Below are 57,671 nucleotides of genomic sequence, written 5' to 3' on the forward strand. Positions count from 1 at the left end.
ACTAAAGAAAATTTGACCATATGCTGCGATCCAAACCTTTCCATCTCCAATTGCGCTCCAGTTTGGTTTAAAAAAAGCATGCAGACCTTCCATTGCTCCGTCTAACGTAACTGCTCGAATGACAATGATTAAAAATAGAATAATTAGTGTTGGTAGAAAGATTTTGTTTGCGGCTTCAATTCCTTTTTTGATTCCTTTTAATAAGACACCTAATGTCACAATCCATACAAGTACAAGCGGAATTAAAACGTGTAATACGAGGCTTCCTGTTTGTCCTGGTGCTTCAGCTAACTTTAAGTAATCTCCATATAAAAACGCTTCCGTATCGTTTCCCCAGCTTAACTTAAATGAAAAGATAAAATACGACATTGCCCACGCGATAATGACGGAATAGTAAACCGAAATAAAAAAGGAAATAGCTACTTGCCACCAGCCTAGCCATTCAGCCTTGGGGCTTATTCTTGCTAATGATAAAGGAGAGGAACCTTTATATTTATGTCCAATAGCAAATTCCATGATTAAGATAGGAATTCCTGCCGTCAACAAAGCAAATAAGTAGGGGAGAAAAAATGCCCCTCCTCCATTTTCATATGCAGTGGCTGGAAATCTCCATATATTCCCTAGTCCAATTGCTGAACCTGCTGCTGCTAAAATAAACCCTGCTCTTGATCCCCACTGCGGCCTATTTTCCACTGTAATTCCCCCTCTTTTCCTCTCCCTACTCTCTTTTTATCATAGATCAACGATAATTTTTATAATTTTTAGATTATTCTTTCTATAACTTCCTATCTCAAATTATAGAAGGGAGAAGATAGTATGTCAAAATATTTTTTATAGAAAATTCAGACAAATGTTCCAATGAATAAAAGCAGATATGAAAGTATTTTTGAACTTCCGCACCTGCTTTTTAAATAATACTTTATCACGTTAATATAATATTGTTAATTTTTCTTCGGAAGTTCAATTGCCGGAGAAGATGAATTTCCACCGTTAAAATAATCAGGAACATTTCCAGGGATAACAGTTCCTCCTACAGGAATTGTAGCCGTAACGGTTGTTTTTCTCGTTGCAAACGGGATAATGATTTGCATGTTTACTTTTACTTTGATGGATACTTCAAGAAACGCATTATTTATTCCATATTCCTCGATTTTTCGCACTACGTCTGTTTGAACGTCACCAATAGCATGAAATTTAACCGGAATCAGCGGACCTAGATTTCCAAGCAGCGCATTATTAGTTGCTTGCCCAAGAGGAACTTGGTATACAATTCCTTGATTGCGCAGCTTTTCATTTTTTTCAATACGAATATCTGTTGGAAGTTCAAGTGCATCTAAATTCCCTTTCTCTGCCTCTTTTAAATTAGCTTGAACAAATGACGTAGTCTGAGCTCTAACCCGATTTACAAGCGCTGTGTCAATTTTGGCTACTTGACCGTTAGGTGTAGATTCAACTTTAATAACATCTACGTCCAGTTGATCAAGTACCTGTTTATTCACCGCTTTATTAATAACTAAAGTTGCAATCTCTTTTGTTTGTGCTTCAGCATATTTCATTAACGTCGGTTCAATCCCTCTATTAATTAGCCATAATCCTACCCCTGTGGAAAGCATAAAAAAAAGAAAGGTGAGCAACAGAACGTAGCGAAAAGGAAGCGGGCCTTTTCTTGTTAATTTCCGACGAAGTTTAACCAAAAAAAATCCCTCCTTACAAGCTATATGTATGCATGTATAAGGAGGTTCACGCTTCTTTTAAAAAGTTTTATCTTAAATTCCCCACTATATTAAAGCATTTTCAATAAAGCATCTTTGCCAATTGTTCCTTTAAAAATTCCTCTTTTTTCAGCTTCAAGCGTTACAGATTCAAGAGGCGCTTCAAGAAGCTGCTCAATTGTACGTACACCTACAGCTCTTCCAGCTATTATTTGACGATCAGCTAATTTATCATTTAATAGACCTACGTCTAGTGCTCCGCACATAATGTACCCTTTATCTGATGAGATTGTTAACAGAGTTGTTTTTGGCAGCAATACGGTAACTGCATTAAACGTATGACCTTCAATTACGATAGGCGCTAAGGTAATCATAGTAACTCACTCCTTTCTTAATCAATTTATGATTTTGAAAGAAAAAAGTGAGGTTTTACATATACTTTTCTACCTATTTGACGTTTATATTCCTTCTTCCTTATTTATATAAACTTTTATAGGACTCAGTGCTAAAATTCATTAAAAAAATCTAATTGTTTAGGAGCTAAATTTTCATATTCAATATTTAATAAACTCATGAGCTGTTTGGCATTATGTACAGCATCTCCGCCGGAGTTATTATTAAATAACAGGTAAATGTCCTTCGTTTGTTTTTGCAGCTTTTCAAGCCGTTCTTTCCACTCTAGGAGCTCTTTTTCATTGTAACGATACAAAAACCTTACTGCTCGCCAATTGCCTTCTGCGGGCTTATTCCAACCGTGTACGTTTCGTCCGTGAAAACGGATAAGTGTTTTCTGTTTATCTGTAGCATGAATCACAATTGGAATAGATCCTTCTCCTGCCTGCGGTTCATCACAAATACCGTGAATCCACTTCTCTTGTTCCATAAACGTCAGCGTTTTATCATAGAAAAACGGCTTAAACCAGGATTGATTTCGAAACTCAAGCGCTACTGGCAAATCTCCAAACTTCTCGCGGCTATATCTCAAATAGGCTACATTTTCTTTTGTACAGTCAAACCAGGGTGGCATTTGAAATAAAATCATACCAAGCTTATTCGATGTTACGTAAGGCTTCACTGATTCTAAAAATGCATGAAACATTTCTTCTTTGCTATCAAACGGATTTCCTTCTCTCATATGCCCTGTCATACCTTGATAGGCTTTTACCACAAAACGAAAAGATTCCGGTGTATCGTTCACCCATTTTTCTACATTTGATGTTGGTTGAATTGCATAAAAAGATGAATCGACTTCAACAATTGGAAAATGGCCTGCATATACGGCAAGCTTGTCTCTTGATGAAACCCCCGCTTCATATAATGAATCATGATCTCCCCAGCCTGTGACTCCAATATAAATCATGCCACTCCTCCTCTATGTTCTTAGCTTCGCTTTTCTTTATTTTAATACAAACGATACAAAAAAACTCGTTTGCATAAACAGCAAACGAGTTTTGATCTATTATTAACCGATTGAACCTTCCATTTCAAATTTGATTAGACGGTTCATTTCTACTGCATATTCCATCGGAAGCTCTTTTGTAAATGGCTCAATAAAGCCCATTACAATCATTTCTGTTGCTTCTTCTTCAGAAATACCGCGGCTCATTAGATAGAATAATTGTTCTTCAGATACTTTTGATACCTTCGCTTCATGCTCAAGTGAGATGTTGTCATTTAAAATCTCATTGTACGGAATTGTATCAGAAGTTGATTGATTATCCATAATCAGCGTATCACACTCAATGTTCGCACGTGCACCTTCTGCTTTACGGCCGAAGTGTACGATACCGCGGTATGTTACTTTACCGCCTTGTTTTGAAATTGATTTTGATACGATCGTTGAAGATGTGTTCGGTGCTAAGTGAATCATTTTTGCACCAGCATCTTGGTGCTGTCCTTTACCAGCAAGGGCAATAGATAATGTCATACCACGTGCACCTTCACCTTTTAAGATAACAGCTGGATATTTCATTGTTAACTTAGAACCGATGTTTCCATCAATCCATTCCATTGTTGCATTTGCTTCACAAACCGCGCGTTTTGTTACAAGGTTGTATACGTTGTTCGCCCAGTTTTGAATTGTTGTATAGCGGCAATACGCATCTTTTTTGATGATGATCTCTACAACGGCACTGTGAAGGGAGTTTGTTGTATAAACAGGTGCTGTACAGCCCTCTACATAGTGAACGTGTGAGCCTTCATCAGCAATAATTAACGTACGCTCAAACTGTCCCATATTTTCAGAGTTAATACGGAAATAAGCTTGTAATGGTGTATCTACTTTTACGCCTTTTGGTACGTAAATGAATGATCCACCAGACCAAACCGCCGAGTTAAGTGCAGAGAATTTGTTATCCGTTGGCGGGATAACTTTTCCAAAATGCTCACGGAAAATATCTTCGTTTTCTTTTAGCGCCGTATCCGTATCTTTAAATACGATACCTTGTGCTTCAAGATCTTCTTTCATATTGTGATAAACAACTTCAGATTCGTACTGAGCTGATACACCCGCAAGATACTTTTGCTCTGCTTCAGGAATACCTAGTTTATCAAACGTTTGTTTAATTTCTTCAGGAACTTCATCCCAAGAGCGTTCAGACTTCTCAGATGGTTTTACGTAGTACGTAATTTCATCAAAGTCTAAGCTTGCCATGTCTCCGCCCCACTGTGGCATTGGCATGTTGTAGAAGTGCTCTAGAGATTTCAAACGGAAGTCAAGCATCCATTGTGGTTCCTCTTTCATACGAGAAATTTCTTCTACGATTTCTTTTGTTAAACCGCGTTTAGAGCGGAAAATTGATACGTCTTTATCGGAAAATCCATATTTATAATCGCCGATTTCTGGCATTTTTTTAGCCATCTTTTATTACCCCCTACTTGATAGGATTGGGAATGAATGAAGGTCTTATTTTTGTTCGTTAAGACCTTTTTCCATCGCTTTCCACGCTAGTGTTGCACATTTAATACGCGCAGGAAATTTTGCTACACCTTGAAGTGCTTCAATATCTCCTAAATCTATACTATCATCATACTCTTTACCTTGCATCATGTCAGAGAAGATATGGGCCATTTTAAACGCTTTGTCTACTTCTTGACCTTTAATTGCTTGTGTCATCATTGAAGCTGATGACATTGAAATTGAACATCCTTCACCTTCGAACTTTGCATCCACCACTTTGCCGTCCTCTACTTTTAAAGAAAGTTCAATGCGGTCTCCACATGTCGGGTTATTCATATGAATGTTCACAGTATCTTCATTCAACGTTCCACGATTACGCGGGTTTTTATAATGGTCCATAATTACTTGACGATAGAGAGTATCTAAATTATTAAAAGCCATTTGTAAAATACTCCTTCGTTTTTATTAATGATGATACCAATTTATCTACTTCTTCTTCCGTGTTATACAAATAGAAGCTTGCACGTGCAGTAGAAGATACGTTTAAATATTTCATCAGCGGCTGCGCACAGTGATGACCTGCACGAATCGCAATTCCATCAGCGTCTACTACTGTTGCAACGTCGTGCGGATGCACATCTTCAATATTAAACGTCACAACACCCGCTCGCTCTTTCGGTCCGTAGATCGTAATTCCATCTACTTGCGATAAGCGATCCAGTGCATACTGCGCTAACTTGTGCTCATGTGCTTGAATATTATCTAAACCAACTTCTTCTAAGAAATCAATCGCTGCACCTAAACCAATTGCACCTGCAATGATTGGCGTACCCCCTTCAAATTTCCAAGGAAGTTCTTTCCACGTTGATTCGTATAGGTTTACGAAGTCAATCATTTCGCCGCCAAACTCGATTGGTTCCATTTTTTCAAGAAGCTCTTTCTTTCCATAAAGAGCGCCGATTCCAGTCGGCCCGCCCATTTTATGTCCAGAGAAAGCAAAGAAATCACAGTCTAAATCTTGTACATCCACCTTCATATGAGGCGTACTTTGTGCACCATCCACAACCATTACTGCACCGTTAGCATGTGCAATTTCTGCAATCTCTTTTACTGGGTTAATTGTACCCAATACGTTAGATACTTGCATGATCGATACAATTTTGGTGTTGGATGTAATCGTGCTTTTTACCTCTTCTAGTGAAAGTGCATGATCTTCTGTTAATGAAATATATTTTAACGTTGCACCTGTTTCCTTGGCAACTTGCTGCCAAGGAATGATGTTGCTGTGATGCTCCATATAAGTAATCACAATTTCATCACCAGGTTTGAGATTAGCACGGCCATAGCTTGCAGCTACTGTATTAAGAGCTGTCGTTGTACCGCGCGTAAAGATAATCTCTTCCGTTGATTTTGCATTAATAAACTTACGAACCTTTTCACGAGCGCCTTCGTATCCGTCTGTTGCTCTTGTACCAAGCGTGTGAACACCTCGGTGTACGTTTGAGTTATATTCTTTATAATACTTCTCAATTGCTTCAATTACAGCAAGCGGCTTTTGTGAAGTTGCTGCACTGTCTAAATAAACGAGTGGGCTGCCATTTACCTCTTGGTCTAAAATAGGAAATTGTTTACGAATATCAGAGATATTCATTATCGAACTTTCCTTTCAATTAAATCTGTTAATTGCTTTTTAACCGTTTCGATTGGCAACTCGTTTACAACTGGTGCTAAGAACCCGTGGATAACTAGACGTTCTGCTTCTGTTTGCGGAATACCGCGGCTCATTAAGTAGTAAAGCTGAATTGGATCTACGCGTCCAACAGATGCAGCATGCCCTGCTGTTACATCGTCTTCATCAATTAGAAGAATTGGGTTTGCGTCTCCACGTGCTTTTTCACTTAACATTAACACACGAGATTCTTGCTCAGCGTTTGATTTAGACGCACCGTGTTCAATTTTACCGATACCGTTAAAGATTGAAGACGCGCTTTCTTTCATAACGCCGTGTTTTAAAATGTAGCCTTCAGAATGTTTTCCAAAATGTACGATACTTGTTGTTAAGTTTTGAGACTGTTCTCCACGTCCAACTGTTACCGTTTTTGTATCTCCATATGAACCGTCGCCCATTAGATACGTTGTATTTTCAGAAACTGTATTTCCTTCACTCATTAAGCCTAAAGCCCACTCAATGCGACCATCTTTGCCCGCTACGCCGCGGCGGTTCACATAAGTAGTTGTACCTTTAGCTAAGTAGTCAACAGCCCCAAATGTTACTTTCGCATTGCTGTTAGCAAATACTTCCGTCACGATATTGACAACACCGTTTGACTCTTCAGCAGTAGCAATGTAGTTTTCTACATATGTTACTGAGCTGTTGTCTTCAGCTACAACAATCACATGGTTGAATAAAGCAGCTTCTTCATCTTCACGGACAAATACAGCTTGAAGCGGCTCTTGTACTTCTACATTTTTAGGAACGTATACAAATACACCGCCGTTTAATAACGCTGCGTTTAATGCAGTTAAACGGTGCTCATCTACTTTAACTCCGTCTTTCATGAAGTACTTCTCAACAAGGTCGCTATGCTCTTTAGCAGCTGTTTGAATATCTGTGAAGATAACGCCTTGAGACTTTAGCTCTTCTGTTAATGTTGAATATGCTGCTGTTTGGTCACGCTGAACATATAGATTTTTAACAGCTTCTGTATCAATCAATGCTTTAACCACTTCTGGAAGCTCGTCTACAGATGAGATTGTGCTTGCCTGTGAAGTGTGCTTGTCAAATGCAGTAAAGTTCCATTTCGAAATGTTTGTTTTATCTGGCTTTGGAAGTGCAAGATCTTCTGCTTTCGCAAGAGCTTGTAAGCGAAGATCTAGCAGCCAACTTGGTTCATTAGCTTCTTTTGAAAAGCTGCTGATGTACTCTTGATCAAATGGTAATTTCGTATCAATAGTCATAGAGATCCTCCTAACTCTTAAGCTTCTTGCTCTACAGTTTCGTCTTCAATACCTAATTCTTGTTTGATCCAGTCATAACCTTCTGCCTCTAGACGCTGTGCTAATTCTGGTCCGCCTGATTTTACAACGCGACCTTGCATCATAACGTGAACTTTATCTGGTGTAATGTAGTTTAGTAAACGTTGGTAGTGAGTAATCATTAAGCAACCAAACTCGCTGCCGCGCAGTTCATTAATACCTTTTGATACAACTTTTAACGCATCGATATCTAAACCAGAGTCGATTTCATCTAAAATTGCAATTCCTGGTTGAAGCATCATTAATTGAAGAATTTCATTACGTTTCTTCTCACCGCCAGAGAAACCTTCGTTTAGGTAACGCTGAGCCATGTCTTGATCCATTTCTAAGAAATCCATGTTTTTGTCTAATTGACGGATGAATTTCATTAGTGAAATTTCTTCGCCTTCTTCACGACGAGCATTAATTGCTGAACGTAAGAAGTCTGCATTTGTTACCCCGCTGATTTCACTTGGATATTGCATAGCTAGGAATAGACCTGCACGAGCGCGCTCATCTACTTCCATCTCAAGTACATCTTCGCCGTCTAGCGTGATGCTTCCTTGTGTAACCTCGTATTTAGGATGTCCCATGATTGCTGAAGATAATGTTGATTTACCAGTACCGTTTGGTCCCATGATTGCATGGATTTCGCCGCCCTTAACTTCTAAATTAACACCTTTTAAAATTTCTTTACCTTCAATTGCAACATGAAGATCTTTAATTGTTAAAGTTGACCCTGCCATATTAAAACCTCCAGTTATAGACGTATATAGTAAAAAACGATATACCTATATCTTTTTAATTATTCTCATTTTATTCTCATTACAATCTTATAACAAATGAAAACTTATAGCAACCTTTTGACCCAAAAGGTTTTAAACCATTATGTACGTTTTTCAAGACTAAATCCACTCATAAAAAAGTTGCCTTAAAAGACTCCATAGAGCCTTCTAAGACAAGCTTTTTTACCCACTTTATTTACTTAGTGCGTGTGGCTAGTCAGTTCTGAAATACACTCTTGGACAAGCGTAACGGACTGACTCATCGCTGCGCCTCCGCCAAATGCTGCTGACACTCCGCATGCTTCTAAAATTTCTTGCTCAGTTGCACCTTGATCAATGCAGCCTTTTGTATGATAAATCATACAGTACTCGTCTTGAGCTACTACGCTGATTCCTAACGCGATTAACTGCTTTTCTTTTTTAGAAAGAGAACCTTCTCCAAAACATGCTTCAGTAAACGCATTAAACGTTTTTGTTACTTCCGGCAATTTTTCACTAAATTTCCCAACACCCATTTTATAATCATGAAGTGCTTGCTCAGTTGAATGACGTGCTTCTTGCTGCATAACGTCAGCTCCCATCATCAGTAAAGTTTTCACGGTTAGTATGCGTGAGAAAAATAAGAGTTATTCGTTTTCCCGCATACAAAAAAAGCACTTGCCCAGAGTGGGCAAGCGCTTTTCTTCTATTATTTATTTACCGGCAGTACTCCGCCTTTGTATTTTTCTTTAATGTAGTCTTGAATTTCTTTAGAGTGAAGAACTTTCACTAAAGCTTTCACTGTATCTTTATTTTCGTCGCCTTTGTGAACCGTAATGATGTTTGCATAAGGGTTATTTTCTTTACTTTCCACTGCGATTGGATCTTTTACTGGATCTAAGCCAGCATCGATAGCATAGTTAGCATTGATAACAACAGCGTCACCTTCATTATTTTTGTACATTTGAGGTAACAATCCGCCTTCAACATCGGCTTTAAATTTTAAATTCTTCGGGTTTTCTACGATATCTTTAATTTGTGCATCTATTTTCTTTACGCCTGGTTTTAATTTGATTACGCCGGCTTTTTCAAAAATCGATAAAATACGTCCTTGCTCTGCTACTGCATCACGCATAATAACTGTGCCGTTTTTCGGAAGATCTTTTAAGCTTTTGTATTTTTTAGAGTAGATACCGATTGGTTCAATGTGAATGGCACCGGCACTTACAAAATCATACCCTTTTTCACCCTTGTGATCTTTTAGCACTGAATTCATATAAGGAACGTGCTGGAAGTAGTTTGCATCAATTTCATTGTTTGCAAGAGCTGTGTTCGGTAAGATGTAATCTTGGAATTTTTTAATTTCCAAGTCGATTCCTTGTTTTTCTAAAATCGGTTTTGCTTGTTCTAAAATTTCAGCATGAGGCGTATTAGATGCACCCACAACAATTTTCTTTTCATCTTTTGATCCATTGTTAGATCCACATGCAGCTAATCCTACTACTAGCGCAGATGTTAGTGCTAAAGCCGAAAGCCATTTTTTCATAATAAATAATCCTCCCTTTATCTTTTATCAATTTTTGCAGTAATCGCATCTCCAATAAGTTGGATAATAAATACAATAATCAAAATTAAGATCGTAGCAGCTAGCGTTACATCATTATGACTGCGCTGGAATCCTTCTAAATATGCAAGATTCCCGAGACCTCCAGCTCCAATCACACCCGCCATTGCCGTATAGCCGACTAACGCAATCGTCGTTACCGTCAAACCAGAAATTAAAGCTGGCAGCGATTCAGGTAACAGCACTTTAAAGATAATAGTGCTTGTTGTTGCTCCCATTGATTTAGCAGCTTCAATAACACCTTTATCAATTTCACGCAGACCAATTTCTACAAGACGCGCGTAAAATGGTGCTGCTCCAACAATTAGAGCAGGTAACGCTGCATTAGCGCCTAAAATACTTCCTACCAATGCTTTGGTAAATGGAATCAGTAAAACAATTAAAATAATGAATGGAATGGAACGAAAGATATTTACAACTGCTGACACAATGGCATATAAAGGTTTGTTTTGCCAAAGCTGTCCTTTGGACGTTAAAAATAAAAGCAAGCCTAATAAAATACCTAGAACAAACGTGGCTATAACTGAAATAGCCGTCATATATAGTGTTTCATTTGTCGCTTGAATAAAATCATCTAAAATAACGTTTGGAAATAGTTTCTCAAGCATTTGTCATTACCTCCACTTCTACCTGCTGCTCATGAATGTATGCAATGACTTTTTCAACTTCTGTTAATTCTCCGTCTAAATGAACGAACAACGTTCCGTATGAACCTGTTTGTGTATGAGAAATCTTTCCTTGCAAAATATTAATCGTTACATCAAACTGTTTTAAAATCGTTGTAATGAGCGGTTGCTCTGCTTTTCCGCCAACAAACGTCAGCTGAATAATTTGCCCGCTTGGATATAACTCCTGTACTTGTTCAATTGTTTCAAACGTTTCTTCTGGTTCAGAAATCTGTTGAACGAATCGTTTTGTAATCGGCTGCTTAGGTTTTCTGAATACTTCTAGCACTTGTCCTTCTTCTACCACTGCCCCATTTTCCATAACGGCTACCCGATGACAAATTTTACGAATAACGTGCATTTCATGAGTAATCAATACAATGGTTAACCCTAGCTTCTCATTAATATCTACTAACAGATCTAAAATGGAATCTGTCGTTTGAGGATCAAGCGCTGATGTTGCTTCATCACACAGCAATACTTTTGGGTTATTGGCTAGCGCTCGAGCAATACCAACACGCTGCTTTTGTCCACCGCTAAGCTGTGATGGATAAGCATTTTCACGCCCTTCAAGCCCGACTAGCTTGATAAGCTCGTCTACTCGTTTCATTCTTTTTTCTTTTGAGATCCCTGCTATTTCTAACGGAAAGGCAATATTTTCTCGCACCGTACGCGACCACAAGATATTAAAGTGCTGAAACACCATACTGATTTCTTGTCTAGCTTTTCTGAGTTTTCCGCCTTTAATTTTTCCAATATCATTACCTGCTACTTCGACCGTTCCTGTCGTTGGTGTTTCTAACCCGTTTAGCAAGCGAATTAAAGAACTTTTCCCCGCTCCGCTATAACCAATAATTCCGTAAATTTCACCTTGGTTAACGGTTAGATTCACATTATCAACAGCTGTTACTTGACCGCTTTTAGCCTGATAAATTTTTGTAACGTCTGTTAATGTAATCATATTTCTTCACCTTCTTTAGTAAAAACTTAATTATGTTAGGTTGCCCTATAGGATGAAAAAGCCGTAAAACAATTTTCCTCATTAAAAAAGCCTCTCTGCGCATGACAGAAAGGCTCGATATTTAATCCTTTCTCTCATCTTTCAAAGCGCATAGCTTTGCAGGAATTGGCACCATTTCAGTTAGTCTGACGGTTGCCGGGTTTCACAGGGCTCAGTCCCTCCACCTCTCTTGATAAGAGTTCGCAACAATTATTTTGTTTTTGGGAAATATTCATTCATTTATGAACATTCATGAGTGTGATTTTAGCATGTGTCAGATAGGCTGTCAACAGATTTTGTTCTTGGGATAATATCCCAAGATTTCAACAGCCCCAACGGTTTGCTCTCTTTCAATTTCTTCATTTTAAACAAACGTTTGATTATCGAAGCTCTTCAAGTACGTGCTCGATAGAATGAAACGCATAGAGTTTTTTTACCATTTCGCCATTTTTCACTTCAATCAAACAAGGTACACTTTCAATTGAAAATACTTCTGCTTTTGAAGGCATATAATTTAAATTGCTCATTCCGATGGTCACACCGGGCAGCATCGCTTCTGCTACGGTTAACATTTTTTTTGCCAGCTGACATGTCCCGCAAAAAGGTGTATGGAAAAAGATAAACGCTCTTTGTCCTTCTTTTAACTGATCGTCAAGCTGTTTTTCGCTCCATTCTTGCATGTTGCTCATTCCTTTTATGTTAAAAATTCTGCATTAACATCGATATTGGCACTCAGTAATACTGTTGCTATGTGATGTCTAGGGGCAGCAGCAACCTCTCGGTACATTTTATCAATATATAGATGCTCTGCTTCCGGAAGCTCTCGTTTAAATTGTTTTCTTAGCTTATTCCCTGAATCATCAGAGTCAACGAGTATGTATACCTCTTTGTTAAACGTAAAGTCAATAATTTCATCCAGCTTTGATAAACTAATCGTACCGTTTGTACAGATAATTTCAATTGGTTCTCGAATGATATCTTGGATACGTTTTTTATCTGATTTTCCTTCGACAATAATTACTTTTTCGATTTCAATTAGCCCCATTTTCATCACCCATAATCGTCAGTTGTATAGTAACATCATTTCTTTATGCTATACAATATTCGTTAATGTATCACAGTTCACCTGTTTTTTAAAAGAAATTTGCAAGAAAGAACTGTTTTAAAAGGCAGCTTAGGCCATATTGTTTCCATAAAACAAGAAAAACAGCGGCAGTTGCCACTGTTTAGCACCATCCTGCTTCTTCGTCGCAGTCTGTATATTTTTGCGTTTCACCTTGCTTTTGTACATCCGTATATTGGTAGAACTTATTATTTTCTTGCGAATACCCTTCTTCAAAGCGGTATTCATTGCCGCTTGTTCCGTAACTAACTTCACCAATTGGCTGCTTATCAACATATAATTTCATGCCGCCGTCATGAAATTTAGCTGTAACGCGATCTGTAACGTCCATTTTTTGTTTTTCAAACATAAAAAGACACTCCTTTAGCTTGTTTACTAATAGAGTGTCCAGTCAAAAACTTTTCATAAAGACAATTTATGGAGGAATATTATCCTTCGTTTGTCATTTCTTCGTATTGCTCTGCTGTCATTAGCTTGTCTACTTGAGAAGCATCAGACGGTTTGATTGTAATCATCCATGCTTCTTCGTATGGAGATTCATTAACAAGCTCAGGGCTATCGCTTAAGTTGTCGTTGACTGCTACAACTTCACCGCTAATTGGTGCATAAAGCTCAGAAACTGTTTTTACTGATTCAACGCTACCAAACGGCTCGTCAGCTTCTACTGTTGCTCCTACTTCTGGCAGTTCAACGAATACGATGTCGCCAAGCTCAGCTTGAGCGAAATGCGTAATACCTACGCGGACAACGTCTCCTTCTGTTTTTACCCATTCATGCTCTTCAGAATAACGCAAATCTTTTGGTGTACTCATCTTAATCCCTCCAAAATATGTATCGTAATTTGTTTATATAAAAAGCGCCTTCAACGTGGAGAACACTTTCTACAACCTAAAATAACTTCCTATTAACAGTGTAACGTAAAAGGTAAAAATTTTCTATTTGAAAACTTACTTCCATACGTCCTCAAACTGCTCTTCTTTGAAGCCAAGCGTTACTTTTTGTCCATCTGTTAGCAGCGGACGTTTAATTAACATGCCATCTGACGCAAGAATAGACAGAAGTTCGTCTTCACTCGCACTGCTTACTTTATCTTTAAGCCCTAATTCGCGATACTTTTTACCGCTTGTATTAAAGAATTTTTTTAATTCTAAGCCGCTGTTCTGATAATAAGATTGCAGCTGCTCTTTTGTTGGCGGGTTTTCTACAATATGAATTTCTTCATACGCTACTCCGTTATCATCCAGCCACTTCTTTGCTTTTCGGCACGTACCACACTTTGGATATGAATAAAAAAATAATGACATTTCGTCAACCACCCTTTATTTTAAGCTTTTTTCGTATTTTAACACATCCTTTATCATTTACCTAGATAGAGGCTTCTTAAACAAAAAGAAGCTCGCGAAGCGAGCTCCTTTTCCCTTAAACTGTAAACTTCTCTACTTCTAAAAGCGTTTTTGCAATCTCACGCTTTACGCTAATCACATTGATTGGTGTATAGCGCGTTAACTTGCGAAGAGACGAAAGCATGACTCTAAGCGTATCACCTTGTTCAACGCCAATTAACGTTTCTTTTGCATCTGCTTCAATTCGATTAAATGCTTCTTGGCAAAATACTTGCGTATATTTTACTTTCAAGCTGTTTTGATCTGCACCTGTTTTGGAAATTGCTTTTTCAGTACGTAAAACAGTGGATTCCATTGCATATACGTTACTAATCATATCGGAAATATTAACGAGAATTTCTTGTTCTTTCTCTAATTCTTTACCATACTTCTGTGCAGCTAGACCTAAAAGCAAGAGCGCAATTTTCTTCCCATTTTGCACAAGCATTTTTTCTTGATCTAACGGCTCATTTCCTACTTCCTGCGGCATAAGCATCATCAATTCTTCTTGAAGCGTTTGTGCTTTTTGAAGCAGCGGAAGCTCTCCTTTTAGCGCTTTGCGTAAATATGTGCCTGGTACTAAGAGTCGATTAATTTCATTTGTTCCTTCAAAAATACGGTTAATGCGAGAATCACGATACAGGCGCTCAATTTCATACTCGCTCATAAAACCATAGCCTCCGTGAAGCTGCACCCCTTCATCTACGATGTAGTCAAGAGATTCCGTGGCAAACACTTTGTTTAATGAGCATTCAATGGCATATTCAGCAATGGAAGCGGCAATTTGTTTTCCGTCTTTTTGCTGTTCTTCTGAAAGCTGGCCCATATGGTCTTCAAAAAGTCCTACCGTACGATAGACGGAGCTTTCAGTTGCGTACAATTTAGAAGCCATTGTTGCTAACTTTTCTTGGGTTAATGAAAATTTAGCAATGGGCGTTTTAAACTGCTGACGCTGGTTAACATATTGAGACGTAATTTCTAACGCACGTTTACCTGCTCCAACTGCTCCAACTCCAAGCTTATAGCGCCCAATATTTAAAATGTTAAACGCAATCACATGGCCTTTTCCAATTTCACCTAACACGTTTTCTTTTGGAACAAGCGCATCTTCAAGAATCAACGTTCTTGTTGATGAACTCTTGATTCCCATCTTCTTTTCTTCCGGTCCAACCGAAACGCCTGGGAATTGGCGTTCAACGATAAAAGCAGAAAATTTATCGCCGTCGATTTTCGCATACACCACGAACACATCAGCAAATCCGGCATTCGTAATCCACTGCTTTTCTCCATTTAACACATAGTGTGTGCCTTCGGCGTTAAGGCGAGCTGTTGTGCGAGCACCGAGGGCATCGGAACCAGAACCAGGTTCTGTTAACGCATATGCGGCTATTTTTTCCCCAACTGCTAAAGCAGGTAAATATGCTTGTTTTTGCTCTTCTGTTCCAAATAAGACGATTGGCAATGACCCAATTCCTACGTGAGCACCATGAGTGATGGAAAACCCGCCTGCTCGAGACATTTTTTCAGCAATTAAAGCGGAGGTAATTTTATCCAAACCGAGTCCGCCGTATTCTTCCGGTACATCTGCACCAAGTAACCCTAATTCACCAGCTTGTTTTAATAACTTGACAGAACGGTCAAACTCATGCTTTTCTAAATATTCCACTTGTGGAAGGACTTCATTTTCTACAAATTCATCTGTCGTTTTGGCAATCATCTTTTGTTCAGATGTATAATCCTCCGGCGTGTAGACACGGCTTGCATCGCCTTCTTCAATTAAAAAGCTTCCACCTTTAATCATTTGTTTTGTTCTATTTGACATGTTCATATCCCCCTTTGAAATGATTATGCTAACAATTCAAATACACCAGCAGCTCCCATTCCTCCGCCAATACACATCGTGACAATTCCAAACTGCTCATTTCGACGCTTCATTTCGTGCATTAAGCTAAGAGTCAGCTTAGCTCCGGTACAGCCTAATGGATGACCTAAGGCAATAGCGCCTCCGTTTACATTTACTTTATCTTCATTAATATTTAATTCACGAATAACGCCAAGTGCTTGAGAAGCAAATGCTTCATTTAATTCAAACAATCCGATATCAGAAAGCTCCAGCCCTGCTAGTTTAAGAGCTTTAGGGATGGCAGCTACCGGGCCAATCCCCATTACTTCAGGCGGAACTCCTCCAACTGCAAATGAGCGAAACTTAAGCAAAGGCTTTAACCCTTCTGCTTCAGCTTGTTCTTTATCCATTAGAAAAACGGATGCAGCTCCGTCACTTGTCTGCGAAGAGTTTCCAGCTGTTACGGATCCTTTAACCGAAAAAGCTGGACGAAGTTTCCCTAATACATCCGCAGTTGTGCCAGGACGAACTCCTTCATCTTGAGAGAACATCAGCTTTTGTTCACGGAGCTTATTGTTTTCATCCACTTTTCGAAGCGTCACTTCCACCGGAACAATTTCGTCGTTAAACTTCCCTTCTTGAAGTGCTTTTGCTGCTTTTTGATGGCTGCGTACAGCAAACGCGTCCTGGTCTTCACGTGAAATGCCGTATTTCATGGCCACTTGTTCTGCTGTATGTCCCATGCCCATATAATACTCCGGCGCATTTTCAACCAGCTGAACATTCGGACGCGCTACGTTTCCAAACATCGGAACAAAACTCATTGATTCTGCTCCTCCAGCTAACACTGCTTTGGCTTGCCCTAGCATAATTCGTTCTGCACCATAGGCAATACTTTGCAAACCTGATGAACAATAACGATTAATCGTTATTGCTGGCACCGTATAAGGCAAACCCGCAAGAGCGCCAATATTTCGAGCCATATTCAAACCTTGTTCTGCTTCAGGCATCGCACAACCAATAATTAAATCATCAATTGGTCCTTCGTATCCTCCTGCTCGGCGAAGAGTTTCTTTAACCGCAATGGCCCCCAAATCATCAGGTCTAACACTTGCCAGTGAACCTTTTTTTGCTTTTCCAACCGGTGTCCTAGCACCTGCTACAATAACTGCTTCTCTCATTTTTTCTCCCCCTTAATTACGCAGTGGTTTTCCTTTAACTAACATGTGCTGCATACGTTCTTGAGACTTCGCTTCTCCAACAAGGCTTAAAAATGCTTCTCTCTCTAAGTCCAGTAAATACTCTTCATCAACTTCCGAACCAAACGCTACACGTCCTCCGGCTAACACAAATGCTAACTTACTAGCAATTTTATAATCATGTTCTGATATATATCCTGAATACTTCATGGATTGGGCTCCTAGCAGCAACGTTGCATATCCTGTTTCTCCAACCACAGGAATCTTAGTTCTTACAGGTGGTTTATAGCCCGTGTCATGTAAAGCAAGGATTGAGTTCTTCGCATCATTCAGCAAGTGATCTCCGTTTACGCTGATGCCATCATGGCGGTTTAAAAAGTTTAGCTGTCTAGCTTCTGCAGCAGAAGTAGATACTTTTGCAGTAGCAATTGTTTCAAATGTTTTATTGGCAATTTGCTGGAGATCGAGCGTTACACCGTTAGGTAAACCATTTAGCTGTTTGATATAAAGCTCCTTATTACCTCCTCCACCAGGAATGAGTCCGACTCCTACTTCTACAAGGCCCATGTAAGTTTCAGCAGAAGCTTGGATTTTAGCTGACGGTAAGCAAATTTCTGCTCCGCCTCCGAGAGTCATCGCAAATGGAGCTGCAACAACCGGCTTTTCATTATATTTCACCTTCATCATTGCCTGTTGAAATTGTTTAATAACAAATTCAATTTCAAAATAATTGTCATCTTGTGCTTCCATTAAAATCATAGCTAAGTTAGCGCCAACGCAGAAATTTTTCCCTTGATTTCCTATGACCAGCCCTTTATAGTTCTTATTCACTTCTTCAAGAGACTGATTTAATAAGCTAATAATGTCTAGCCCGATTGCATTGTTAGGAGAGGTGAACTGCAGGCACGCCACATCATCTCCTAAATCAATTAAACTCGCTCCGCTGTTTTCTAAAATGACATTATTTTGAGAACGTAAAGATGACAGGTGAATCACCTTTTTATTTTCTTTTACTGCTTTATACTCATCATCTTCGTAGTAAAGCGTTTGACCTTCCATTTCTTTATAGAAGCTTGTAAATCCATTTTCCTGCATTTGTTTTACCCATTGCGGAACTGCTAAGCCAGACTGCTCCATCTTCTCAATTGACTTTTCTAAACCAATTGCATCCCACGTCTCAAAAGGACCCATTTTCCAACCAAATCCCCACTTCATAGCTTGATCAATGGCCACGATATCGTCGGCGATTTCATTTTTTAACTGTGCTGCATATACAAGAACGGGACTGATCACATTCCAAAGAAGCTGGCCGGCACGATCACCCGAATATATAAGCGCTTTCATTTTATTTTGCAGCCCTTTTGCCTGCTTGCTTAATTCGGTAGAAGCTGTTTTTAACTTCTTTCTCTCGACGTATTGAAGTGTACTAGGATCAAGTTCCAAAATTTCCTTTCCTTTCTTCAAAAAGAAGCCTTGCCCCGACTTGCTTCCCAGCCAGCCATTTTCCTGCATTTGTTTCATAAATAAAGGGACATCGAACACTTCTTTTTCTTTGCCTTCTACTTTGTCAAATACATTGTTGGCCACATGAATAAATGTGTCTAGTCCCACTACGTCTAACGTTCGAAACGTTGCGCTTTTTGGTCTTCCAATTAAGGGGCCCGTCACAGAGTCAACTTCTCCCACACTGTAATTACCTTTTAACATTTCTTGAACGGTCACAAGTAAACCGTACGTACCGATACGGTTGGCGATAAAGTTAGGCGTATCTTTTGCAATAACTACTCCTTTACCTAATACATCTTCACCAAACGTTTTCACATATTCAACAATTTCTGATTTTGTGTCATGAGTTGGAATGATTTCTAATAACTTTAAATAACGCGGTGGATTAAAAAAGTGCGTTCCTAAAAAATGCGCTTTAAAATCTTCTGAGCGTCCTTTAGCCATTTCGTGGATCGATATTCCTGAAGTATTTGAACTTACAATACTTCCTTTTTTTCGTACACTGTCAATTCTTTCAAACAACTGCTGTTTAATATCAAGACGTTCCACTACTACTTCAATAATCCAATCACAGTCGCTTAACTGCTGTAAATGATCTTCAAGATTTCCTGGAGTAATTAACGATAGTGATGACTTCGACGTTAAAGGCGCCGGTTTTTGCTTCGTTAATTTAGCTAGAGCAGTTGTACTCAACCGATTTCTCACTTGCCTATCTTCAAGCGTTAGCTGCTTTTTTTCCTCGTCTGCTGTTAATAAAGTTGGAACCACGTCTAGCAAAAGCGTTGGAATTCCTACATTTGCTAAATGAGCTGCAATTCCAGAGCCCATAACTCCTGAACCTAAAACGGCGGCTTTTTTTATGTTCATAATTATCCCCACATCCCCTTTAATATATTGAATGAATGATCATTCATTTTATGCGTAAAAAAAGAGAGTCACTGTTAATCTCTGTTTTTACTATAAAACATTTTTTAAATTTTCGCAATATATTCACAATATTATCTCTAACTATTTTTAATGTGTTTGGTTATCTTAATACACAGGAGGTGATTTTGTGAGCAAATTAAAGAAGGATCCATCGTCAGCAGGCGTAAGCGCAGCAAGCGTTAAAGGAAATGCTGGACCGGTCAATGAACCGCACGGACGCGGCAAAAAGACATCTCAAAACCAACAGTACACAAAGCATAACACTCAAGGACATTAACCTCAAAATCGAACATGAGTAATCGAATCATGTTCGATTTTTGATTATTTCTTACTTTGTCATCACGACCATTTCATTATTATTTTTTTACAATTCCTTTTAAGACAAATGCGACATTTGCAGGTCTTTCTGCAAGGCGCCTCATAAAGTACCCATACCAGTCCGTTCCATAAGGAACGTACACTCTCATTTTATATTGTTCTGCTACGAGCTGAACTTGCCTTTCTGATCGAATGCCGTATAGCATCTGAAATTCAAACTGATTCATTGAAATTCCATGCTTTTTAACAAACTCTTTTGCATACTGAATGATTCGTTCATCGTGAGTAGCAACTGCTGTGTAGTGACCGTTTAATAAGTGGAGTCCAATTATGTTTTTGAAGTTTTCATCTACGTCTTCTTTATCAGGAAACGCCACGTCTGCTGCTTCTTTGTACGCCCCTTTCACTAACCTTAATTTAGGAGCATAAGCATCTAATTCACGGACGTCACTTTCTGTTCGATATAAGTACGCTTGAAGCACCGTCCCTACGTGTTCATACTCATTTTTTAATTGTTTAAATAGCTTAATCGTCTTGCTGCATCGCTTATAGTCCTCCATATCAATCGTCACAAATACGCTATATTTTTCCGCTTCTTCAAGAATACGCCGCATATGATGAAGTGCCAAATCCTCTGAAATATCCAGTCCCATAGACGTTAATTTTAAAGAAATTTCTGAATCTAATCTTTCTTTGTGTATAAGGTGAATGGCCTTTATGCATTGAGCTGCAGCATGATCAACTTCAGCTTCACTTTCCACAAACTCGCCAAGATAATCAATCGTTACTTTTAATCCCTGTTCATTTAGCTTTTTTATCACACTAACAGCTTCATCGATGGTTTCCCCTGCAACAAAACGTGCTGCTCCAAAACGTAAGCCATAGCGCTTAGCCAGCTTTGTTAACTTTTTGCTTTTTGATAACAATAAAAAAAAGTTTCTTATCGTTTGTTCCAAAGCAACCCCCCGCCTTCACTTGTCATACGCCTCACAAAATTTATTTAATTATCATTAATTTTACCATTTTTTAAACTAGATAGATAGGCACCCTTTATTAACATATACATACAAAATCAAAAAGCGACCGAGAGCTTTTTGATAAAAAAACATCCATCAGCTTTGTGATGAATGTTTTTATTCTGGTTTTCGCTGTGACGCTCGATGCGCTTCATTCAGCTCTTTTATTTCCTTCACAATCTCGACCATTTCCGCTTTTGCTTCTGGATATAATTGATTCCAATGCTTTGTTAAAGGCGGCATGGATTTTGAGATATGGTTGTAAAGTGCCCACATTTTCACTTTTTCCTGCAGCTGTTCGTCACTTTGACCAACCATTAGTTCCGTATACTTTTCAATCAAACCGTCGAATTGCTCTTGAAAGGTTTTACTCATGCACAATCACTCCTTTCTTTGGTTTACAAATAACCGGACACGTTCGACAATAAGTCTTTTTATCTCCTGTTTGGTAAGACAAACAGCACGTTTGCCGACCTCTTATCTCCTGCTTTTGCTTCTCTACATATGGAGGAAGTGAACTGTACCTAGCAAACGGATTATGATGGTATGAACCAAAGTGATGACCCTCAGCTTCTTCCAACACGTATCGTAAATTCTTTTGTACTTGCACATTTTCTATTTCTTCATTTGCCAAAAGCAAATCATAAAGCCAGTGGATATAAACAGCTACGTTTTCCCATAGAGTCAGCTTCGAGATTTTTGTCACTTTACGCAGCGATGACCATATCGGCTCAATGTGATGAGCAAACAATTCATCAAGAAGTTCATCAAGAAGAATTTTCCGATTGTCCTCTGTTACTTCTTTCGTCTCAATTTCTGAGATAAACACTTTTGGGAGCCACATCGTTTCAGCGTCTTCTGTATGCAACGAAACATTTTTAGTCGATGCGTTTATCTTTTTTTGAAACACAATAAATGAATACAAAGCCGCCACCACAACAAAGCTATACCGCTTCGCTAACATGGAAGCAGCTGCTCTCAAGTTATCAGCCTCCATCGTCTGTTGAATCCACAGCAGCTGCATCCTCAGCGTGCTTTCGTCCATGCAGCTGGAGGGAGACAACCTATACAGCGAGTTATCTTTAAACGTACAGCGGAATTTTTCTGCTAACTCGCTTTGCTCTTTCTTATTGAGCATGCTGCGTTTCAACGCGCAGCTTATTCACAATACATCGTCCGCGCCCATGAGGAATACAAAGAGGCGTTCCAAATAACGGATCCACCGTCACTTCACAGTTCATATTAAAGACTCGCTGTACTAAATCGCAGTTAATGACTTCTTCTGGTCTTCCCTGTGCATAGATTTTTTTATCTTGAAGCGCCACAATATGATGAGCATAGCGGCAGGCTAAGTTTAAATCATGCAGCACCATTACGATGGTACGATTTTCTTTTTCATTCAGTTCAAACAACAAGTCCAAGATCTCAATTTGATGCGTCATATCTAAATACGTTGTCGGTTCATCAAGTAAAATAATATCCGTATCTTGTGCTAATGTCATAGCAATCCATGCGCGCTGACGCTGTCCTCCAGAAAGCGAATCAACTTGACGATCAGCCAAGTCTGCTAACCCTGTTGCTTCGAGTGCATTTTGTACTTTTTCTTCATCTTCTTGAGACCACTGACGGAACCAATTTTGATACGGATAGCGCCCTTGTTTAACAAGCTGAAGCACTGTCAACCCTTCAGGTGCAACAGGACCTTGCGGAAGGATTGCTAGCTGCTTTGCAATTTCCTTTGTCGGAAGAGAGGAAATTTTAGAGCCTTCTAGTAAAATAGAGCCGGCATGTGGCTTTAATAATCTTGCTAGTGAACGCAGCAGCGTAGATTTTCCGCATCCATTACTGCCGATAAAAACCGTAATCTCACCCTTTGGGATGGTAACGTCAAGCTCATCTATAATCATCGCTTCTCCATATGATAATGTTAGCGATTTTGTTTCTAACGAATGCATGCGAATCGCTCCTTCTACAAAGAATGCTATACGTTTCTTTGTTTGTATAGTAAATAAATGAAGTACGGTGCGCCAATTGCAGCTGTAAATACACCTGCTGGCACTTCGATTGGCAAGAAAAATGTTCGGCCAATTAAATCTGCTGCTGTGATTAAGATTGCTCCGATTAATGCCGATAGCGGTATTAAAGCTCCGAATGAAGAACCTACCAGCTTTCGGGCAATATGTGGAGCAAGCAATCCTACAAAGCTAATTCCGCCGGCAAATGCAACGGCGCTTCCTGTTAAAGCTGTACTCATCAGCAATAGTGCCAAACGATTTTTTTGAACGCGACTTCCAACGTTAGTCGCAATTTCTTCACCTAATTCTTGAACATTTAAATTTCGAATCATTAAAATCGTGATTATAACTAGCCCTATTGTAACAGGAACTAGTATGGAAACACTGGCCCAATTTGAGCCATACACCGTTCCTGTGATCCAAATATTTGCCTGACTAGCGCGATAGATAGGACCCATAATCATAAACAGCGTGGTCATAGCTTTCGTTAACGCTGTTAATCCAATTCCTATTAATACTAGTGTAATAGGAGAGACGCCATTTTTCCAGGCAAACACATAAAGTAAAAGCGCCACTGCCACTGCACCTAAAAATGCGCTAACAGGCATCCAATTAATACTTACGGTTAACGAGTTGCTTTTATCACTAAATAGTGTCAAAAATAACACTACACCGACTGACGCTCCTCCTGTTAATCCAATTAAGTCTGGTGAAGCAAGCGGATTTCTCACAAGCCCCTGCAAGATAGCGCCTGCAATAGCTAGGCAAATACCGGCACAAATGGCAACAATAATGCGTGGAAGTCTGAAAGATGTAACAACTAATCGTTCAAACTCCAATCCATGACCCGCTAAAATTTTAATCACACGAAGTGGATTAATAAATAAGTCACCCGTACCTGCACTCAATAAAAAGAGAGCAACAAGTGCAGCTGAAAATCCAATAATGATCAGAGCTGCTTTTATGTTAACCAAAAATGAAATTCTCTTTAAGCGAAGAGATAAGTATGTTTTCATGACGCCTTTGCCCCTTTCCTTGCCATATAGATAAAGAAAGGTGTACCAATAACAGCAGTCATGACTCCAACAGGGATTTCTTGAGGCATAATGACATACCTGGCCGCAACATCGGCTAATAAAATTAAGATCCCGCCGGCAACCGCACTATAGGGAAATACCCAACGATAATCTTGTCCTACAATTGCTCTTACAACATGAGGAACAATAATTCCGACAAAGCTGATCGGACCGGCTACTGCAACGGCTCCACCAGCTAAAATGGCAATAATGATGCCGCTTATAATTTTGACAAGAGCCGTTCTTTGACCTAATCCTTTAGCTACATCTTCACCAATCGTTAAAATATTAATTTTTGAAGCGATAAAAAACGTGACAATGATTGCTGGTACTATATAAGGCAGTATGCCATACAGCATTTCCACCTTGCGTCCTTGCACAGATCCAGCCAGCCAAAAGAGAACTTGATCAAGTGAAGATTCATCCACAGCCAGCAGTCCTTGTGTTAAAGAAGAGAAAAAGGCTGCAATAGCCGCTCCTGCGAGCGTCAATTTAATAGGCGTTAATCCTTCTTTTCCGATGGACCCAAGAAAATAGACAACCACTACGGTTAATGCCGCTCCTACAAATGCAATCCATGTAAAAGCTTGAAGTGAATTGACCGAAAAAATCATCACTGCAACAACAATAAAAAAGCTGGCCCCAGCGTTCACACCAATAATATCCGGTGAAGCAAGTGGGTTTTTCGTTAACGCCTGCATCATTGCTCCTGCAATTCCTAAACAAATACCTACCACAGCACCGATTATAGCGCGCGGCAATCGAATATTTTGAATAACTATGTGCTCATTCGAACCGTTAAACGCTTGAAAAGCTTCAAATGCTGTCTTGATACTTGTATCTGTGTATCCGAGTACGATACTTAATCCAATACAGATTAAAAGCAGCATGATTCCAATGATGAGCCCCATTACTTTCATTTGAACACTGCGTAGCATCATTTTCATTGCTCTCCTCTAAGATGATTCCTATATATATCTAACCTTTAGTTTAGGAAACATTGAAAAAAGTGTCAATGATTTTGAGAATCATTTTCAATTTTTAATTGACACCGCTTAAAAGTTAGAATATTATCTTAATTGTTAATGAAAATCATTATCACTCAAGAGGGGGAAGAGATGTGAATACATATTCTAAAGGCAAGTTGTCATATTTGTTATCCATTCTTACCATTATGACACTGCTTGTGCTGGCAGCCTGCGGTAATTCAAACAGCGCTGACGGCGATAAAAAAGAAAAAACGGAAGGTTCTGGCGAAACTTATACAGTAAAACACGCAATGGATAAAACAGAGATTAAAGGAACACCTAAACGAGTGGTCGTTTTAACAAACGAAGGTACTGAAGCTCTTCTTGCAATGGGTGTAAAGCCTGTGGGTGCTGTTCAATCATGGTTAGGAAATCCGTGGTATGACCATATTAAAGGTCAGATGAAAGGCGTTAAAAGTGTAGGTACAGAAAGCGAGCCAAGCTTAGAAGCAATCGCAGCTTTAAAACCTGACTTGATTATCGGAAATAAAATGCGCCAAGAAAAAGTATACGATCAGCTGAGTCAAATTGCTCCGACTGTCTTCTCTGAAGAACTGCGCGGAGACTGGAAATCAAACTTTAAGCTATATGCAAAAGCTGTAAATAAAGAAGAAAAAGGTAAAGAAGTATTAGCGGACTACGACAATCGCGTAGCTGATTTAAAGAAACGTCTTGGTAATCAGTTAAAACAAAAAATCTCAGTTGTACGCTTTACAGCTGGAGACGTTCGTATCTATCATAAAGATTCGTTCTCAGGCGTTATTTTAGATCAGCTTGGCTTTGCTCGCCCTGAATCTCAAGACAAAAATGATTTTGCTGAAATGAATGCAACAAAAGAACGCATTCCGGCAATGGACGGCGATCAGCTATTCTACTTCTCTTATGAAACGGGAGACGGCGAAGCAACAAAGCTTGAAAAAGAATGGATAAACGATCCGCTTTTCAAAAAGTTAAAAGTAGCTCAAGAAGACCATGTTCATAAAGTAGATGATGCTACTTGGAATACAGCAGGCGGTGTGTTAGCAGCTAATATCGTACTTGATGATATTGAAAAAATCTTCTTAGATAAAAAACAATAATAATATGAAAGAAAGAGCTTCGACCAATCGAAGCTCTTTTTGCATGTATAATGTATTTCCTTTCATCGCACACTAACCGTGGTCTCACTTTATTAAATAGGAGTGGTGAAAATGAATTCAAAAAAACAGCCTAAAAAGCAGCCTGATACAAATGAAATGGCTGACCGTCAGTTCGAAACAGAAGATTATAACCGACAAGATGCACTCTCACAAGGTCTAGCAGAAACACATGAGCAAGTAAGCGACGCCTATCAAGAAGGATCATTTGAAGATACAGATCGTTAATAAAAAAAGAGCTGACTCTAAGTCAGCTCTTTTTTTATTTTGAATGCTGCCATGCCGTTTTAGGCAATGACATGGACATCCACTGCTGGCGCTTTGATTTATCAATCGTTACTTTCTTTGCTTTAATTCCTTGTTGAATCAGCTGTTTCATTAGTTTATCAATTGACTTCATCGCTATTCACCTCAAAAGCGGAAATTTGTTTTGCTTCTATTTTTTTACTTTTTTGCGCTTAAACTTCATAAAAAACTCATAGACAATTGGAACGATAATGAGCGTAAGCAGCGTAGAACTTGTTAGTCCTCCGATTACCGTAACCCCTAGCCCTTTTGAAATAAGGCCTCCACCTTCAAATCCAAAAGCTAATGGAAGCAGTGCACCAATCGTTGCAATAGCTGTCATTAAGATCGGGCGAAGACGTGTCATTCCAGCTTCTAGTAACGCTTCACGCGTCGACAGACCCTCTTGCTCTTTATGAATCACGCGGTCAATCAGCACAATTGCATTTGTTACCACAATTCCAATCAGCATAAGAGCTCCAATCATCGAAGAAATGCTGATCGTTTCTCCAGAGATTAAAAGCGCCACTAGTGCACCGATGAGTGTAAATGGAAGTGAGAATAAGATAGCAAATGGTGCTAGCCCTCCACCAAATGTCAGTACTAGTACGAAGTACACGATACCGATGGCTGCGAGCATAGCAATTCCTAATTGACTAAATGAGTCATTAATTTGCTCTGATGCTCCGCCAAAGTTAATATCCATATCACTTGGCAAATCAATTTTCTTCACTTCTTTTTGGACGTTAGAAGAAACGCCGCCTACATCGTCACTCTTAATATCGGCACTTACCTCTGCATAAATTTTATTATCACGGCGAGTTACCGTATTCGATGTTTTACCCTTTTTAATATCGACAACTTCATTTAATGTAACTTCCTGTCCAGTTTGAGAGGTCACTTTTGTGCTTGAAAGTTCGGCAAAAGTAGAGAAATCCTCTTTTTCTTTTGGAAGGTATACGTTAATTTCGTTTCCGTCTTTTTGGATAGTCGTTAATACTTCACGCTGTCCAAGGTTCGAAATTTGCATGCCGATTTGACTAGCAGACAAGCCCAGTTCAGCGGCTTTCTTTTGATTCGGTACTAGCGTATATTCATCAAACGTATCTGAAAGCGTAGAATCGACATTTTTCAGTTCTTTATGCTTTTCTAAAACATGCTGAACTTTATCAGCATAAGGTTTGATTTCATCTAAGCTATCTCCGTAAATAAGGACGTTTAATGAATTATTGCTGCCGCTAGACGCCGTATTCATTGAGCCCCATTCACCTTGATTCGCTTGTTTATTAAGAGCTTTTAATACTTTATCCTGCTCTTTATCAAAGTTTTGTGTATCCTCGTCATATTGCACAAATGTTAAAACGTTATTTTTGCTTCCCGGATTAAAAGAGTTACCTTCACCGAACGAATACTGAACCGTTTTGACACCATCTCGCTTCATCAAGTACGCTTCTGCGCGATTTGCTGCTTTTTCTACGTCGCTTTGAGACTGTCCGGCTTTCGGTGTATACGTAAGCGTCAGCGTTTTTTCTTGATCGGATGATAAGAAGCTCACGCCAATAGAAGGAACTAAGAATAAACTTCCTACTAACAGTAGTACGGCTAACCCAAAGGAAATAAGCTTATGGTTTAGCGTCCAGTTCAAAATTCGCTTATATCCGTGCGCTAGTTTGCTTGGTTTTTCTTCTTTTACTTTTACATTTGTTTTAAATAACGAATGAGCAAGCATTGGCACGAGTGTTACCGCTACTAGCAGTGATGCTAACAGTGCAAAAACAACGGTTAACGCAAACGGTAAGAATAGCTCTCCTACCGGTCCTTCTACTAGACCTAACGGTAAGAATACGGCCACGGTTACGATTGTAGAAGAGAAAATTGGAACAAACATCTCTTTCGTCGCCGCGACAATTAAATCTTTTCCTTTAAGCTTTTCTTCCTGATAAGCCATGCGGCGGTAAATATTTTCAATAACGACAATGGAATCATCTACAACCCTTCCGATGGCTACAGTCATCGCTCCAAGCGTCATAATATTTAAAGAGATATCCATTGATTTGAGCGCTAAAATGGCGATTAATAACGAAAGCGGAATCGAAATAACGGCAATAATCGTTGAACGAATATCACGTAAAAATAAAAGAATAATAATAACCGCAAAGACCGCACCGATAATAGCTTTATTTAGCATCGTATGAACAGAATCTTCAATCGGTTTACCTTGATCAAAAATATTGTCAACGTGAAGGTCTTTATTTTTCTTTTCTAGGCTATTCATTTTTTCTTTAATATCATTTACAACATTTACTGTGTTCGCATCCTTCGCTTTGACAACTTGTACAGCAATTGAAGGTTTTCCGTTCGTGCGAGAAATAGATTCTGCTTTCCCCGTCACTTTAATATCCGCAATTTCTTTTAATTTCACAGTTGGAATAGAAGCTGCGGACGGCGCCTGCTGCACGGCTCCTTGTGTCTGCTGCTGGCTCATTCCTTGTTGCTGATCTTGAGCAGCTCCTTGACTAGGAACAGCTGGAATCTCTAAGTTTTCCAAATCTTTTTCTGCTGTCATCTTTCCGTCTACCACAACAGATTTTTGAGATCCATCCATCGTATACGTACCAGCCGGCACTTTTGCATCAGATGCTTGGATAAGCTTTTTCACCGTATCTTCATCGAGTCCCAGCTGCTTGAGCTTGTCTTGTTTGAATACAAGTTCTGCTTCTTCAACTTGTTCTCCTGACACACTGACCGAAGAAATCCCTTGCACTTTTTCAACTTGTGGAACAACGGTATTTTTTACATACTTCGTTAATTCTTCTAATGATTTTTTATCATCTGAAACGCTTAATGAAATAATCGGAAAATCACTAATGCTTTGTCTTGAAACATTTGGTTCCTCTACATCATCTGGCAGATCTACGTTTGAAAGAGCTCTTCTAACTTCGTCTTCTGCCTTCTCCATATCTTTACTAAAGCTATATTCAACTTGAATAGTAGCCATATTTTCATAAGAAGATGAGCTAACTGTCTCAACGCCGCTCAGTCCCTGAAGCTTTTGTTCAATCGGCTTACTCACCTTATCTGCCACTTGTTCCGGAGTGGCTCCCGGATAAGTTGCAGTGACTGTTACAACAGGCGTTGAAATATCAGGAATGGTCTCTAGTTTCATATTAAACCCTGAATACAGCCCTGCAATAATGACAAAGAGTGTTAACAGCCATACTGCAAATTTATTTTTCAATGAAAATTTAATAAACTTCCCCAATGCATATCCTCCTTCAAATATATGTATACTAATAAAATTGACTGATCGGTCACAACAACTTAAAATATAAATGACTAACCGGTCAGTGTCAACCCTAAGCAGGCTCTCTCCTAACATGTTCATAATAAAGACATATTTACGATAAATCGTTTTTTAAAGGAACTGACTCCCGGTTTTAACTTTGATATATACCTTTATCTTTTTTGGTGTATGATACTATTATCTAACGAAATGAATGGCTAAATTGTTCAATAAAGGAGGTAGAATACATGAAAGAAAAAGAAAAGAGAATAATTGAAGCTTCGATTAAGCTTTTTGCCAAAAAAGGATTTAATGCTACCTCTGTGCAAGAAATTGTAGATGAATGCAACATTTCAAAAGGTGCATTTTACCTGCACTTCAAATCTAAGGATGCACTTCTATTATCAATTCTAAACTTTTACTATGAAAAGCTCTTTAGCTCTGTTTATGCTCTCGACGAGGAAGTAAACGATGCCCGCAGCCGCTATATGAATCAGCTCATCTATTTCTATGAATTTATTACGGAGCACAGAGATTTTATTATCATGCAAATTCGTGAAAAATCTATTCCATTTAACAAAGAAGTGGAGACCTTTGTTCATAAAATGCAACGAGAAACGTTTTACTTTCATCGCAAAAGCCTCGTTAGCGTATATGGAGAAGACGTAACTCCTTATATCTCGGATTTAACGAAAATGATTGAAGGTATTCATCATTCCTTTTTAGAAATTATTATCTTCAATCAATTCGAGCTTACCTTTAAAGAAGTAGCACAGTACATAATGGACCGAGTTGATGTGTTAGTAGAAGATTTATTAGCTAGAAAACCTCGTCCCCTTATTCCCGCTTCTTTTGGTGAAGATATATACGGAAAGGAACGAACGACTTTTCTAAGTAAAAATGAGCAGGTAAAACAAGCTCTTGAGGAAATTAAACATCTGCTAGACACCAGCGATCATATTTCTGATGAGTACGCAGACAGCTTTCACATTTTACAAACGGAGCTAAAAAAAGATAAGCCTACCGCTGCTATTGTAAAAGGCATGGTTGGAAATTTAACGGAACTTAAATCGTTGGAAGAACCGCTTAATCTTTTAACAGCCTTACTCCAACAAAAATAACAGAAGGCTTCAACAAGCCTTCTGTTATTTTTCTGCTTTTGAACTAGATACTCCCCCAGATAACACGAACTTCATTGCTTCTTCCGGCTTAATATCTAACCATTCAATTTCTTCTTTTGGAATCAAAAAAGTAAAACCAGCTACTTGAAAAGTTTGTGGAACATAGACGGCGAAATGGTCTTTTAACGAGTGAATCACCTCTTCTACTTCTTCAGAGGTCACAAACCCTATGACTTTCATTGACGTGCCGGGCATCGTCACTAAAACTACTTTTGAAAAGGACTTTTTCTCTCCAAGAAAAGATTGAAACGTATCTTTAATGACGGTATATAGCGTTTTAACAAGCGGTATTCTTTCTAACAACCGGTCAATTAAGTTAATAATTTTCCCCGTAAAAAAACGAGTAGATAACCACCCTAATAACGTAATTAAAACAAGAGTCGCTAAGATTCCAATACCAGGTATGTAATCCTGCTTCATATAGGGCTTCAATACGTTCCCTAAAATGCTATCTAAAAAATTAAACACTCTTACCAAAATATAAATAACAAGGATAATAGGGACAATCGTTAAGAGTCCATTAATAAAACTTTTTATGATTGCTTTCATGCAAACACCTCATTTTTTCTGACATACTGCTGTTCATTATACAATGGATTTGCCTTATCTGCGTCTCTTTATTTTTATTCACATATGTATAAGCTAGCAACTTTTTATCAAAATAATGGATGGGTACATGAACATGCATACTTATATACTTATTTTTTCGGAGGGATACAATTGGGACGTCTAGAATCAAAAATTGCTGTTATTAAAGGGTCAAGATCTGACATAGGAAAAGCAACCGCTGAACGCTTTGCAAAAGAAGGCGCGGTTGTTATTTGTGCCGATATTAATGTAGACGGTGTGAAAAAAGTAGCACAAGAAATTAAAAATGCTGAAGGTGAAGCATACGCCTACTATATCGATGTAACTGAAGAAGAAAAAGTAAAAGAGTTCGCAGCGGAAATTGAAAAGAAATTTGGAAAAGCTTATGAATGGGTTGATCCGATGGGCCGTCTAGGCAAGCCGGAAGAAGTAGCAGGTGCGGTATTATTTTTAGCATCCGATGATATCTCATATGTAACAGGTGATTGCATTACGTTAGACGGCGGTCATATGGCTTATACATGGCCTGGAAAAATGCTTTACGATAAAATGTGAGAATAAAGCTAGCTCTATACCATTAGGTATGGAGCTTTTCCGTTTGAATTTTTTCTTTAAAATAGACGTGACATTATGTCAAGACAGGTGTAAACTTAAAGCAAAATTCTTTGCTTCTAGGAGGAAGACATGAAAACAAAACAATTATCAGAACGTCAGCTTCTTGGCATCGCAGGACTAGGATGGCTCTTCGATGCGATGGATGTTGGCATTTTGTCTTTTATCATTGCAGCTCTTCACGCTGAATGGGGGCTTTCCCCTACTGAAATGAGTTGGATAGGCAGCGTCAATTCTATCGGAATGGCCGTTGGAGCTTTGGTGTTTGGATTGCTGGCTGATCGAATTGGGCGAAAAACCGTTTTTATTGTTACCCTTGTTCTTTTTTCAGTAGCAAGCGGCCTTTCAGCTCTTACTACTACACTTGCTGCTTTTTTAGTATTTCGATTTTTAATTGGAATGGGTTTAGGAGGAGAGCTTCCTGTTGCTTCTACACTTGTTTCTGAGACCGTGGCGCCGGAAAAACGCGGTAAAGTGGTCGTCTTGTTAGAAAGTTTTTGGGCGTTTGGCTGGCTATTGGCAGCGCTTATTTCTTACTTTGTAATCCCAGCTTACGGGTGGCAGCTAGCGCTTATCCTAACCGCTATTCCAGCGTTTTATGCCATTTATTTGCGCATTAAACTGCCGGATTCTCCTCAGTTTGTAAAAGCAACAAAGGAAAAGAAAACGTCGATTGCGGACAATGTAAAAAGCGTGTGGTCTAAGCCTTATCGCCAATCTACGATTATGCTGTGGGTTCTGTGGTTTTGCGTTGTATTTTCATATTATGGCATGTTTTTATGGTTACCTAGCGTCATGGTCATTAAAGGGTTTAGCTTAATTAAAAGCTTTGAATATGTATTGATTATGACATTAGCTCAACTGCCTGGCTACTATACGGCTGCTTGGTTTATTGAACGCATGGGCCGAAAATTCGTATTGGTTACTTATTTGTTAGGTACTGCTGCCAGCGCATATATCTTTGGAAATGCGGAGTCACTTTGGCTGCTGCTAACAGCAGGTATGCTGCTGTCTTTCTTCAATTTGGGCGCTTGGGGAGCTTTATACGCGTATACACCTGAGCAATATCCGACATCTATCCGAGGCACAGGAGCTGGAATGGCCGCTTCTTTTGGACGAATTGGAGGAATTTTAGGGCCGCTGTTAGTTGGATATATGTCAACGCAAGGTACGTCTTTAACCGTTACGTTCTCAATCTTTTGTGCAGCTATTTTGATTGGTGTCATTTCGGTTGTTTTTCTAGGAAAAGAAACTAAACAAAAGCAGCTCGCATAAAAAAGACGCTCTTTTAGAGCGTCTTTTTTTGCTTATTATTTATTTCCTACTAAACCTTCTTTATTTACCTCCACTTTGATATCATAATGAGCAGCTATTTCTAATCTCGTTTTACCGGTTATATTTTTAAAAGTATACAATAGAAATATAAAGAAGCCAGACTTTGTAAGCCTGGCTTTTACTACTGTTATTTAAAATGTTTTGGCTGCTTGTACTGCTTGTTCTAGGCCGCTTTTAATAATTTGTTGAGCACGATCTGGAAATTGATTATGCCCTTCAATAATAACAGAGTTCACCTTTGTGATGCCAAAGAATTGAAGTATGCTGCTGACATATTTAACGGCCATTTCGACAGCGGCTGACGGACCTTCTGAATATACTCCACCTCGTGCATTTAATAACATCACCTTTTTATCGCCTAGTAATCCCACAGGACCTTCTGGCGTATACTTAAACGTTTTGCCTGCTTGATTTAAATAATCAAAGTACGTATGAAGCACGGCCGGCACAGTAAAATTCCAAAGCGGAAAAGCAATGACAATTTTATCAGCTTTCACAAATTGTTCTAAGTAATGATTCGCAATTTCTGCTGCTTTATTTTCCGCTGCTGTCACTTCTAATCCTCTTGCTAATTTAAACTGACCGTTTATCATGTCTGCATCTAAATAAGGAAGTTCTTCTTTGAACAGATTCAATTCTATTATTTCTTCACCTGGATGCGATTGTTTGTAGCTTTCTAAAAACGCATCATATAGTTTCACGCTTACGGCTTCACTTGTCGATCTGTCATTTGCTTTTATAAAAAGAGTATAACTCATACTAAAACCTCCACTGATTGTTGATACTCTTATCTTATTCGCTTTTTTCTTGCATTTCGAACGACTTTGTAATGAAATACCTTCATACTTTAGTCGGAGAAAAATCATATAATCACACAAAAGCCGCCTAACGGCGGCTTTCTCAGTTTGTAGATGAAATGGGAAGATGAATAACAACTTCCGTGCCTTGTTCTTCTTCACTTTTAATAAAAATCTCGCCCTTGTGCTGACGGACAATAGTTTGTGCAATCGATAGTCCAAGCCCCGTTCCTCCCGTAGCTCTGCTTCTAGCTTTATCAACTCGATAGAAGCGTTCAAAAATATGTGCAAGATCTTCTTTTGGAATGCCAATTCCATAGTCTTTTACTTTGATAATGACATCTTCCTGCTCTTTTTCAACGGTCACTTCAATTTTATCCGTACTGTATTTAATTGCATTATCAAGCAAAATAATCAACACTTGCTTCATTTTCAGTTCATCCACTTCAATCATAATGGGCGTTTGATCATAATGAAGAACTAATTCTCTTTTGTATACCTGCTGCAGCTGCTTAACGATTTGTTCAAAAATAAGAACAAGATCTGTTTGCTTCATATCAAGCGTTTGTTCTTTTTCCACACTTGCCAGATCAAGCAGCGTTTCAATCATTTTTTGCATTTTGGTTGCTTCCGCATAGATGGTGTCGATCGCATCCAGCGTAATTTCTTCATTTTTAATCCCTCTTCTTCTTAATAAATTAGAATAACTGCGAATAACGGTTAGAGGGGTTTTTAATTCATGAGAAGCATCGGAAACAAACTGGTTTTGCTTTTCAATATTTTCTCGCAAGCGGTCAATCATATGATTAAAGGTAACGGTCATACCCTGCAGTTCATCTCTCGTTTCCGTTTGAATGAGGACTTTTTTAGGAACACCGCTCTCTTCAATCTCTTTCATCGTTGTGACCATATTTTTAATAGGATGCATAATGACGCGTGATAACCATCTTCCTCCTAAAAGAGACAGTAAAATGGACACAAGCGAACAAAAAATCAAAATTGATAGCAAAATATCTTTACGGGTTTCAAAACCAGTCAGGAGCTCACCAATTTCCAGCGTTTCAACGACTTGATTATTGACTTTGACAGGCATGCGAATAACCAATACTTGCTTTTCTCTGATTTTGCGAAGCTTCACCTTTTTTTTCTTTGAAAATTCGGGCTTAATTTTCACCAGATGAGGATCATTTGATACTTGGTTAATGACCGTAGAATTTTCTGAGACTGTTCGGATAAATGAATGGTTGGTCAAATAAAATTTTAGTAACTCTGGCGAGAGCTCCACGGAATGATCTTGTTGACCTTTTTGAATAATCTCGCGTGCTTTTTCGAATAAAATGTCCTGTTCCATATTCACCGTAGATTTAGTAAAGGAGAAAAAAACAACGATGTTCATGATTAATAAAATAACCACTAGCCATGCTGTTGTCAGCAAATTAATCTTCGTCGTGATCTTCATGTTTCTCCTCTTTCATCATATATCCTACGCCCCGCACCGTATGAATGAGAGAAGTAGAAAAACCTTCATCTACTTTTTTTCTTAAGTGGCGAATATACACATCAATTACGTTTGTTTCTCCTTCATATTCATAGCCCCAAACGTTTGTGAGAATTCCTTCTCTCGTGACAATTTTATTTTTGTTCGTAAGCAAATACACGACTAAATCATACTCTTTCGGTGTCAACGTAATGGATTCATTGTTTCTTAGGACTTCCCTTGTTTCAAGATTAATGGTCAAATCACTGATCGTTAAGAGCTCCGCTTCAGCTTCTTTCGTTCCTGATGCTTCTACGAGCGAACGATAGCGAATACAAGAGCGAACCCGTGCTAACAGTTCTTCAATTTCAAACGGTTTTGTAACATAATCATTAGCTCCTTGGTCTAAGCCCATTACCTTATCCAGCGTCGTATTTCTGGCAGTTAATAAAATAACTGGCGTAAATACTTCCGCTTTCCGAAGTCTTCTTAACACCTCAATACCGCTCAGACTTGGAAGCATCACGTCTAGCAAAATGAGGTCATATTGAGCCGATGTTGCCGTCTCTAACCCCGCTTTCCCGTCGTACTCAACATCTACTTCATAATCTTCAAATTCCAATTCAATCTTTAACACTTTCGCAATTTGCGCTTCATCTTCCACAATTAAAATTTTCTCTTTCATGTTATACACCTCTCACCACATGTCTTAAGTGAAAGAATAGCTTCTTTAGATAAAAAAACAACACCTTTTTCAAAAGATGTTTGTTTTTTTATCTAAACCCTACTTTTTCAACATACTTGTCTTTTAGCTTATCCTTATTGTTTGTAAACATGAATGTTTTACGCATGAAGACCAATCGTTTGCTTTTCACCTAAAATCCAATTGACTACTGCTAAAAGTTCTTCAGGCGTTTGTGCTTCGATTTCTTTATGGTAAGCAGCAATCGCGTTATATAATGTGCTCATTTTATCAGCATCCTGCAGCACTGCCTGCAGCTGACTTTCTAACGATTGATCCGCCTTTAGTTCTTGAACTAAGTTTCGTTCTGTTAAATAGCGTAAATTCACTTCTTCTTGACCTGGTAAAGCAGAATGAACAAAAATCGGTAAATTCTTGCGAAGAGCTTCACTGACCGTTATACCACCTGGCTTTGTTACAATAGCATCCACTCGTTCATACAGTTCATTCATTTCTGTGCGTGATGAAATGTACGGAATTGGTGTAACGTGCTGTAATTCCCATCCCTTGATTTCTTCATATAACTTTTGATTTTTGCCGCATAAGACAAAGTAATGAAAATGGCGCGCATCTTTTAAATCATTGTAGAAATCCATAATATTGCCTAAGCCGCTGCTGCCTCCAGCAATTAAAATATTTCGGTTACCAGGATGCTTAAATGTTCTTGTTTTTGTTATTTCTTCATGTACCGGTATTCCTGTGACCATCATATTTTGAAGTGGAATTTCACTTTGAGCACGAAGTCCTTTTTTTACTTCTTCACTAGGGAGAAAGTGAAAATCAATCTCTTCTTTTCCCCATAAATTATTAATAAAGAAATCCGTGTAGACATTTATAATAGGTACATCGCACTTGCCTTTTGCTTTTAATTGACTGAGCAAATAAGAAGGAAACCCATGTGTGCATATAATTAAATCCGGATTTTCTTCTTTAACTAAGTGCTCCATTTTTTTTGCGAATACGTGATGATACCATTTGAATGAATGAACAGGCGGTTCATAAAAGAGATGTTTGTATGCCATATTGTACGTTTCTGGAGCATAACGAATCCATTTCAAATATGTGCCTGTGACCACTTTTTCTAATAGTTCGTTTGTATAGCTTAATAAATCTATTTTTTTATAACAAATATTTGTTGTTCTTCTTTCCAATATATCCATTAACGCCTCTGCCACTTGATGATGGCCAGAAGGCATTTTTAGAAGAGGTAAAAATAAAACCTTTTTCAACTGTTTCATCTCCTATTCTAAAAGCAGTTTCTTCCTCTCCTTTTTATATCATTAAATGCCCTTAAATTTTGGATTTTAATTGATTTTTAATGTGAAATTCATTGTTTTTTTAGAGTGTCAATCTAAACTAAGAGTGAAAAGTACTGCATAAGGAGAAAACAAATGAACCTTAATTACGAAGTATTTCAATGGATTAACTCGTTTGCTGGTAAATCCAGCGCAATGGATTCTGTAATGATTATCATCACGAATAGCGTTCCTTATTTTATAATGGCTTGTTTGCTTTTGCTTTGGTTTAGCGGAAAAACAGAAAGAACAATTTATCACCGTTATACGGCTTTATACATGTTGTTTACAATTGTACTTTCGCTATGTATCAATGAAGTCATTCACCTGGTGTATTACCACCCGCGTCCGTTTGTGACTCATCACGTTCATAAGCTGATTCCGCACCCGGCTAATTCATCTTTTGTGAGTGATCATTCGATTTTAGTCTTTTCTGCTGCTTGGATCATGTGGTTACGAAAAAACAAATGGAGAAGCATCATTTTTATATGGGCTGTCATTTCGGGCCTTTCACGTATTTACGTAGGCGTTCACTATCCAGCAGATGTACTTGGAGGCATGGTGATTGCGGGAGCTATCGGATGCTTTATTATATACGTTTCAGCTAAAACAGCTCCTCTTATTCAGCGATTATTCTGGATTCACGATTTGATTATCAAGCGTATTCCGTTTCTATCTCCCTATACGCATGAACAAATTAGCAAAAAAAATCATTCAGCTTAAAGAGGCTGAGACAAAAATAGTTTAGCTGAAGTGAAAAACGAACCACTAATCAAACAGTTTGATTAGTGGTTCGTTTTTTTTGTTATGGTGAACGTAGATTTTATCTGTTTCGTTCCTTCCAGCAGTTGATTGGAGGGCAAGGCTCACGGGACGCCCGCGGAAAGCGAAGCCTTGCACGGAAATCAACTGCGGTCGAGCAAGCAGTCCAGATTATATATCCAGATTATTCGCCTTTGGATGGGATTCATTTCGTTACGTCTCAGCCTCTTTTTTTATTATTTTTAAAAACCAACGTTCACTTTCTTGACTTTCACTTTTATTTATTTTATATTAGTTGATGTATCAAACATTGATGTATCAAATATTAATCCATCTATAAATATCATAGAAAAAGGGAGCGACTTTCTTGTCACATTCATGTTCTGAAAAAGCAAATGTTCTGTATGCTCTGCAAGAAGTTAATAAACAAATTAATCAAAAGTTTGAGCATTGTACCGGTGTTAGCCAATCACGTCTTGATATTTTACATCAGCTTTATGAAACAGGTGAAATGAGTCAAAAGGCGCTTCAACAGCAAGTAAACATTGACAATGCTGCAATTACAAGGCATTTAAAGCAGCTCGAAGAAAGAGATGTTGTATCACGCCGTAAAAACCCTGATGACAACCGCGTAACATTTGTAAAGCTTACGAAAAGCGGACATGAAAAAATCGGTGCATTTCGAAACGAAAAAGCTCGCTTTATTGATGAAGCATTTAAAGATTTCAGCGAAGAAGAACAGCTGCTGCTTTCCAAAATGCTCGAGCGTTTAAAAGTAAACATTTCGGCCATTGAACGGTCATAACATTTTTAACATAAAGGAGAGTTCATCATGACACAAACAAAAACACTAAACAATGATTTCCAAGATATTATTACAGGGCGCAGATCTATTCGTTATTACGACCCATCTGTCAAAATCAGCCGTGAAGAAATGAAAGAAATTTTAACAGAAGCGACGCTAGCTCCATCTTCTGTTAATGCACAGCCTTGGCGCTTTCTAGTAATTGATAGCCCTGAAGGAAAAGCAACATTAGCTCCGCTTGCTAAATTTAATCAATCACAAGTAGAAACATCAGCAGCTGTTATTGCGATATTCGGCGATTTAAAAAGTGAAGAAAATTTAGATGAAATTTACGATAAAGCTGTTGAACTAGGCTATATGCCACAAGAAATTAGAGACATGCAAATTCCTAAAATCAAAGCGCACTACGCAGCTGCTTCTGAAGAATTAAATAAAGAAACAGTATTAATTGACGGCGGTTTAGTATCCATGCAGTTAATGCTTGCTGCACGTGCTCACGGTTATGATACAAACGCTATTGGCGGTTATGAAAAAGATCAAATTGCCGAAGCATTCGGTTTAGACAAAGAGCGCTATGCACCGGTTATGTTACTTTCAATCGGCAAAGCAGCAAATAGCGGTTACCCGTCTGTACGTTTACCAATCGAAAAAGTAGCTCAATTTAGATAATAAAAAAAGGTGCTGTATATTCAGCACCTTTTTTTATCCTCCACTAACGGGCGGAATAAATGCGACGGTATCTCCCGTTCCAATGGTTTCTTCATCTGTTACAAACTCTTCGTTGACTGCGGTCATCGTTTGCTTCAGAGAGGACAGCTTATACGTTTCTTGCACATATTCCTTTAATTCCTTCACTGTTATATCTTGTTTATCAACTGTTACTTGTTCCACTCCAGCCTCTTCACGTATAGCAGCGAAAAATAAGACGTTAATCATTTTTACATCTCCTTCATTGGCTTTCCTTCAGGATATTCTTTCGTTTCTAACTGATCTCCAATCCATTTTGTTCCGTCTTCCCAAAATTCCTTTTTCCAAATTGGCACAATTTGCTTAATACGTTCAATAGCATACTCGTTTGCTTCATAAGCTGTTTTGCGATGCGGAGAAGAAACGGCAATAACTACTGCGACTTCTGTTATATCAAGCTTCCCGATTCGATGAGTAATAGCTGTCAAAGCATCGGGCCACTTTTCCTGAATTTCGTCACCAATTTGGCTAAGCATTTTCACTGCCATTGGCACATAGGCTTGATATTCAAGAGAGAGCGTCTTCTTGCCTTTTGTAAATTCTCTTACCGTTCCAATAAATGTCGTAATAGCTCCCGCGTCTCTTCTAGAAACTTTTTTAATTATTTCATCTACGGCAATTGGCTGATTTACTACTTCAAATAAGTGCTGGTTCATCTTCTTTCCCCCACTTCTTTCAATAAAAAATTAAGATAATGCTCGTCTTCTTGTAAGTGAAATATTGGATATGCTCGCTGCACTTCTTTTTTAAGCGGAACGTGGCTAATCACGCATATAATATTGGTTAGAGAGGAAAGCAGAACAAGATCTTCTTCACTTCGAATCAAGACTGCTTTTGGATAGGGTTCTTTTTTATATCCTTCAACAAAAATGACATCTGGCGAGAAAAATTGATAAAAATCAATCAGCTTTTTTAGGCTCCAATCTTTACTATCTGCCGTAAGCTGAAGGATTCCACCTCCCTCTACACCTGCCACATTGGCACCTGCTTGCTGGTGGCGATGACTGTCTTTTAGCTCACTGCTGCTGTCTGGAGGTCCGCCGTGTCCATGGTGCTTAATAGAACCTACACATAGATTGAATTGTTTCGCTCTTTTAATTAGCTTTTCCACTAAAGTAGTTTTTCCGCTGTTTTGAAATCCAACTACTTGTAAAACGGTACAACAAGCTACCAAGGCCATTCACTTCCCCGCACGTCATCTAGCAATAAGACGTCAACCAGCATTCCTTCTTTGTATCCTCTCGTCCCTCCAGGAAATATAATTAACGTATCCGCATGAGCTAAAGAAGAAACAGCACTAGATTTTGTAAAGCTTAATGGAGAAGCAATCAGCTGTCCTTCCCTGTATGAAAGCCTCCCAGATACAAATCGCATAAAAGGATTTGGCTTTAAGAAGTCCTTTCCTAACAAAGCTTTTTCTTTCCGAAGATGAGGGGTTCTTTTACCCGCATATGTACTGATTACCGGACGAGCCAGAAGTTCAAAACCGACATAGCACGCTGTGGGATTTCCCGAGAGGCCAAATAAAAGCTTTTCTTCCATACGAGCAACCGTTGTTACACTGCCTGGTCTCATCGCTATTTTATTAAAAAGAACTTCGGCTTGTAATTGTTTATACACATCTGGTAGATAATCATAGTCTCCTACTGAAACGCCGCCCGTTGTAATCAGCATGTCCACTTCTGATAGTGCAGCTTTTACCGCATTGTAGCACTGACTTAAATCATCAGGCATAATACCAAAATAGTTCACTTCGCCTCCAGCTTTTTCAATTTGCGCACGCAGCATATGAGCATTGCTATTACGAATTTTGCCCCGTTCAACAGGATCACTCACTTCCACTAGTTCACTTCCAGTTGCAAGTAATCCAACTACAGGTTTTTTGAAGACAGCTACGTTACTATAGCCAAATGTGGCTAAAAGAGCAGCTACTCCCGGAGTGATATACGTTCCTTTCGAAGCTAACACAGTTCCTTTTGTTGTTTCTTCTCCTTGAAAAGAAATGTTATCTCCGCTGTTAAACGAACGCTTGATTTGAACGATCGGCTGATTGTCTTTTGTATATTCTTTTGTTACTTCAAGCATGGCAACCGCATCGCAGCCTTTGGGAATAGGAGCTCCTGTCATAATACGCACAGCCTGCATCGCGCTGACTGTATGTTCAAAAACAGAACCTGCTCCTATTTCTCCTCGAACAGCCAGTTCTACTGGATGAAGTGATGATGCTTCTTTCGTATCTTGCGACCGAACGGCAAAACCATCATATGGAGAACGATCAAAAGCAGGAATATCATGATCTGCTATTAAATCTTCAGCTAAAAATCTGCCGTGAGCTTCTTCAAGCGCAATGATTTCTTGCTTTCTGTTTTTTGCATACGGCATCACTCGTCCAACGCATTCTCCGACAGGAATAGGAGTTCGCTTTTCTCTCATTCTTTTCACTCCTTTACTCATCCTAGTAAACGATAATATAAGCTTCTCGCAAATTGAATATCATTCGTTCCATGAATAAATACACGGCCATCTTGAAAAATTACAAAGCGCTGCTCTGGAAGCTGACATGACAGAAGATATGGATTGCGGTCCACTTTCCCCTGTTTTTTTAACCGTTTTTCCAATTCATCGAAGTTGTACAAATGGCGCTGCGAGGGTCTGATTTGAACCGTCTCTCTGCCGCACAGAACTTCTGTTTTAAGCTGATTTTCATACGCTAAGTACGGATATGTTTGGGTCGATCCGCAAGAAGAACATTTATCACTTTTCATTTTGCCCGTCTTAAATTCAGCATGCTGATTATTCCAGACGTCAAAGGTTAGAAATGTGTGGCGCAAAGCTTCAACATCTTCGACTAAAATTTTTAATGCTTCGGTTATTTGATAGGCTGCCACAATTTGAACAGCGGGACTAATGATTCCTGCTGTCTCACAGGTTGCTCCTCCGACAGGCACTTTTTTCAATATGCAGTGCAGACAAGGGGTTACATTTGGGATAACGGTATAAGTGGCGCCATAACTCCCTACACATGAGCCGTATATCCATGGAACTTCATACTTATGTGACAAATCATTTAAAATAAAACGGATGTCGAAGTTGTCTGTCGCATCGATGATTACATCAGCTGTTTGGACGATACTTTCTAAATTAGCAGGCTGAGCATCCATCACCAGCGCTTCAATCTTCACTTCCGTATTTATTTGACGCAGACGATTTTTTGCTGCTACAGCTTTAGGTAGTTTGTTTTGCGCATCTTGTTCTGTATAAAGCTGCTGACGCTGTAGATTACTCCATTCTACATAATCACGATCTACAAGAGTCAATTTTCCAATTCCAGCACGCACGAGGGCTTCTGCGCTAGCGCTGCCAAGAGCCCCTGCACCTACAACTAAAACATGCTTACTTCTAATTTGCTGCTGCCCTTTGTTTCCAACGGGCTGGAAAAGCTGCTGACGTGAATAACGTTCTGTCACTCTTTTCTCTTCCTTTCTCATTCAATCTCTGACTTCACTATCTATTCCTTCGTCAAAGATATTTCTTTAAAAACATGCTATTATACACATAAAGCTACGCTGCTTTACGGAGGCTTTTTTGCATAAATATACAAATATGTTTTGATGGAGGTATTTAATAAATGTCCATTGCCGGCATTGTATTAGCAGGAGGAAAATCTTCTCGCTACGGTCAACCAAAAATGTTTGAAACCTATAACAAGAAATCATTTTACGAATATAGTATAGATGCACTAAAAGAAAATCACGTCACACCTATACTTGTGTCTACCAACCAAGATTTACTCCCTTATTTTCAAAGAAAGGATGTTGCATTTGCAGTTGAAAAATGCCCGTATCAAGGTCCTTTGTATGCAATTCATCACGCTTTAACTGCGATCGATTGTTGCGCTGAATGGTTCTTTATTCTTTCTTGCGATATTCCTTTTATTAATGCTGAGTTTGTTCATCACATGATCACACTGACTCAAACGGACTCACCTGACATTGTTCTTCCTGTTCAGCCTGATCACATTCACCCGCTTCTAGCACTCTATCACCGTAGAACGCTTCCTCTTATTGAACAACTCGTTACACAAGGTGAAAGAAGGCTTACGCAATTGTTGAATCAGACAAACGTCCTTCGCGTGCCTTTTTCAGCAGAAGATCCCACTTTTATAAATGTGAATCATCGCAGTGATTGGCATGTATAAAGCTTTTTTGAATTATCCACCAATATGAGACATTTCCACTTTTTCAGCGTCTTGGACCTGTCTTCCATTAGCTCGTTCGTCTGAGTACCGATCTTTCCGATGATTCCAGATATCAGAAATGGTGTCACAAACAGTATGATCAGAGGCTTCTGACCGTATCAGTGTGCGGAGGTCATATCCTTTTGACGCGAACAAACAGGTATAGAGCTTTCCTTCAGCCGATACTCTTGCGCGTGAACAAGTGGAACAGAATGAATCTGTGACAGATGAAATGATACCAATTTCCTCTTCTGTCCCGACGTATCGATACCTGGTGGCTACTTCTCCCGTATAATGAGGTGGAATTTCTTCAAGAGGCATTTCTTTTCCAACTATATCAAGAATTTGTTTCTTTGTTATAACCTCATCCATTTTCCATCCGTTTGAATTTCCCACATCCATATATTCAATAAAACGCAGCGTATGTTTTTTGTCTTTAAAATATTGAGCCATCCGAAGAATATCCTGCTCATTCTTGCCTTTTTGGACAACCATGTTTATTTTGACTGAAATCCCTGCAAGAGCTGCTGCTTCTATTCCTTCTAATACTCGTTTTACGCTTCCTCGGTTTCCATTCAACTCTTGAAATCTCACTTCATCAAGCGAGTCTAAGCTAACGGTTACTCTTGATAATCCCGCTTTTGATAAGGCTTCTGCATGCTTCTTTAACAGTGAGCCGTTTGTTGTTATGGCAATATCATCTATACCCTCAATTTGCTTCAGACGATTGATTAGATCTGGCAAGCCTTTTCTTAGCAGCGGCTCTCCTCCCGTTATACGCACTTTTTTTACTCCTAGCAATGCGAATAATCTAGTGAGTCTCTCTAATTCATCAAACGAAAGAATGTTTTCGGCAGGTAAAAATGGATAGTCTGCCCCAAAAATTTCTTCAGGCATACAATATCGACAGCGAAAGTTACAGCGATCTGTTACTGACAAACGCAAGTCTCGTAAAGGACGCTTTAAAGTATCAACTATAGCGTATGACATCTGCTTCATCTCTCCTCTCTCTAGCTGTCAGCTTCTCCACAGCAGATTAACTCTCTCTTAAAATTCTTTCCGGGCATGTATAAATATTCAACGAATCATTTCGAATAAACCCTACCGTTGTAATTCCCAATTCTTCTGCTAGATTTAAAGCAAGTTCAGTCGGGGCAGATTTTGAAAGAACCACTTCACACCCGATCTTCGCTACTTTCAACAAAATTTCTGAAGAAATACGGCCGCTGAAAACGACTACTTTATCTCTAATTGAAATATGGTGTTTTAAGCAATACCCGTATAGTTTATCTAGAGCATTATGCCTACCAATGTCCATTCTGCTAAGCATAAAGCCATTTTTATCACAAATAGCAGCGTTATGAACGCCACCCGTTTCTTGAAACGTAGCAGCAGATTGCTGCAGCTTATTCATCAATTGAAAACAATCCTTAATTGAAAGTTCTACCGATATACCGTTCATTTTTTTAGCAGTCAGCGCATCATTTATAAAGACAAACCCTTGTCTGCTCGCCCCGCAGCAAGACGTGATATATCGTTTATTTTGAAGGTTTTGAAAATACGGGTTTAATTTATCTATTGTAACATGAACATACCCTTCTTTTTCTTGAACCCATATGTTTTTAATGTCTGTGTATGCTCGAATAACCCCTTCAGATGCTAAATAGCCAATTACCATATCTTCAATGTATTGTGGGCTACATACCATCGTGACAAACTCTTCTTCATTAATTTTCACAGTCACAGGAAACTCCGTTACAATTTTATCTTCCACGCTTTCCATTTGACCATTTTTAAATCTAAGAACTGTACGCTTCTTAACGGTCGAGTTCATGTGATGTCTCCTTTTTTAAATAATGTTTTTATCAAAAACGAATACGGAAACCGCTATATTCTCTTTTATTTTCATATCTGAAAATAAATTAACCAACTTTGCTCCTACCAATTCTTCTAGCCCTTCCGGCGGATTCGATGCATATACATCTTGGATCATTTTTGTTCGAGCTAGATGAACCATGTCACATCCTTCAGAAGTGCTTGCAATAAATGTTTCTGTCGGAGTTAAATTTCCATACAGTGTTGAGACAGCCATATTTTCAACAAAAACCGTATGTATTCTTTCCGGTCCTTTTCCAAATAAATCTTTTCGAAGCTTCCGAATAATATCATTAAATTCATGAATAGTTTTTGACATAATCAACGCTCTCCCACCGATTAAAATTAAATTGTGCATTTTATTCCTACAGTTTTTTTATCATAAATCAACACTTCAAAAAATAAAAGCCTAAAATCTTTGCAGCAAAACTTTTGAAGAGAGTTGGGTATTTAAAAAAGTTGTGCATTTAAAAACGTAGCGATATAATTATAAATAACCGAGATGGAATAATAATAATAATGAATTGTTATTACTCTATCACTTTTTCTTAACGATATAAATGGGCCGGATTGGCATATTAGTAAGACCTGCTAGTAAACTATTCCACCATGATTGCACTTCCCTTATTTAATTAGGCGTGTGTATTCATGGTGGTTTTTTGTTTTTATATAAAGGAGGAAAACAAATGAGTCGTGAAACCATCACTGTTCATATAAATGGCAACGAATACAAGGCAGCTTCAGGCTCTACCATACTCGAAATTATTAACCAGCAAAGCATTGAGCACCCTCAGATTTGTTATGTGCCTGAAGTAGACCCTATTCAAACTTGTGACACATGTATCGTTGAAATGAATGGCGAGTTAGTTCGTTCTTGTTCTACAAAAGCTGAAAACGGCATGAAGATTGAATTACAATCAGCACCCGCAAAAGCGGCACAGACGGAAGCAATGGATCGTTTATTAGAGAATCATTTGCTATACTGCACCGTTTGCGATAATAACAACGGAAACTGTAAATTACATAACACGGCTGAAATGATGGAGATTGAACATCAAAAATACCCCTATACGCCAAAGGCCTCAGAGAATGAAGTCGATATGTCTCATCCGTTCTACCGTTATGACCCTAATCAATGCATTGCTTGTGGACAATGCGTAGAGGTTTGTCAAAATCTTCAAGTTAATGAAACACTCTCTATCGACTGGGAAGCGAAACGTCCCCGCGTTCTCTGGGATGACGGTGTAGCAATCAATGAATCTTCTTGTGTGAGCTGCGGTCAATGTGTAACCGTATGCCCTTGTAATGCCTTAATGGAAAAATCCATGCTTGGAGAAGCTGGATTTATGACTGGACTTCCAAAAGACGTTTTAAACCCAATGATTGATTTAGTTAAAGAAGTAGAACCTGGATACAGCGGAATTTTTGCTGTTTCAGAAGTGGAAGCCGCTATGCGCGAAACACGCACGAAAAAAACAAAAACTGTCTGTACATTTTGCGGAGTTGGATGTTCATTTGAAGTATGGACAAAAGGCCGTGAAATCCTTAAAGTTCAGCCTAGCTCTGATGCTCCCGCAAATGCTATTTCAACCTGTGTGAAAGGAAAATTCGGCTGGGATTTTGTAAACTCTGAAAAACGTATTACTAAGCCTTTAATCCGAAAAAATGGCGCATTTGTAGAGTCGTCATGGGAAGAAGCCCTCGACTTAGTAGCAAGCAGGTTAAGCTCTATTAATCAGCAGTATGGACATGGATCAGTTGGTTTTATTTCTTCTTCTAAGATTACAAACGAAGAAAACTATGTTATTCAAAAGCTGGCTCGCCAAATGTTTGAAACAAATGACGTAGACAACTGCTCTCGCTACTGTCAGTCTCCTGCAACTGATGGATTATTTCGAACAGTGGGAATGGGAGGCGATGCCGGCACGATAAAAGACATCGCAAAAGCTGGACTGGTTATCATCGTTGGAGCTAACCCTGCTGAAGGTCACCCTGTATTAGCAACTCGTATCAAACGCGCGCATAAGCTTCATGACCAAAAACTAATTGTCGCAGATTTGCGCAAAAACGAAATGGCTGAACGCTCTGACATTTTTATCAGTCCAAAACAAGGTACGGACCAAGTATGGCTAATGGCTGTAACAAAATACATGATTGACCAAGGATGGCACAATGAAAAATTCATCCAAGAAAACGTCAACTATTTTGAAGACTTTCACTCTTTGCTTGAAAAGTACACGCTTGAATATGCTGAACAAATTACGGGTATTCCAGCAGCAACGCTCATTCAAATAGCTGAAATGATTCGAGACGCCGATGGAACCTGTGTGCTGTGGGGCATGGGCGTAACGCAAAATACGGGAGGCTCTGATACATCAGCGGCTATCTCAAACCTGTTGCTTGCTACTGGAAACTATCGACGCCCTGGAGCAGGCGCTTATCCGCTCCGAGGCCACAATAACGTCCAAGGAGCATGTGATATGGGAACTCTTCCGGCTTGGCTTCCAGGCTATCAGCACGTCACAGACTCAGTCGCCCGGGCGAAATTTGAAAAAGCATACGGTGTAAAAATTAAAGATAAGCCAGGGCTTGATAATATTCAAATGCTGCATTCAATTGATGAAGGAAAAATGAAGGCCATGTACCTTGTCGGAGAAGATATGGCTCTTGTTGATTCAAATGCTAACCACGTGCATGAAATATTATCAAATTTAGATTTTTTTGTCGTCCAAGACATTTTCCTTTCGAGAACGGCTCAATATGCTGATGTTGTACTTCCTGCTGTTCCTTCTCTTGAAAAAGACGGAACGTTTACCAATACAGAGCGACGTGTCCAAAGATTATATCAAGCATTACCAACGCTCGGTGATTCAAAGCCGGATTGGTGGATTGTTCAAGAGATTGCCAACCGCTTAGGGGCGAACTGGACGTATACACATCCTGGTGATATCTTTGCAGAAATGGCTAGTCTATCCCCCCTATTCAGCCAAGCCAGCTACGAAAACCTTGAAGGCTGGAATAGCTTCTTATGGGGGAGCTTAGAGGGGAAAAGCACGCCGTTACTTTACGTCGATGGGTTTAATTTCCCAGATAAAAAAGCGCGCTTTGCTTTATCACATTGGGTACTTCCTGCCGAATTCCCAGAAGAATATGATCTACACATTAATAATGGAAGAATGTTAGAACATTTTCATGAAGGGAATATGACCAATAAATCGAGCGGCATCCAATCAAAAGTACCGGAAGTATTTGTAGAAATTTCACCTCAGCTTGCCAAGGAGCGTGAAATTGAAGAAGGTTCGCTTGTCAGATTAATCTCACCGTTTGGAACAGTAAAAGTACAGGCATTAATTACAGAGCGAGTAAAAGCGAATGAGCTGTATCTTCCAATGCACTCTGTTCATAAAGATTCGGCTATTAACTTCTTGACGGGACCTGCAGTCGACCAACGAACAAATACGCCGGCTTACAAACAAACAAAAGTACGGATGGAAGTATTAAGTAAAGGTGGAGAAACGCCTTTACCGTCTACAAATCCGCGTAACAAAAAACGTCATCCTCAAAATGGGGTCGAGGTTCAGCGTAAATGGAACCGTCCTGGCTACGTCCATTTAACAAGTAAATAGGAGGAGAAAAGATGGCACAACCTATTACAGAAATTAAGAAACCTCTTCTAAGCGAGGAAGAAGAAAAACAACAAAAATTAGAAGATTTAACTTCTCTGCTGGCAGATAATGAAGAAGCGTTGAACCGTATTCTCGGTATTGTTGGCGAACTTAACGACATGGGTGTTCTTGAAGCTGCTGATTCAATGATTCAAGCGAAAGAAAAAATCTCAAAAATTGCGCTTCATCAAATTTCCAGAGAACCGGTAACTAATTTAATTAATACTCTTATGGGTGCAAGCAGCGGTTTGATGAAGGCAGATCCAGAGGTAACTGCTAAACTTGTAAATAGCGCAACAGCTGGTATGAACGAAGCGAATGAGTATGTAAAAACAGGAAAAAAAGTAAGTGCATTAGCTCTTATAAAAGCGCTAAACGATCCAGATGTCAATCGTGCAATTGGATTTGGGCTTCACTTTTTAAAAGGAATGGGCAAAGCGTTGGAAGAATAAATGAAGCAGCGACTTGAAAGTTTTCCCCCTTTCAAGTCGCTGTTTTCTTTTTAGGAAGTCAAATTTTAAATGAACGTGATATAGTTATACTAAATTGCTTTACTACAACTAACTGAGGTGACACGATGCAACAATACTTTAAACCCTTATTCGCACTATTATTTTTAATTATGTTTACTGCTGCTTGTTCGAACGAAACAAATACCGATCAATCCGCAGCTCAGCACAAAAACATCAGCTTAACGATATCCGCTGCGGCCAGCTTAAAAGATGCGCTCACTGATATTCAAAAGCAATATGAAAAAAAGCATCCAAATATAGACTTGAAATTTAATTTTGGAGCTTCAGGCTCGCTGCAACAGCAAATTACAAACGGCGCACCTGTTGATTTATTTTTTTCAGCAGCAGAAGACAAGTTTGATGCACTAGTAAAAGCAGGAGCTATCTCCAAGGAGAATGGTACTGACTTGGTTGGCAATGACCTTGTGCTTATCGTGCCAAAGAATAATACGTCTGCTATCACAAATTTTGAAGATCTATCAAAGCCGGCTGTTCAAAAAATTGCACTTGGAATACCAGAATCCGTTCCTGCCGGACAGTATGCGAAGGAGACTTTTGAACACATGAACCTTTGGAAAAACATTGAGCCAAAAACCGTCTATGCGAAAGACGTACGCCAGGTGCTTTCCTACGTTGAGACAGGAAACGTTGAAGCTGGGGTGGTTTATAAAACCGATGCCTTGATTTCAAAAAAGGTGAAGATTGTCGCTACTGCAGATAATAGCACTCACAAACCAATTGTATATCCTGTAGGCGTTATTAAGGATTCGAAACATCCACAAGAAGCAAAAGCTTTTTATCAATTTTTACAAAGTAAGACAGCTCTTGACACTTTAAAGAAATACGGTTTCACTGCACATTGAGGCCGCTATGATTCAAGAATTTTTATCTCCTCTTCAGCTATCGCTTAAAATCGCATTAGTAGCAGGATTTGTCGTTATTATTTTAGGCACTGTTATAGGAAAACTGTTATCCAGGAAACACTTTAAGGGAAAAGTGATGATTGAAACCGCGTTAATGCTCCCGTTGGTGCTCCCTCCGTCCGTTGTTGGATTTTTATTGATTGTCATATTCGGGAAACACAGCCTGCTCGGCCGGGCAATTGAATGGGTCTTTCAACAACCTGTTATTTTCACATGGTGGGCAGCTGTTATTGCATCCGTTGTCGTTGCGTTTCCGCTTATGTATCAATCTGCCAAAACAGGCTTTCAAGGCGTAGATTACGAAATTGAAGACGCAGCTCGAGTAGATGGTGCAAGCGAATGGAAAGTCTTTTTCTTTATTTCCATCCCTTTAGCTTCTAAAGCCATCGTAACAGGAGGAGTGCTAAGTCTGGCAAGAGCACTCGGAGAGTTTGGAGCCACTTTGATGTTTGCTGGCAATATTCCAGGTGAAACTCAAACTGTGCCTACCGCTATCTACGTAGCGATTGACTCTGGAAACATGAATCTCGCTTGGCTATGGGTTATTTCAATCGTCTTTCTTTCCTTTCTTATGCTGCTTTTTGTTCAGCTTAAACAAAAGTAAAAGGATGTCTCTTTGTGTAAGAGGCATCCTTTTTACATACATCATAAATTAAAAAGGAGCTAATCAAATGAAGAACATACATTTGATTAACTCCTGTTATAAGTAAGGTAAGCCACCATACAATATGTATTGGTGGAGACGGTGGGAGTCGAACCCACGTCCAGAAATATCGCCACTTAAGCGTCTACGAGTGTAGTTGGCATATTGATAATTCGCGAGCTGTTCTGCCTACCAACAGGCGTCCCAGTCGCTAGTCTGATTATTCTCTTCCTTCGTCCTCAGACGGCGAACTCCGGCGTAGCCCACTTAAAGTGAGTCCCTTACCCTACCACATGGGCGATGGAGGGAGGAACCGCTAAGCTACTATTATGCAGCTAAAGCGAAGTTATTGTTAGATTTGCCAGTTATTATTGGCGTTGATGTTTTAACGAGGCCATCTCCTCGACTCGCAACCTAAGCTCGAACTACCCCTGTCGAATCCGTAACGTCCCCATATAAAAGGGAGTCGGAATGTGTAAGAAAAAATCTTACATCAGATAGCGACTTCAGTGTGCAAAATGAAATCTAACTGATAACAATACTTATTATATCACAAAATGAGCATTTTGCAATTGTAAGATTTTGTAATGTCACATCTTTTGACGATCACGAAATGCTCGTTCGATATCGCGCTTCGCTTCTTTTCGCTTTAAGTCTTCACGCTTGTCATATTTCTTTTTACCCTTACCAAGCCCTAGTAAAACCTTTGCGTATCCATTTTTTAAATACACTTTTAAAGGAACTAATGAATAACCCGTTTCTTTTGAATAGCCAATTAGCTTGCTGATTTCACGCTTATGGAGCAATAGCTTTCGTGTACGCAACGGCTCATGATTGTATCGATTTCCTTGTTCGTAAGGACTAACGTGCATATTGTGTAGAAATACTTCTCCGTTTTGCACACGAGCAAAAGAGTCCTTTAAATTTACACGCCCATTACGAATTGATTTGATTTCCGTTCCTTGTAGAACAATACCCGTCTCATATGTTTCTTCAATAAAAAAGTCGTGGCGGGCTTTTTTGTTTTGTGCAATTAATTTCCCTTCACCTTTTGGCATAAAACGTTCCTTCCCTTCAGCCGTACTTACGTATATGTATGATATTATGTATCATTTTACTGTATGGAAATCTAAACAACAACTAAAACGTTTAATGGAGCTGTTTTGAAGCAGAAGGAATACCCTTCTGCTTCACTGCTGTCGATTTCGATTATTTACGCTTTTTCTTTTTGCGCTTAACATTTGGGGCACCCTCGAAGAATCTCTTTTTCTTTTTCTTCTTTGGCTTTTGAGTAGACCACTCTTCATTTTTGCTTCGGCTGCCCTCGCGACCTTTTCCTTTATCATCTTTGCGTGACTTTTGTTTTGCTTTAATCACTTTAGGACGGTCTTTAGATAAGCGTTTGCGGCTTTCTTTCATTCCTACAATAATAAAGTCAACTGAACGCTCGTCTTTATTCACATCGGCGACTTTCACTTCAATTTCGTCTCCAATTCGGAAGACATTGCCCGTTTTTTCTCCAATCATCGCATAGTGACGTTCGTCGTAACGATAATAGTCATCTGTTAAGTCACTGACGTGAACTAAACCTTCAATCGTATTTTCTAGCTCCACGAACATTCCAAAGTTAGTAACAGAGCTAATAATACCATTAAATACTTCCCCAACTTTATCAGCCATAAACTCAGCTTTTTTCATATCGTCCGTTTCCCGCTCAGCGTCAACTGAACGACGTTCCATATTAGAAGAATGCTCAGCAACATCAGGCAGAAGCTCGCGCCATTTTTCTTGCGTTTGCTGATCTGTTTTTCCTTCAATTAAATACGTGCGAATGAGACGATGAACGATTAAATCCGGATAACGACGGATTGGAGACGTAAAATGCGTATAGAACTCAGCTGATAAACCAAAGTGGCCTAAACTTTCTGCTTCATATTTCGCTTGTTTCATCGAACGAAGCATAACAGTTGAAATAACCATCTCTTCAGGCGTACCTTTTACTTCTTCTAAAATATCCTGCAGCGCACGCGGATGAATATCGTTTCCTGTTCCTTTCACCGTGTAACCAAAGTTTGTAATGAACTCTAAGAAACGAGTAAGCTTCTCTGCATCTGGATCTTCATGAATACGATAAATGAACGGTACGTTCATCCAGTGAAAATGTTCTGCTACTGTTTCATTCGCCGCTAGCATAAATTCTTCGATTAGCTTTTCAGCAACCGAACGTTCACGCAAAATAACATCGTGAGGATGGCCATCATCGTCTACTAATACTTTTGCTTCTTTGAAATCAAAATCAATGGCACCGCGATCCATTCTCTTTTTACGAAGAATAGCTGCCAGCTTTTCCATACGCTCAAACATCGGAACAATTGGCTCGTAGCGTTCTAACACTTCTTCGTCTTTATCCACTAAGATTTTGTTAACGTCTGAATACGTCATTCGTTCTGTCGTTTTGATGACACTTTCAAAAATCTCATGTTTCACTACTTCACCCTGTGGATCGATTTCCATCTCACAAGAAAGCGTAAAACGGTTAACTTTTGGATTTAATGAGCAAATTCCATTAGATAAACGGTGAGGAATCATTGGAATAACTCGGTCTACTAAATAGACGCTTGTTCCGCGCTCTGCTGCTTCTACATCAATCGGAGAACCTTCTTTAACGTAGTGACTTACATCTGCAATATGGACGCCTAATTTGTAGTTTCCATTTTCAAGCTCTGTAACCGTTACGGCGTCATCCAAATCTTTTGCATCTGCTCCGTCAATGGTTACAATAACTTGATCACGAAGATCGCGGCGGTTGCCGATATCTTTTTCGTCAATCGTTTCAGGTGTATCAATTGCTTGTGTTAAAGCATCAGCAGGAAATTCTTGAGGAAGACCGTGCTTATGGATAACAGAAATGATATCGATCCCCGGATCGTTTTTATGTCCAAGAATTTGAACAACTTTTCCTTCTGCGTTCATGCGGCCTTCCGGATAGGTTGTCAGTTCTACTACTACTTTATGGCCTTCAACTGCACCGTTTCTTGCTGCTTTGGGAATAAAGATATCACCTGCAATTTTTTTGTCATCCGCAATCACAAAGCCAAAATTTTTGCTTTGCGTATACGTACCTACAATTTGCTGGGTACCTCGTTCTAAGATTTTTACAATGGTTCCTTCACGACGAGCACCTGATGATTCTGATGACACTCTTGCAAGCACAATATCTCCGTGCATAGCATTGTTTGTTTCAGTAGGGGGAATAAATACATCACCCGCATCTTTTTCTTCAGGAACTACGAACGCAAACCCTTTTGCATGTCCGCTTACTTTCCCTTTGACAAAATTCATTTGTTCCGGCAGCCCGTAGCGATCGTTTCTTGCTCGGATAATTAAACCCTTCTCTTCCATAATAACAAGTGCCTTCACAAACTCTTTGAATGACTCTGCATCCTCAGTATTAAATTCTTTTGCAAGCTCTTGGACAGTCAAAGGTTTGTAATTATCCCTTTTCATAAAATCCAATATTTCATTTATATAGGGCTGATTTTCTTCTTTCACATCATGTCCCTCCTTTTTCTTTATTCGTATTATCTCTATCACCAATCAAGTGATTCCAAAAATGCATATACATCCTCGTGAAGCTGATCACGCTCTTTATCAAAGGTAATGGTATGACCAGATTCTTCGTACCATTTTATATCTTTTGTAGGAGACTCGACGCTATTATAAATAATATTGGCGCTGTCTGTATTAATCATATGATCATGACGACCTTGTACAACAAATGTCGGTGCATAAATCATATCAACTGAATTTCGCACTTCAGCGATTAATTCCTGTAAAGACTTTAATGTGTTCATTGGTGTTTGCTTGAACTCTTCCATTTCTTGTTCAATCTGTTCAGACGATTTACCTTCACGCTTTTTATATTCGCGTGCATACGCTAAAACACCTTCATACATGACTTCTTCACTCTTTATATACATAGGGGCGCACATAGGCACAATACCCTTTATAGGTACAGTGTAACCTAATTTCAGTGAAAATACGCCACCTAGTGAAAGACCTACAGCGGCAATACTTTCATGACCTTTGCTTTTCAAAAACTCATAGCCGTCCATGACATCTTTCCACCAATCTTTTGGACCAGTATGAACAAGTTCTTCAGGCGCTACGCCATGTCCTTTGTAATGAGGTGCGTGGCATGTGTATCCTTTTTTCTCTAGAAAACGACCTAACATACGAACGTCAGCAGAATTTCCGGTAAAACCATGAAGTAATAAAACAGCTTTTTCGCCGCCTTCAAATGTAAATGGCTTTGGTTGTGCAATTTTCATATATCATTTAACTCCTTTTAGTTATAATATCTGCAGTCCTAATAGAAAAAAACATGTATTTATGTGACGGTCATCACATAACAAGAGATGTGGCCATCAACTTTTACGCTTTTATACTATATTTAGTACTTTTTTCTAAAGCTATATTATATCATTACTTAAAAATGAAATTAAAGTATTCAACACACCCATTAAAAAACCACCTAATACATAAGTTGGTATACACCAAGTACATATGCATTAGGTGGCAGTCTATCCAGTAACATATTAAAGTTTGAAATAAGATACAGCAAGTGTTAATACAAAGAATAAGATAGATAACACTACTGTCAAACGGTGTAAAACTAAGTCAATTCCACGTGCTTTTTGTTTCCCAAATAACGTTTCAGCTCCACCGGAAATAGCTCCAGATAATCCAGTAGTTTTACTTGATTGTAAAACGACCACAACAATCAAAGCAATTGAAACAATCACTAGCAAAGTAATCAGCAATGTATGCACTAAGACACACCTCCTACACCAAGTAATAGTCAATCAGCGGGGTTTCTTCATCCCTTCTGATTGGCATTACCGGGGATAAAGTACGCGCACTACGCTAAGGTTAATTTATCATAAAAAACCCTCTCGTACAAGTAATGGCAGTTAAATACAACGGATTTTAACGTAAAAAAACGGATGACAATCGTCATCCGTTTTTTATACTTTCAACTTATTTTTTTAAGTTGTAGAAAGATTTAGCGCCATCGTATACAGCTAGAACACCTAGCTCGTCTTCGATGCGTAGTAATTGGTTGTATTTCGCAATACGATCTGTACGGCTCATAGAACCAGTTTTGATTTGACCAGCGTTTGTTGCAACAGCGATATCAGCGATTGTTGCATCTTCAGTTTCACCAGAACGGTGAGAAACTACTGCTGTGTAACCAGCACGTTTAGCCATTTCGATAGCTTCGAACGTTTCAGTTAATGTACCGATTTGGTTAACTTTGATAAGGATAGAGTTACCTACGCCTTGTTCGATACCTTGAGCAAGTTTTTTCGTGTTTGTTACGAATAGATCGTCACCAACAAGCTGTACTTTTCCGCCAATGCGCTCAGTTAATAGCTTGTGACCATCCCAGTCATTTTCGTCTAAACCGTCTTCGATTGAAACGATTGGGAATTCGTTAACTAACTGCTCGTAGAAATCTACCATTTCAGCAGAAGTTACGCCTGTACGGCCTTCGCCTGCTAAGTCATATTTACCAGTTTCTTTGTTGAAGAACTCAGAAGAAGCTACGTCCATACCTAATTGGATGTCTTTACCAGCTTCGTAACCAGCTTTTGTG

General features: G+C 39.0%; 61 protein-coding genes, 1 other RNA gene and 1 riboswitch (2 of these 63 cut by a window edge). Of the genes, 14 read left to right on the plus strand and 48 right to left on the minus strand.

The window, feature by feature from the left end:
• The 21 genes from AC4NPH_RS21185 to AC4NPH_RS21285 form a co-directional block, all read right to left on the minus strand.
• Window positions 1-693, minus strand: partial view of a sodium-dependent transporter gene (locus AC4NPH_RS21185; protein WP_013059639.1) — the beginning only. 822 nt of this gene lie to the left of the window's left edge; the window shows 693 of its 1,515 coding nt (coding positions 1-693); the start codon lies at window positions 691-693; its stop codon lies beyond the left edge, outside the window.
• Window positions 694-941: 248 nt separating this feature from the next.
• Entirely contained in the window at window positions 942-1,694 is a 753-nt protein-coding gene (gene yunB, locus AC4NPH_RS21190; protein WP_013059640.1) for a sporulation protein YunB, read from the minus strand.
• An 89-nt stretch (window positions 1,695-1,783) separates the two neighbouring features.
• Window positions 1,784-2,086 (minus strand): YunC family protein, encoded by a 303-nt coding sequence (locus AC4NPH_RS21195; protein ID WP_013059641.1) that lies wholly within the window; start codon window positions 2,084-2,086, stop codon window positions 1,784-1,786.
• A 131-nt stretch (window positions 2,087-2,217) separates the two neighbouring features.
• Complete coding sequence (locus tag AC4NPH_RS21200; RefSeq protein ID WP_013059642.1) at window positions 2,218-3,072, minus strand: DUF72 domain-containing protein; 855 nt, start codon at window positions 3,070-3,072, stop codon at window positions 2,218-2,220.
• Between the two features lie 102 nt (window positions 3,073-3,174).
• Window positions 3,175-4,572, minus strand: coding sequence for a Fe-S cluster assembly protein SufB (gene sufB / locus AC4NPH_RS21205; protein WP_013059643.1), 1,398 nt, complete (start codon window positions 4,570-4,572; stop codon window positions 3,175-3,177).
• A gap of 45 nt (window positions 4,573-4,617) precedes the next feature.
• Entirely contained in the window at window positions 4,618-5,052 is a 435-nt protein-coding gene (gene sufU, locus AC4NPH_RS21210) for a Fe-S cluster assembly sulfur transfer protein SufU (RefSeq protein ID WP_013085338.1), read from the minus strand.
• The gene (locus AC4NPH_RS21215) at window positions 5,042-6,262 is read right to left on the minus strand and encodes a cysteine desulfurase (RefSeq protein ID WP_013059645.1); all 1,221 of its coding nucleotides are present in this window, start codon (window positions 6,260-6,262) and stop codon (window positions 5,042-5,044) included. Before AC4NPH_RS21215 ends, sufU begins: the two co-directional genes overlap by 11 nt.
• Entirely contained in the window at window positions 6,262-7,569 is a 1,308-nt protein-coding gene (sufD, locus tag AC4NPH_RS21220) for a Fe-S cluster assembly protein SufD (protein ID WP_014457887.1), read from the minus strand. The genes AC4NPH_RS21215 and sufD overlap by 1 nt, the downstream gene beginning before the upstream one ends.
• Before the next feature lie 17 nt (window positions 7,570-7,586).
• Window positions 7,587-8,372 carry a Fe-S cluster assembly ATPase SufC gene (gene sufC / locus AC4NPH_RS21225; RefSeq protein WP_013059647.1) on the minus strand — a complete coding sequence of 262 codons (786 nt, stop codon included), beginning with the start codon at window positions 8,370-8,372 and terminating at the stop codon, window positions 7,587-7,589.
• Window positions 8,373-8,611: 239 nt separating this feature from the next.
• Entirely contained in the window at window positions 8,612-8,977 is a 366-nt protein-coding gene (locus AC4NPH_RS21230; RefSeq protein WP_013059648.1) for a carboxymuconolactone decarboxylase family protein, read from the minus strand.
• Between the two features lie 122 nt (window positions 8,978-9,099).
• Complete coding sequence (locus AC4NPH_RS21235; protein ID WP_013059649.1) at window positions 9,100-9,936, minus strand: MetQ/NlpA family ABC transporter substrate-binding protein; 837 nt, start codon at window positions 9,934-9,936, stop codon at window positions 9,100-9,102.
• A gap of 17 nt (window positions 9,937-9,953) precedes the next feature.
• Window positions 9,954-10,622 carry a methionine ABC transporter permease gene (locus tag AC4NPH_RS21240; protein WP_013085342.1) on the minus strand — a complete coding sequence of 223 codons (669 nt, stop codon included), beginning with the start codon at window positions 10,620-10,622 and terminating at the stop codon, window positions 9,954-9,956.
• A complete protein-coding gene (locus AC4NPH_RS21245) occupies window positions 10,615-11,640 on the minus strand; it encodes a methionine ABC transporter ATP-binding protein (RefSeq protein ID WP_013059651.1) in 1,026 nt (341 codons plus the stop codon). The genes AC4NPH_RS21240 and AC4NPH_RS21245 overlap by 8 nt, the downstream gene beginning before the upstream one ends.
• Before the next feature lie 131 nt (window positions 11,641-11,771).
• Window positions 11,772-11,879: riboswitch (SAM riboswitch) on the minus strand.
• Between the two features lie 180 nt (window positions 11,880-12,059).
• Entirely contained in the window at window positions 12,060-12,359 is a 300-nt protein-coding gene (locus AC4NPH_RS21250) for a thioredoxin family protein (RefSeq protein WP_013059652.1), read from the minus strand.
• Between the two features lie 14 nt (window positions 12,360-12,373).
• Complete coding sequence (locus AC4NPH_RS21255; protein ID WP_013059653.1) at window positions 12,374-12,724, minus strand: toprim domain-containing protein; 351 nt, start codon at window positions 12,722-12,724, stop codon at window positions 12,374-12,376.
• A gap of 181 nt (window positions 12,725-12,905) precedes the next feature.
• Complete coding sequence (locus AC4NPH_RS21260; protein ID WP_013059654.1) at window positions 12,906-13,151, minus strand: YusG family protein; 246 nt, start codon at window positions 13,149-13,151, stop codon at window positions 12,906-12,908.
• A 79-nt stretch (window positions 13,152-13,230) separates the two neighbouring features.
• Window positions 13,231-13,614: a glycine cleavage system protein GcvH gene (gene gcvH, locus AC4NPH_RS21265; protein ID WP_013059655.1), complete on the minus strand. Its 384-nt coding sequence runs from the start codon at window positions 13,612-13,614 to the stop codon at window positions 13,231-13,233.
• Window positions 13,615-13,749: 135 nt separating this feature from the next.
• Window positions 13,750-14,106 (minus strand): arsenate reductase family protein, encoded by a 357-nt coding sequence (locus tag AC4NPH_RS21270; RefSeq protein ID WP_013059656.1) that lies wholly within the window; start codon window positions 14,104-14,106, stop codon window positions 13,750-13,752.
• A gap of 115 nt (window positions 14,107-14,221) precedes the next feature.
• Window positions 14,222-16,006, minus strand: a complete 1,785-nt coding sequence (locus AC4NPH_RS21275; RefSeq protein ID WP_013059657.1) for an acyl-CoA dehydrogenase FadE — start codon at window positions 16,004-16,006, stop codon at window positions 14,222-14,224.
• A gap of 23 nt (window positions 16,007-16,029) precedes the next feature.
• Window positions 16,030-17,208: an acetyl-CoA C-acetyltransferase gene (locus AC4NPH_RS21280; protein WP_013059658.1), complete on the minus strand. Its 1,179-nt coding sequence runs from the start codon at window positions 17,206-17,208 to the stop codon at window positions 16,030-16,032.
• Window positions 17,209-17,220: 12 nt separating this feature from the next.
• Window positions 17,221-19,602 (minus strand): 3-hydroxyacyl-CoA dehydrogenase/enoyl-CoA hydratase family protein, encoded by a 2,382-nt coding sequence (locus AC4NPH_RS21285; RefSeq protein ID WP_170959549.1) that lies wholly within the window; start codon window positions 19,600-19,602, stop codon window positions 17,221-17,223.
• A gap of 184 nt (window positions 19,603-19,786) precedes the next feature.
• Here AC4NPH_RS21285 and AC4NPH_RS21290 point away from each other — a divergent pair, with 184 nt between their 5' ends.
• A complete protein-coding gene (locus AC4NPH_RS21290; RefSeq protein WP_013059660.1) occupies window positions 19,787-19,936 on the plus strand; it encodes a YuzL family protein in 150 nt (49 codons plus the stop codon).
• 79 nt (window positions 19,937-20,015) lie between these two features.
• Here the strand turns inward: AC4NPH_RS21290 and AC4NPH_RS21295 are convergent, their stop codons facing one another.
• From AC4NPH_RS21295 to AC4NPH_RS21320, 6 genes are all read right to left on the minus strand, one after another.
• Window positions 20,016-20,933 (minus strand): proline dehydrogenase family protein, encoded by a 918-nt coding sequence (locus AC4NPH_RS21295; protein ID WP_013059661.1) that lies wholly within the window; start codon window positions 20,931-20,933, stop codon window positions 20,016-20,018.
• A gap of 177 nt (window positions 20,934-21,110) precedes the next feature.
• Complete coding sequence (locus AC4NPH_RS21300) at window positions 21,111-21,368, minus strand: YusU family protein (protein ID WP_013059662.1); 258 nt, start codon at window positions 21,366-21,368, stop codon at window positions 21,111-21,113.
• A complete protein-coding gene (locus AC4NPH_RS21305) occupies window positions 21,361-22,131 on the minus strand; it encodes an IucA/IucC family C-terminal-domain containing protein (RefSeq protein WP_013059663.1) in 771 nt (256 codons plus the stop codon). The genes AC4NPH_RS21300 and AC4NPH_RS21305 overlap by 8 nt, the downstream gene beginning before the upstream one ends.
• Window positions 22,121-22,948 (minus strand): ABC transporter ATP-binding protein, encoded by an 828-nt coding sequence (locus AC4NPH_RS21310; RefSeq protein ID WP_013059664.1) that lies wholly within the window; start codon window positions 22,946-22,948, stop codon window positions 22,121-22,123. The genes AC4NPH_RS21305 and AC4NPH_RS21310 overlap by 11 nt, the downstream gene beginning before the upstream one ends.
• Window positions 22,949-22,974: 26 nt before the next feature.
• A complete protein-coding gene (locus AC4NPH_RS21315) occupies window positions 22,975-24,024 on the minus strand; it encodes a FecCD family ABC transporter permease (protein ID WP_013059665.1) in 1,050 nt (349 codons plus the stop codon).
• Entirely contained in the window at window positions 24,021-25,025 is a 1,005-nt protein-coding gene (locus tag AC4NPH_RS21320; protein WP_013059666.1) for a FecCD family ABC transporter permease, read from the minus strand. Before AC4NPH_RS21320 ends, AC4NPH_RS21315 begins: the two co-directional genes overlap by 4 nt.
• A gap of 179 nt (window positions 25,026-25,204) precedes the next feature.
• On the opposite strand from AC4NPH_RS21320, the gene AC4NPH_RS21325 reads away from it, so the two are divergent.
• Both AC4NPH_RS21325 and AC4NPH_RS21330 read left to right on the plus strand, forming a co-directional pair.
• Window positions 25,205-26,191, plus strand: a complete 987-nt coding sequence (locus AC4NPH_RS21325; RefSeq protein WP_081252119.1) for an ABC transporter substrate-binding protein — start codon at window positions 25,205-25,207, stop codon at window positions 26,189-26,191.
• 111 nt (window positions 26,192-26,302) lie between these two features.
• On the plus strand, window positions 26,303-26,476 hold the full coding sequence (locus AC4NPH_RS21330; protein ID WP_013085357.1) for a YozQ family protein: 174 nt from the start codon (window positions 26,303-26,305) through the stop codon (window positions 26,474-26,476).
• A 34-nt stretch (window positions 26,477-26,510) separates the two neighbouring features.
• Here the strand turns inward: AC4NPH_RS21330 and AC4NPH_RS21335 are convergent, their stop codons facing one another.
• Entirely contained in the window at window positions 26,511-26,648 is a 138-nt protein-coding gene (locus AC4NPH_RS21335) for a hypothetical protein (RefSeq protein ID WP_014457868.1), read from the minus strand.
• Between the two features lie 36 nt (window positions 26,649-26,684).
• Entirely contained in the window at window positions 26,685-29,795 is a 3,111-nt protein-coding gene (locus tag AC4NPH_RS21340) for an efflux RND transporter permease subunit (protein WP_013059669.1), read from the minus strand.
• 269 nt (window positions 29,796-30,064) lie between these two features.
• Between AC4NPH_RS21340 and AC4NPH_RS21345 the strand changes: the two genes are divergently transcribed.
• Window positions 30,065-30,937, plus strand: a complete 873-nt coding sequence (locus AC4NPH_RS21345; protein ID WP_029319268.1) for a TetR/AcrR family transcriptional regulator — start codon at window positions 30,065-30,067, stop codon at window positions 30,935-30,937.
• 24 nt (window positions 30,938-30,961) lie between these two features.
• On the opposite strand, the gene AC4NPH_RS21350 is transcribed toward AC4NPH_RS21345, so the two are convergent.
• Window positions 30,962-31,546, minus strand: a complete 585-nt coding sequence (locus tag AC4NPH_RS21350; protein WP_013059671.1) for a DUF502 domain-containing protein — start codon at window positions 31,544-31,546, stop codon at window positions 30,962-30,964.
• A 171-nt stretch (window positions 31,547-31,717) separates the two neighbouring features.
• Here AC4NPH_RS21350 and AC4NPH_RS21355 point away from each other — a divergent pair, with 171 nt between their 5' ends.
• Together AC4NPH_RS21355 and AC4NPH_RS21360 are read left to right on the plus strand one after the other, a co-directional pair.
• Entirely contained in the window at window positions 31,718-32,140 is a 423-nt protein-coding gene (locus AC4NPH_RS21355; RefSeq protein WP_491938921.1) for an SDR family oxidoreductase, read from the plus strand.
• Between the two features lie 129 nt (window positions 32,141-32,269).
• Window positions 32,270-33,472 carry an MFS transporter gene (locus AC4NPH_RS21360; RefSeq protein WP_063670673.1) on the plus strand — a complete coding sequence of 401 codons (1,203 nt, stop codon included), beginning with the start codon at window positions 32,270-32,272 and terminating at the stop codon, window positions 33,470-33,472.
• Window positions 33,473-33,663: 191 nt separating this feature from the next.
• Here AC4NPH_RS21360 and AC4NPH_RS21365 read toward each other — a convergent pair whose 3' ends face one another.
• The 4 genes from AC4NPH_RS21365 to AC4NPH_RS21380 form a co-directional block, all read right to left on the minus strand.
• Window positions 33,664-34,290, minus strand: coding sequence for an FMN-dependent NADH-azoreductase (locus AC4NPH_RS21365; protein WP_013059674.1), 627 nt, complete (start codon window positions 34,288-34,290; stop codon window positions 33,664-33,666).
• A gap of 142 nt (window positions 34,291-34,432) precedes the next feature.
• The gene (locus AC4NPH_RS21370; RefSeq protein ID WP_013059675.1) at window positions 34,433-35,788 is read right to left on the minus strand and encodes a sensor histidine kinase; all 1,356 of its coding nucleotides are present in this window, start codon (window positions 35,786-35,788) and stop codon (window positions 34,433-34,435) included.
• Entirely contained in the window at window positions 35,766-36,491 is a 726-nt protein-coding gene (locus tag AC4NPH_RS21375) for a response regulator transcription factor (RefSeq protein ID WP_013059676.1), read from the minus strand. The genes AC4NPH_RS21370 and AC4NPH_RS21375 overlap by 23 nt, the downstream gene beginning before the upstream one ends.
• Window positions 36,492-36,649: 158 nt before the next feature.
• Entirely contained in the window at window positions 36,650-37,777 is a 1,128-nt protein-coding gene (locus AC4NPH_RS21380; protein WP_013059677.1) for an MGDG synthase family glycosyltransferase, read from the minus strand.
• Between the two features lie 162 nt (window positions 37,778-37,939).
• On the opposite strand from AC4NPH_RS21380, the gene AC4NPH_RS21385 reads away from it, so the two are divergent.
• The 3 genes from AC4NPH_RS21385 to AC4NPH_RS21395 all read left to right on the plus strand — a co-directional run bounded on the left by AC4NPH_RS21385 (window position 37,940) and on the right by AC4NPH_RS21395 (window position 40,079).
• Window positions 37,940-38,566 carry an undecaprenyl-diphosphatase gene (locus AC4NPH_RS21385; protein ID WP_029319284.1) on the plus strand — a complete coding sequence of 209 codons (627 nt, stop codon included), beginning with the start codon at window positions 37,940-37,942 and terminating at the stop codon, window positions 38,564-38,566.
• 406 nt (window positions 38,567-38,972) lie between these two features.
• Window positions 38,973-39,410: a MarR family winged helix-turn-helix transcriptional regulator gene (locus tag AC4NPH_RS21390; RefSeq protein ID WP_013085370.1), complete on the plus strand. Its 438-nt coding sequence runs from the start codon at window positions 38,973-38,975 to the stop codon at window positions 39,408-39,410.
• Between the two features lie 27 nt (window positions 39,411-39,437).
• Complete coding sequence (locus AC4NPH_RS21395; protein WP_013059680.1) at window positions 39,438-40,079, plus strand: nitroreductase family protein; 642 nt, start codon at window positions 39,438-39,440, stop codon at window positions 40,077-40,079.
• A gap of 33 nt (window positions 40,080-40,112) precedes the next feature.
• On the opposite strand, the gene moaD is transcribed toward AC4NPH_RS21395, so the two are convergent.
• The 5 genes from moaD to AC4NPH_RS21420 are packed head-to-tail and all read right to left on the minus strand — an operon-like array spanning window position 40,113 to window position 43,624.
• The gene (gene moaD, locus AC4NPH_RS21400; RefSeq protein ID WP_013059681.1) at window positions 40,113-40,346 is read right to left on the minus strand and encodes a molybdopterin converting factor subunit 1; all 234 of its coding nucleotides are present in this window, start codon (window positions 40,344-40,346) and stop codon (window positions 40,113-40,115) included.
• A gap of 2 nt (window positions 40,347-40,348) precedes the next feature.
• Complete coding sequence (locus AC4NPH_RS21405; protein WP_013059682.1) at window positions 40,349-40,813, minus strand: molybdenum cofactor biosynthesis protein MoaE; 465 nt, start codon at window positions 40,811-40,813, stop codon at window positions 40,349-40,351.
• Window positions 40,810-41,337: a molybdopterin-guanine dinucleotide biosynthesis protein B gene (gene mobB / locus AC4NPH_RS21410; protein ID WP_013059683.1), complete on the minus strand. Its 528-nt coding sequence runs from the start codon at window positions 41,335-41,337 to the stop codon at window positions 40,810-40,812. The genes AC4NPH_RS21405 and mobB overlap by 4 nt, the downstream gene beginning before the upstream one ends.
• Entirely contained in the window at window positions 41,325-42,590 is a 1,266-nt protein-coding gene (locus AC4NPH_RS21415; RefSeq protein ID WP_013059684.1) for a molybdopterin molybdotransferase MoeA, read from the minus strand. The genes mobB and AC4NPH_RS21415 overlap by 13 nt, the downstream gene beginning before the upstream one ends.
• Window positions 42,591-42,607: 17 nt before the next feature.
• Entirely contained in the window at window positions 42,608-43,624 is a 1,017-nt protein-coding gene (locus tag AC4NPH_RS21420) for a molybdopterin-synthase adenylyltransferase MoeB (protein WP_013059685.1), read from the minus strand.
• Window positions 43,625-43,785: 161 nt separating this feature from the next.
• Between AC4NPH_RS21420 and mobA the strand changes: the two genes are divergently transcribed.
• Complete coding sequence (gene mobA, locus AC4NPH_RS21425; RefSeq protein WP_029319293.1) at window positions 43,786-44,355, plus strand: molybdenum cofactor guanylyltransferase; 570 nt, start codon at window positions 43,786-43,788, stop codon at window positions 44,353-44,355.
• Between the two features lie 12 nt (window positions 44,356-44,367).
• Here the strand turns inward: mobA and moaA are convergent, their stop codons facing one another.
• The 3 genes from moaA to AC4NPH_RS21440 form a co-directional block, all read right to left on the minus strand.
• Window positions 44,368-45,384: a GTP 3',8-cyclase MoaA gene (gene moaA, locus AC4NPH_RS21430; protein ID WP_013059687.1), complete on the minus strand. Its 1,017-nt coding sequence runs from the start codon at window positions 45,382-45,384 to the stop codon at window positions 44,368-44,370.
• Window positions 45,385-45,430: 46 nt separating this feature from the next.
• A complete protein-coding gene (fdhD, locus tag AC4NPH_RS21435) occupies window positions 45,431-46,177 on the minus strand; it encodes a formate dehydrogenase accessory sulfurtransferase FdhD (protein WP_371388474.1) in 747 nt (248 codons plus the stop codon).
• Between the two features lie 66 nt (window positions 46,178-46,243).
• Window positions 46,244-46,588: a Na-translocating system protein MpsC family protein gene (locus AC4NPH_RS21440; protein WP_013059689.1), complete on the minus strand. Its 345-nt coding sequence runs from the start codon at window positions 46,586-46,588 to the stop codon at window positions 46,244-46,246.
• Window positions 46,589-46,955: 367 nt separating this feature from the next.
• On the opposite strand from AC4NPH_RS21440, the gene fdhF reads away from it, so the two are divergent.
• The 4 genes from fdhF (at window position 46,956) to modB (ending at window position 51,973) form a co-directional block, all read left to right on the plus strand.
• Window positions 46,956-49,895 (plus strand): formate dehydrogenase subunit alpha, encoded by a 2,940-nt coding sequence (fdhF, locus tag AC4NPH_RS21445; protein ID WP_013059690.1) that lies wholly within the window; start codon window positions 46,956-46,958, stop codon window positions 49,893-49,895.
• A gap of 11 nt (window positions 49,896-49,906) precedes the next feature.
• Window positions 49,907-50,386, plus strand: coding sequence for a helical membrane plugin domain-containing protein (locus AC4NPH_RS21450; protein WP_013085382.1), 480 nt, complete (start codon window positions 49,907-49,909; stop codon window positions 50,384-50,386).
• Between the two features lie 125 nt (window positions 50,387-50,511).
• Window positions 50,512-51,309 (plus strand): molybdate ABC transporter substrate-binding protein, encoded by a 798-nt coding sequence (gene modA / locus AC4NPH_RS21455; protein ID WP_013059692.1) that lies wholly within the window; start codon window positions 50,512-50,514, stop codon window positions 51,307-51,309.
• Window positions 51,310-51,316: 7 nt separating this feature from the next.
• Window positions 51,317-51,973 (plus strand): molybdate ABC transporter permease subunit, encoded by a 657-nt coding sequence (gene modB, locus AC4NPH_RS21460; protein ID WP_013059693.1) that lies wholly within the window; start codon window positions 51,317-51,319, stop codon window positions 51,971-51,973.
• A gap of 130 nt (window positions 51,974-52,103) precedes the next feature.
• On the opposite strand, the gene ssrA is transcribed toward modB, so the two are convergent.
• The 6 genes from ssrA to eno form a co-directional block, all read right to left on the minus strand.
• Window positions 52,104-52,465, minus strand: a transfer-messenger RNA (tmRNA) gene (gene ssrA, locus AC4NPH_RS21465).
• Window positions 52,466-52,602: 137 nt separating this feature from the next.
• Complete coding sequence (gene smpB, locus AC4NPH_RS21470) at window positions 52,603-53,070, minus strand: SsrA-binding protein SmpB (RefSeq protein ID WP_013059694.1); 468 nt, start codon at window positions 53,068-53,070, stop codon at window positions 52,603-52,605.
• Window positions 53,071-53,221: 151 nt separating this feature from the next.
• Window positions 53,222-55,564, minus strand: a complete 2,343-nt coding sequence (rnr, locus tag AC4NPH_RS21475; RefSeq protein ID WP_013059695.1) for a ribonuclease R — start codon at window positions 55,562-55,564, stop codon at window positions 53,222-53,224.
• A gap of 38 nt (window positions 55,565-55,602) precedes the next feature.
• Complete coding sequence (locus AC4NPH_RS21480; protein ID WP_013059696.1) at window positions 55,603-56,343, minus strand: alpha/beta hydrolase; 741 nt, start codon at window positions 56,341-56,343, stop codon at window positions 55,603-55,605.
• A 267-nt stretch (window positions 56,344-56,610) separates the two neighbouring features.
• The gene (gene secG / locus AC4NPH_RS21485; protein ID WP_013059697.1) at window positions 56,611-56,844 is read right to left on the minus strand and encodes a preprotein translocase subunit SecG; all 234 of its coding nucleotides are present in this window, start codon (window positions 56,842-56,844) and stop codon (window positions 56,611-56,613) included.
• 208 nt (window positions 56,845-57,052) lie between these two features.
• A protein-coding gene (eno, locus tag AC4NPH_RS21490; RefSeq protein WP_013059698.1) for a phosphopyruvate hydratase crosses the window boundary here: on the minus strand, window positions 57,053-57,671 show its end. It continues 677 nt past the right edge of the window; only the last 619 of its 1,296 coding nucleotides appear in the window; the start codon falls outside the window, past its right edge; it ends in the stop codon at window positions 57,053-57,055.

The organism is Priestia sp. MDV22-iso46, assembly GCF_058629175.1.

What these genes read in the sequence shown, in the direction of transcription:
- AC4NPH_RS21195 (WP_013059641.1), bottom strand. Translation starts at nt 2,086, where the DNA reads ATGATTACCTTAGCGCCTATCGTAATTGAAGGTCATACGTTTAATGCA.
- AC4NPH_RS21200 (WP_013059642.1), bottom strand. Translation starts at nt 3,072, where the DNA reads ATGATTTATATTGGAGTCACAGGCTGGGGAGATCATGATTCATTATAT.
- sufB (WP_013059643.1), bottom strand. Translation starts at nt 4,572, where the DNA reads ATGGCTAAAAAAATGCCAGAAATCGGCGATTATAAATATGGATTTTCC.
- sufU (WP_013085338.1), bottom strand. Translation starts at nt 5,052, where the DNA reads ATGGCTTTTAATAATTTAGATACTCTCTATCGTCAAGTAATTATGGAC.
- AC4NPH_RS21215 (WP_013059645.1), bottom strand. Translation starts at nt 6,262, where the DNA reads ATGAATATCTCTGATATTCGTAAACAATTTCCTATTTTAGACCAAGAG.
- sufD (WP_014457887.1), bottom strand. Translation starts at nt 7,569, where the DNA reads ATGACTATTGATACGAAATTACCATTTGATCAAGAGTACATCAGCAGC.
- sufC (WP_013059647.1), bottom strand. Translation starts at nt 8,372, where the DNA reads ATGGCAGGGTCAACTTTAACAATTAAAGATCTTCATGTTGCAATTGAA.
- AC4NPH_RS21230 (WP_013059648.1), bottom strand. Translation starts at nt 8,977, where the DNA reads ATGCAGCAAGAAGCACGTCATTCAACTGAGCAAGCACTTCATGATTAT.
- AC4NPH_RS21235 (WP_013059649.1), bottom strand. Translation starts at nt 9,936, where the DNA reads ATGAAAAAATGGCTTTCGGCTTTAGCACTAACATCTGCGCTAGTAGTA.
- AC4NPH_RS21240 (WP_013085342.1), bottom strand. Translation starts at nt 10,622, where the DNA reads ATGCTTGAGAAACTATTTCCAAACGTTATTTTAGATGATTTTATTCAA.
- AC4NPH_RS21245 (WP_013059651.1), bottom strand. Translation starts at nt 11,640, where the DNA reads ATGATTACATTAACAGACGTTACAAAAATTTATCAGGCTAAAAGCGGT.
- AC4NPH_RS21250 (WP_013059652.1), bottom strand. Translation starts at nt 12,359, where the DNA reads ATGCAAGAATGGAGCGAAAAACAGCTTGACGATCAGTTAAAAGAAGGA.
- AC4NPH_RS21255 (WP_013059653.1), bottom strand. Translation starts at nt 12,724, where the DNA reads ATGGGGCTAATTGAAATCGAAAAAGTAATTATTGTCGAAGGAAAATCA.
- AC4NPH_RS21260 (WP_013059654.1), bottom strand. Translation starts at nt 13,151, where the DNA reads ATGTTTGAAAAACAAAAAATGGACGTTACAGATCGCGTTACAGCTAAA.
- gcvH (WP_013059655.1), bottom strand. Translation starts at nt 13,614, where the DNA reads ATGAGTACACCAAAAGATTTGCGTTATTCTGAAGAGCATGAATGGGTA.
- AC4NPH_RS21270 (WP_013059656.1), bottom strand. Translation starts at nt 14,106, where the DNA reads ATGTCATTATTTTTTTATTCATATCCAAAGTGTGGTACGTGCCGAAAA.
- AC4NPH_RS21275 (WP_013059657.1), bottom strand. Translation starts at nt 16,006, where the DNA reads ATGTCAAATAGAACAAAACAAATGATTAAAGGTGGAAGCTTTTTAATT.
- AC4NPH_RS21280 (WP_013059658.1), bottom strand. Translation starts at nt 17,208, where the DNA reads ATGAGAGAAGCAGTTATTGTAGCAGGTGCTAGGACACCGGTTGGAAAA.
- AC4NPH_RS21300 (WP_013059662.1), bottom strand. Translation starts at nt 21,368, where the DNA reads ATGAGTAAAACCTTTCAAGAGCAATTCGACGGTTTGATTGAAAAGTAT.
- AC4NPH_RS21305 (WP_013059663.1), bottom strand. Translation starts at nt 22,131, where the DNA reads ATGCTCAATAAGAAAGAGCAAAGCGAGTTAGCAGAAAAATTCCGCTGT.
- AC4NPH_RS21310 (WP_013059664.1), bottom strand. Translation starts at nt 22,948, where the DNA reads ATGCATTCGTTAGAAACAAAATCGCTAACATTATCATATGGAGAAGCG.
- AC4NPH_RS21315 (WP_013059665.1), bottom strand. Translation starts at nt 24,024, where the DNA reads ATGAAAACATACTTATCTCTTCGCTTAAAGAGAATTTCATTTTTGGTT.
- AC4NPH_RS21320 (WP_013059666.1), bottom strand. Translation starts at nt 25,025, where the DNA reads ATGATGCTACGCAGTGTTCAAATGAAAGTAATGGGGCTCATCATTGGA.
- AC4NPH_RS21330 (WP_013085357.1), top strand. Translation starts at nt 26,303, where the DNA reads ATGAATTCAAAAAAACAGCCTAAAAAGCAGCCTGATACAAATGAAATG.
- AC4NPH_RS21335 (WP_014457868.1), bottom strand. Translation starts at nt 26,648, where the DNA reads ATGAAGTCAATTGATAAACTAATGAAACAGCTGATTCAACAAGGAATT.
- AC4NPH_RS21345 (WP_029319268.1), top strand. Translation starts at nt 30,065, where the DNA reads ATGAAAGAAAAAGAAAAGAGAATAATTGAAGCTTCGATTAAGCTTTTT.
- AC4NPH_RS21350 (WP_013059671.1), bottom strand. Translation starts at nt 31,546, where the DNA reads ATGAAAGCAATCATAAAAAGTTTTATTAATGGACTCTTAACGATTGTC.
- AC4NPH_RS21360 (WP_063670673.1), top strand. Translation starts at nt 32,270, where the DNA reads ATGAAAACAAAACAATTATCAGAACGTCAGCTTCTTGGCATCGCAGGA.
- AC4NPH_RS21365 (WP_013059674.1), bottom strand. Translation starts at nt 34,290, where the DNA reads ATGAGTTATACTCTTTTTATAAAAGCAAATGACAGATCGACAAGTGAA.
- AC4NPH_RS21370 (WP_013059675.1), bottom strand. Translation starts at nt 35,788, where the DNA reads ATGAAGATCACGACGAAGATTAATTTGCTGACAACAGCATGGCTAGTG.
- AC4NPH_RS21375 (WP_013059676.1), bottom strand. Translation starts at nt 36,491, where the DNA reads ATGAAAGAGAAAATTTTAATTGTGGAAGATGAAGCGCAAATTGCGAAA.
- AC4NPH_RS21385 (WP_029319284.1), top strand. Translation starts at nt 37,940, where the DNA reads ATGAACCTTAATTACGAAGTATTTCAATGGATTAACTCGTTTGCTGGT.
- AC4NPH_RS21395 (WP_013059680.1), top strand. Translation starts at nt 39,438, where the DNA reads ATGACACAAACAAAAACACTAAACAATGATTTCCAAGATATTATTACA.
- moaD (WP_013059681.1), bottom strand. Translation starts at nt 40,346, where the DNA reads ATGATTAACGTCTTATTTTTCGCTGCTATACGTGAAGAGGCTGGAGTG.
- AC4NPH_RS21405 (WP_013059682.1), bottom strand. Translation starts at nt 40,813, where the DNA reads ATGAACCAGCACTTATTTGAAGTAGTAAATCAGCCAATTGCCGTAGAT.
- mobB (WP_013059683.1), bottom strand. Translation starts at nt 41,337, where the DNA reads ATGGCCTTGGTAGCTTGTTGTACCGTTTTACAAGTAGTTGGATTTCAA.
- AC4NPH_RS21415 (WP_013059684.1), bottom strand. Translation starts at nt 42,590, where the DNA reads ATGAGAGAAAAGCGAACTCCTATTCCTGTCGGAGAATGCGTTGGACGA.
- mobA (WP_029319293.1), top strand. Translation starts at nt 43,786, where the DNA reads ATGTCCATTGCCGGCATTGTATTAGCAGGAGGAAAATCTTCTCGCTAC.
- moaA (WP_013059687.1), bottom strand. Translation starts at nt 45,384, where the DNA reads ATGTCATACGCTATAGTTGATACTTTAAAGCGTCCTTTACGAGACTTG.
- fdhD (WP_371388474.1), bottom strand. Translation starts at nt 46,177, where the DNA reads ATGGAAAGCGTGGAAGATAAAATTGTAACGGAGTTTCCTGTGACTGTG.
- AC4NPH_RS21440 (WP_013059689.1), bottom strand. Translation starts at nt 46,588, where the DNA reads ATGTCAAAAACTATTCATGAATTTAATGATATTATTCGGAAGCTTCGA.
- fdhF (WP_013059690.1), top strand. Translation starts at nt 46,956, where the DNA reads ATGAGTCGTGAAACCATCACTGTTCATATAAATGGCAACGAATACAAG.
- AC4NPH_RS21450 (WP_013085382.1), top strand. Translation starts at nt 49,907, where the DNA reads ATGGCACAACCTATTACAGAAATTAAGAAACCTCTTCTAAGCGAGGAA.
- modA (WP_013059692.1), top strand. Translation starts at nt 50,512, where the DNA reads ATGCAACAATACTTTAAACCCTTATTCGCACTATTATTTTTAATTATG.
- modB (WP_013059693.1), top strand. Translation starts at nt 51,317, where the DNA reads ATGATTCAAGAATTTTTATCTCCTCTTCAGCTATCGCTTAAAATCGCA.
- smpB (WP_013059694.1), bottom strand. Translation starts at nt 53,070, where the DNA reads ATGCCAAAAGGTGAAGGGAAATTAATTGCACAAAACAAAAAAGCCCGC.
- AC4NPH_RS21480 (WP_013059696.1), bottom strand. Translation starts at nt 56,343, where the DNA reads ATGAAAATTGCACAACCAAAGCCATTTACATTTGAAGGCGGCGAAAAA.